Consider the following 56878-nt stretch of genomic DNA (forward strand, 5'->3'; position numbering starts at 1 on the left):
ATGCTGCATGCCAATGGCCTCAGCGCCACCGTGCTGGAGCACGATGCCGATCAGGTCGAGAGCATGCGCCGCTTCGGCTGGCAGGTGTTCTATGGCGATGCCAGCCGGCTCGACCTGCTGCGCACCGCTGGTGCCGCTGAGGCCCGGGTGCTGGTGCTGGCGGTCGACGACATCGGCCAGAGTCTCGCGATCGCAGCGCTGGCGCGCGAGCATTTCCCGCAGCTGCAGCTGGTCGCGCGGGCTCGCAATGTCGAGCACATGCTGCGGCTGCGCGAACTGGGCGTGCGCCTGATCGAGCGCGAGACCTTCGATTCGGCGCTGATGAGTGCCCGCAGCGTGCTCGAGCTGATGGGGCTGGAACCCGCGATGGCGCGCAAGCTGGCCTGGCACTTCCGGCGTCACAACCTGCAGCAGTTGGAAGAGCTGGCGCCGCACCAGGATGACCACGACAAGCTGATCGCCTTGGTCAAGCAGGGGCGCCGCCAGCTCGAAACGCTGATGGCGCAGGAACAGCGCCCGGGCGAGCATGGTGGCGAATCCGGCGAGGGCGAGCACTGGAACCGGCGCTAAGGAAGGTCTGCATAAGTCGGCGTGGGCCGTGGCAAGCACCAGCCAGGGCCTGCCAAGGCGCGAGCCGCAGCTCAGGCTGGTGGCCTGCGCAAGGCTCGCAACACCGGCAGGGCATGGCTGGTGCTTGCCCTGCGGGTTGAGAGAAAAGGGCCCCCACGGGCGTTGCGCTGCTCGGCTGTCGGGCCACCAGCCCGACCTTCGCAGCGCGCCTACGTGGCCGCCCTTTTTCTCTCAACCACGACCCACGCCGACTTATGCAGACCTTCCCTAATCCGGCGCGTTGGGCGCAAGGCGGCGACAATGGCGCCATGTTTGCCCCTTCACAACTCGAGGTGCGCCGCTTTTTCTGCGCCACCTACCGCAAGCTGCGCGACAAGCAGCCGCTGATTCCGATGGAGGCAATTGCCGCCGAATGGATAGAGCAGCATCCGGAGTACCACGCCGAACTGGGCGACGAAGAGGCGGCGCTGGCCACCGTCTACACGGTCGAGGACGGCCGCACCAACCCCTTTTTGCATCTGTCCATGCACCTGAGCATTGCCGAGCAGCTGGCCATTGACCAGCCGCGCGGCATCCGTCAGGCGGTGGAGTTGCTGGCGGCCAAGCGAAACTCGCTGCATGAGGCCCATCACGAGGTGATGGACAGCCTGGGCGAGATGATCTGGGCCTCGCAGCGCAGCGGCCTGCCGCCGGATGGCCATGCCTATCTGGACAGCGTCCGGCAGAAGGCGACCCGCTGAGCGAGCGCCAGCGCCGCTTCCCCAAACGCAAAAGCCACGCTGCTGCGTGGCTTTTTCATTTCCGGGCGGCGAGGCTCAGGCCTGGAACGATCCACCCAAGGTCTTGCGCTCGCTCTTGCCCAGCGCCGAGTACAGGCCGGTGCTTTCGCTAGGCATCAGCACATCGATGGCGCGATCCAGCGCCGCGGTGGCGCGGGCCAGGCTCTCGCGCTGTGCGGCCACGCGGCCTCCAGCCAGCACCAGGCGATGACGCAGATTGGCGGGCACATTGCCGGCGCGGGCGGCTTCGCCAAAGGCCTTGATGGCCTGGGCCAGGGCTTGATGCAGCGCCGCGGCCTGCATCTCGATGGCCGCACTGTCGCGGCGCACCAGGGCCTCGCCGAGCAGGTTCAGGCAGCTCTCGACTTCCAGCAAGGGCTGCTCCAGCTCCTGGCTGAGCGGCTCATTCGATTCGGTGGGGGGCAAGGCATGCATGGCAGAACCCGCCGCTGGGGCGTTTGATGAAGCGAAAACCTGGACTGACGCGAGAAACGTCGTTCAGTGCGGGCTGGCGCGGCTCAGCATTTCCTGCGCGTTGGCGATCAGCTTGTCGGCGATCGCATCGGCATTGACACTGAACTTGCCCTCCGAGATGGCCTGCGTGATCCGCTTGACCTTCTCGGCATCAAAACTGCCCTCGTCCGACACCCCATTCAGCAGGCTGCTGGCGGTGCTGGACAGGGCGATCTGCGCGCTCGCCTCGGGCCCCTTCTTGGCGCCCGCATTGGCTTGGGTACGCCCGGCCTCGGACGTACCGCCGTGACGCTCCGTCGCGACGGCCGTCGAGGCCAATTTCTCTGGGCTGTTACCGATCTTCATGGTGCTCTCCAAAGCTTGGGCTCACGCCCCAAGCTGTCCAGGTTTTTCGGTGTATCGACCCTTTTTCGCCGGACTTGAGACAAGCCAGACAAAAATCTTTCGCTGCCACGGCGTTGCCGCCACGGCTCGCACAGCACATCTGCCTTCACAGCAGCACCTCCACGCGTCGATCACCGACGGCCCGACCGCTGACGGTCCGACCGCTCTCAAATCGCACGCGCACTTCCTGCCCGTCCATGCCATTGGCCAGGGCCTGGCCCTCGCCGCTGACTGCAAATCCAGCGCCCAAGGCTTGCACCTTGACCGTTTCGCCCGCAGCAAACCATTGACGCAGCTTCAGTGCGCTCGCACGTACCGCCTCGCCGGTCATCAAGGGCCGAGCCAGGCTGCGACCTTCCAGCGCCGCCATGTCTGTCGACACAGCGCCGCTCTCGGCCGCTATATCGATTTCGGCCCATTGCAGCAAAGCTTGAGTCAGCGTCGTCCCCGCAGCCAGGGGGGCGTTGGCCACCAAGGCCTGCGCAAACACGCGCACAGTCACCGGCAAGGTCACATTCCAGCGCGCTCGGCCATCCATGCAGCGCAGACCTATCCGGCTGCGTCCCCACATCTTCTGGCCGTTGGGCAGGTAAGGTTCAACCAGCTGGCAACTCGCCAACTGCAGTCGCGAATCCAGTCCACCCAGCTCTACCTCGACACGTGCCTTGGCCGGTAGGGCCGCCTGCGCCGCCGTAACTGCGAGTTGCTGCACCCGTTCCAGCGTGCCGACAGGCCAGGGTTCCGCCGCTCGTACCACTGTCGGGACGCCCAGCGTCATGCCCAGCAGCAGCGCGGCTGGGAGATGACGGAGGTAGGCCTTGTGAAGCATGGCGCCACTTTAGGCCGGTCGCTGCCGGGCTTTAGCGCCGAAATGCGTCGCAAAGCCTGTGCTTTTCGCGCTCATGTTTTCCGACTTGCGGCCCAACAATCCGCTCATCTCCCATGCTCCCCTCATTGCTGGCCGTCCGGACAGCGCTGGCGGGCAGCGGCAGCCAGGAGGCGCCACCATGTTGAACCGCTTGACCGACACACTGAACTTCCAGACCCAGGCCTTGGTGCTGCGGTCGGAGCGCCAACGTCTGCTGGCGAGCAATATCGCCAACGCCGACACCCCGGGCTATCAGGCCAAGGACATGGACTTTGCCCGCGCCCTGCGCGAGGCCACCGGCCAAAGCACGGCCCCCGATGCCCTGGCCGTGACCCAGAGCGGCCATATGGCGCCGCTCGCCGGCGCCCGTGGCGAGACCGGCCGGCTCGGCGCGCTGGCTGCACAGACCAATCTGGACAGCAACACGGTGGACATGGACCGCGAGCGTGCCAGCTTCGCGGACAACTCGGTCAAGTACGAAGCCACGCTGCGCTTCATCAACGCCGGCGTGCGCAATGCGCTGGACGCGATGAAGCCCTACACGGCGGGCTGATGAACTAGGCCTGAAGGAGAACCATCATGTCGATGTTCCAGATCTTCAACGTCGCCGGCAGCGCCGTCAGCGCACAAAGCCAGCGCCTCAATGTGGTGGCCAGCAATCTGGCCAATGCCGATACCGTGGCCGGCCCCGATGGCCAGGCCTACAAGGCACGCCAGGTGGTGTTCCAGACGCACTTGATGGGCAACGGCCAGGACAACGGCAATGCCGGCGTGCGCGTGACGCAGATTTCCGAAGACCAGACCCCCGGTCGCCGTGTGCTCGACCCCAAGCACCCGCAGGCCGATGCCGAAGGTTACGTCACCTACAGCAATGTCAACAGCGTCGAGGAGATGGTCAACATGATCTCGGCCTCGCGCTCGTATCAAAACAATATCGAAGTCATGAGCACGGCCAAGAACCTGCTGCTCAAGACCCTGCAACTGGGGCAGTCCTGATGGACCGCCCGTAAGCCGGAGTCAGCACCATGGACGTGGGCAGCATCGTCAACAAACCCAGCACCACCACGGCAGCCAACGGCACCGGCACGACGGCCCAGAAGAATGCCGCAGATACACAGGATCGCTTCCTGAAGCTGCTGGTCGCTCAGATGAAGAACCAGGATCCGATGAATCCGATGGACAACGGCCAGGTTACTTCGCAGATGGCGCAGATCCAGACGGTCAGTGGCATCGGCACCCTCAACAACAGCGTGCAATCGCTGACCAGCCAGTTCAGCCAGATGCAGGCCTTGCAAAGCGTCTCCTTGGTCGGGCACGACGTCACGGTGCCGGGCAGCCGGGTCAATATCGAGAACGGCATGGGCACCGGCAGCTTTGAACTCGGCTCGGCAGCCGACCATGTCAAGCTGGAAATCCTCGGTCCGGCCGGCCAGGTGGTCGACACCATCGACATGGGCGCCAAGAGCGCCGGCCAACAGAGCTTCAAATGGCCGGCCGACAACATCGACCCTGCCAACAAGCTCAGCTACCGCATCACCGCCACACGGGGGGCTGCGGCCGTCACCGCAACTTTGTACAGCCAGGACCGCGTCACCGCGATCAATACCAACGGCGGCAAGCTGCAGCTGCAGCTGCAAAACCTGGGCACGGTGGATTACACCAGCGTCAAGGCGGTCGACTGACCGGCCTCGCCCCGCCTCACACCGCGCACTCCTAAGGAATCATCATGGGCTTCCAACAAGGTCTCTCCGGCCTCAACGCCGCCAGCAAGAACCTCGAGGTCATCGGCAACAACATCGCCAATGCCAACACCTATGGCGGCAAGGCCTCGCGCGCCGAGTTCTCCGATGTCTACGCCAGTGCACTGAACGGTGCCGGTGCCAACCCGGTCGGTATCGGCACCAAGCTGGCCGCCGTGTCGCAGCAATTCACCCAAGGCCCGATCACCACGACCGAGAACCCGCTGGATCTGGCCATCAATGGCTCGGGCTTCTTCCAGGTCAGCGATGGCAAGAACCCGGTCGAATACTCGCGCAACGGCCAATTCAAGGTCGACCGTTCTGGCTATGTGATCAATAACAACGGCCTGAAGCTGCTCGGTTATCCCGCCGACGGTACCGGCGTGATCCAACCCGGTCTGGCCCAACCGCTGCAACTGCCCACCGCCGGCATCGCACCCCAGGTCACCAAGACCATCGGCATGGAGTTCAATCTGGACTCGCGAGCGGCCATCACCGCCCCTGGCGGCACCGGCACCGGCATCAAGCTCAACGACCCGAGCACCTATAACAATGCCACCTCGATGACCATCTACGACGCCAAGGGTCAGGACATCGCCGTGACCTTCTACTTCCAGAAAAGCACCCCCGATCCGACCACCGGCCAGACGACCTGGAACATCTACGCCACCGCCAATGGCAAGCCGATGGAAACCGATTCGGCCGGCAACGCGATCGCACTGGATGCCGATGGCAATCCGACCACGCCCTACACCACGATCACGTTTCCGAAGACAGGCGGCAAGCCGGTGCTGCCCACCGCGGCCATCAATCTTGACGTGCCCGCGGCGACCAACTCGCGCGGTGCCGCCACGCTGGACATCCTCGGCATTCAGCTCGACATCACCAAGGCCACCGAGGGCGGCTCCAGCTTTGCCGTCACCGATGTCAAACAGGACGGCTACGCGCCGGGCCAGCTGGCCGGCATCCTGATCGAAAACACCGGCATCGTCACCGCACGCTATTCCAACGGCCAATCCAAACCAGCCGGCCAGATCGAGCTGGCCAACTTCCGCAATCCCCAAGGGCTGCAACCGGTGGGCGGCAATATGTGGGCCCGCACCTTTGCCTCGGGCGATGCGGTCGTCGGCACGCCGGGCGACGGCAATATGGGCGTGCTGCAATCCGGCGCCCTGGAAGAGTCCAATGTCGACATGACCGGCGAACTGGTCAATATGGTCACCGCCCAGCGGGTCTACCAGGCCAATGCGCAAAGCATCAAGACGCTGGACCAGGTGCTGCAGACGCTGGTGAATCTGCGTTGATCAGCATGAGCCGCCTGAACACCTGCTTGCACGGCCACTGAGGAGAAGCTGCCATGGATCGCATGATCTATCTCTCGATGGCCGGCGCCAAGGCGGCCATGCAGCGCCAGGATGTGCTGTCGAACAATCTGGCCAACGTTTCGAGCAACGGCTTTCGCGCCGAGATGGCGGCGTTTCGCTCGGTGCCGGTGCGCGGCGACGGCGCCAGCACCCGCGCCTACGCGCTAGAAACCACGATTGGCTACAACGCCGATCCGGGCCCGATCCAGTCGACCGGGCGCAATCTCGATGTCGCGATGAAGGGCAATGCCTGGCTGGCCGTGCAGGGGCTGGATGGCACCGAGGCCTACACGCGGGCCGGCGCCATGGACGTCAATGCCGAGGGCCTGCTGGTGCTGCGCAACGGCCTGCAGGTGCAGGGCGATGGCGGTCCCATCACCGTGCCGGCCAATGCCCAGGTGCTGATCGGCACGGACGGCACCATCACCGCCAAAGCCAGTAACGACGCCCGGCCGACGACGATTGGCAAGCTCAAACTGGTCACACCCGAGGCGCCGCTGACGCGCGGCACCGATGGCCTGTTCCGCGCCGCCGACGGCGACCTGCCGGCCGACCCGGCCGCCCGCCTGCAGGACGGCGCCTTGGAAGGCTCCAACGTCAGCCCGGTTGAAACCATGGTCGGCATGATCGCCGCCGCACGCCAGTTCGAACAACAAATGAAGCTGCTGCAAATTGCCCAGACCCAGGGCCAGCAGTCAGCCAAGCTGCTCGGTACGGGCAGCTGAACCACAAGTCGTTGAGAGGCTCATCATGATTCGCTCGCTCTGGATTGCCAAGACCGGCATGGAAGCCCAGCAGACCCAGCTGGACACCATTTCCAACAACCTCGCCAACGTCGGCACCAACGGCTTCAAACGCAGCCACGCGGTCTTCGAGGATCTGATCTACCAGAACCTGCGCCAAAGCGGTGCCAACAGCACCGAACAGACCCAGCTGCCGACCGGCCTGCAGCTCGGCCTGGGCACCCGTGCCGTGGCCACGGCGCGCAACTTTACCCAGGGCAATCTGCAGCAATCGGGCAACCAGCTCGACCTGGCCGTGCAAGGCGCCGGCTTCTTCCAGATCCAGATGCCCGATGGCACGACCGCCTACACCCGCGACGGCAGCTTCCAACTCAGCTCGACCGGCCAGATCGTCACCAACAACGGCTACACGCTGCTGCCGGGCATCACCGTGCCGGCCAACGCGCAAAGCCTGACCGTCGCTCAGGACGGCACCGTCAGCGTCACCATCCCAGGGCAGACGGCACCGCAATCGATCGGACAGATCCAGCTGGCCAACTTCGTCAACCCCTCGGGCCTGGAGCCGCGCGGCCAGAACCTGTTCGGCGAAACGGCCTCGTCGGGTACCGCCAATGCCGGTGCGCCCAATGCCAATGGCCTGGGCGCGCTGCAGCAGGGTTTTGTCGAAACCTCCAATGTCAACGTCGTCGAGGAACTGGTGCAGATGATCCAGACCCAGCGCGCCTACGAGCTGAACTCCAAGGCGGTACAGACCTCGGACCAGATGCTGCAAAAGCTCGCCCAGCTGTGATGCTCATCCTGAGGACCACGATCATGCAAACGCTCAGACTGCTCGCCTGCGCCATCGGCGCCGGCCTCTTGGCCAGTGGCTGTGCCACCGCGCCGCAGGCCCATGTCGAGATGCAGAACACGCCGGTCGTGCAGCTGCCCGCAGTACCACCCATGGTGGCCACCAACGGCGCGATCTACCAGGCGGCGACCTACCGGCCGCTGTTCGAGGACCACCGCGCCCGCCTGGTCGGCGACACGCTGACGATACAGATCACCGAACGGGTCAGCGCCAGCCAGTCCTCGACCAGCGAACTCGATCGCAGCGGCGCCCTCGGCGGCGGCATCACCGCCCTGCCCGGCATCGCGTCCAATTCCTTCGGCCGCGCCTCGGTGGCGGCCACCGGCAGCAACAAGGCCGCCGGCAAGGGCAGCAACCAGAACACCAACGAGTTCACCGGCACCATCACCGCCGTCGTCACCGCGGTGCTGCCCAACGGCCATATGCTGATCACCGCCGAGAAGCAGATCGGCGTCAACCAGAACGTCGACGTGCTGCGTTTTTCGGGCCAGGTCGACCCGCGCGTGATCCAGCAAGGCAACACCGTCGCCTCGACGGCCGTGGCCAATGTGCGCATCGAACAGCGCGGCCGCGGCGCCCTGGCCGAGGCTCATGGAATAGGCTGGTTGTCGCGCTTCTTTTTGAGTCTTTCTCCGACTTAAGTTTGCGCAGAATCGGTCGCAAGAGCTTCCCGCCTTGCGACCATCATGCCCTCCCCCACCGCCCGCCCCACTCCCGTCCAGCCGCCGGCGCTGCTCGCCGCGTCCGATTGGGATGCCATCGGCGAGGCCCTGGCCGGCAGCGATGACACCCAGGCCCGCCCGCCGCGGCTGATCCGCCTGGCCCTGCTGCTGAGCGCCCTGATCGCCAGCGCTGCCCTCTGGTGGCCGGTGGGCGCCGAGGCCGCCCGCATCAAGGAAGTCGCCAGCGTCCAGGGCGTGCGTTCCAACCCGCTGGTCGGCTACGGCCTGGTCGTTGGCCTCGACGGCACCGGCGATCAAACCACCCAGGCCCCGTTCACCGGCCAAAGCCTGGCTGCGATGCTGCAGCAGTTCGGCGTCATCCTGCCGCAGGGTGTGACGATGCAGCCGCGCAATATCGCTGCCGTGATGGTCACCGCCCAGCTGCCCCCGTTTGCCCAGCCCGGCCAGCAGCTCGACATCGCCGTTGCCTCGGTCGGCAATGCCAAGAGCCTGCGCGGCGGCATGCTGATTGCCACCCCTTTGCGTGGCGCCGATGGCCAGGTCTATGCGATGGCCCAAGGCAATCTGATCGTCGGCGGCGCCGGTGCCGCCGCCGGTGGCTCCAAGGTCCAGATCAATCATCTCAGCGCCGGCCGCATTCCCGCCGGTGCCCTGGTCGAGCGCGCCGTGCCGACAGCGCTGCAGACCGGCGACACGATCCAGCTCGACCTCAACTCCGCTGACTTCAACACCGCCCGCAACGTCGCCCGCGCCATCAACAAGGCCAAGGGCGAAGGTATGGCGCAGGCGCTGGATGGCCGTGTCGTGCGCGTCAAGGTGCCGGCCGATGCCGATCAGCGCATCGCCTTCCTGGCCGATCTGGAAGACATTCCGCTGGAGCTGGGTGTGCCGGCAGCTCGCATCGTCGTCAACGCCCGCACCGGTTCGGTGGTGATGAACCAGGCGGTCAGCCTGGCCGCCTGCGCGGTGGCCCACGGCAGCCTGTCGGTGACCATCAGCTCCACGCCGCAAGTCAGCCAGCCGGGCGCCCTGTCCGGCGGCCAGACGACGGTGACCGAGAAAACCGATATCGCGATCAAGCAAGAGCCCGGCTCGCTGATCCAACTGCCGGCCAGCGCCAAGCTGTCCGATGTGGTCAAGGCGCTGAACGCGCTGGGCGCCACACCGCAGGACCTGCTGGCCATCCTGCAGGCGATGAAGTCCGCGGGCGCCATCAACGCCGAACTGGAAGTGATATGACCCCCCCCTACACGCTGCGCGTGCCCCCCCAGGGGGGCGAGCCCGGCGCACCGGCGGAGCCGGATGCGCGGGCTCTGCTGGGCTTGGGTGGTGGTGTGCGAGGGCTGGCGCGGGCTTCGCTGAACTTGGGTGCAGACGTGCAGCGCCTCGGCTGGGAGTACTGACATGGCCTTCAATCCTCTGCCGCTCAATACCGGCACCAGCGCCAACGGGCTGGCGGCTGACACGCGTTCGATCGATGCGCTGCGCGCGGCCGCGGCGCGCGACCCCAAGGGCTCGATCCGCGAAACCGCCAAGCAGTTCGAATCGCTATTCATGCAGGAAGTGATGAAGAGCATGCGGGCGACGACGATGTCCTCCGGCCTGATGGAGACCTCGGCCACGCAGATGGGTACCGAGATGCTGGACACCCAGTTCGCCGGCAAGATGACCGGCCTGCCCGGCGGGCTGACCGACGCGATCACGCGCCAGTTGCAGCGCCAGATGGGCATCAGCGATGCCAGCAAGAGCACTGCATCTGCCGCCAGCACGCCCCTGCCCGTGCTGGCCAAGAAGGGCATTGCGCCGCATGTGCAGACCTTCATCCAGAAGCACGACGCCGCCGCCAAGGAAGCCCAGGCCGCCACCGGCATCCCGGCCAGCTTCATGCTGGCCCAGGCCGCCCATGAGTCCGGCTGGGGCAAGCGCGAAATCACCAACAAGGACGGCAGCCCGTCCTTCAACGTCTTCGGCATCAAGGCCACGCCGGGCTGGACCGGCAAGACCACCGAGGTGCAGACGACCGAGTACATCGACGGCAAGCCGCAAAAGGTCACGGCCAAGTTCCGTGCCTATGACAGCTACGCCGACGCCTTCAAGGACTACGCCAAGCTGCTGGGCAGCAATGAGCGCTACCGCGATGTGGTCGCCAAGGCCAATGGCGGCACGGCGGAGACCTTTGCCCGCGGCCTGCAGAAGGCCGGCTATGCCACCGATCCCGAGTACGCCGACAAGCTGGCGCGGGTCATCAACACGACGGTGCGCGTACAGCGTGCCCTGGCCTGACGCCATGCCAGCACAAGCCCTGAACAGGAGCGCACGCCATGGCTAACTCAGCCCTGCTCTCGCTCGGCATGCGGGCGATGTTTGCCAACCAGGTCGCGCTGCAGACCGTCGGCCAGAACATCGCCAATGCCAACACGCCGGGCTACTCGCGCCAGTCGGTGCAGCTGACCACGCCCGACGGCCAATACACCGGCGCCGGCTATATGGGCAAGGGCGTCACGGTGCAGAGCATCACCCGCGCCCACAACGACTTCCTGACCCGCGAGGCCTATGCCACCAAGGCGATCGCCTTCATGGATTCGACCGCGCAGGCACAGATGAACCAGCTGGAGAAGGTCTTCCCGCCCGGCAACGATGGCCTGGGCCATGCCACCGGCCAGTTCCTCAATGCCATGGTCGATGTGGCCAGCCGGCCCAGCGACCCTTCGGCCCGTCAGGTGGTGCTGAGCCGCGCCCAGGACCTGGCCGCGCGCTTTGCCCATGCCGGCTCGCAACTGGTCGATCTGCAGGCCGGTGTGGTCAGCGATTTGAAGGCCAATGTCTCGGTCGTCAACCAGCTGGCCAAGCAGATCGCTTCGGCCAATGACCAGATCGCTCGGGCCAATGGCAATCAGCACACGCCCAACGATCTGCTCGACAAACGCGATCAGCTGATCTCGGAGCTGAGCCAGTATGTGCAGGTGTCGACGCTGGAGGCCAAGGACGGCACCATGGGTGTCTTCATCGGCGGCGGCCAGCGCCTGGTGCTGGGCGCCGACGCGCAACAACTGACCCTCAGCGAAGACCCCTACGACAGCTCGCGCGCCGCCGTCAGCATCACCGAGACCAATGGTGCCCGGCCACTCGACGAGAGTGTGCTGACCGGCGGCTCGATCAGCGCCTTGCTGAAATTCCAGAACAAGGATTTGCAGGACGCGCGCAACTTCGTCGGCCAGATTGCCACTGCGCTGTCCACCAAGGTCAATGCACAACAGGCGCTGGGCTGGGATCAGTCCAACCCGCCGACCACCGGCGCGCCGCTGTTTGCCGTCGGTGCGCCGCGTGCGCTGCCCGCGGTGACCAATGCCCGCACCGCCACCGGTGACTACCTGTCCAGCGTCAGCCTGACCATCACCGACCCGACCCAGCTGCAGGCCAGCTCCTACAAGCTCAGCGCCGATCCGTCAGGCACCGCCGGGCAGTACCTGCTGACCCGGCTCAGCGACGGCCATACCCGCACCGTCGTTGATGGCGATGTGGTCGACGGCGTGAAGATCAATATCGGGCCGCCGGCACCGGCTGCCAATGACAGCTTCCTGCTCGAACCGGTCGCGCAGAGCGCCGTCGACATGAAGCGCGCCCTCGATCAGAGCTCGGGCATCGCGGCCGCATCGCCGCTGAGCGCGATTGTCGATGTCAACAACAAGGGCTCGGCCACCGTCGACTCGATGTACGCGGTCAACCAGAAGCTCAACACCACGCTGGCGCCGATGAAGCTGCAATTCGGCGCCAATAACGCGACGATTCCTGGCGCGGTCGACTACACGCTGACGCTGTCCGATGGCACGGTGCTGCCCGGCACCTGGCAGCCTGGACAGCCGATCGGCAACGAGCCCAATGCCGCGACGCCCATCGACCTCGGCTTCGAGCTGAGGCTCAATGGCGTGCCCAAGAATGGCGACGTGATCGATATCGACACGACCAAGTTCCCGGCCACCAACAATGGCAACGCCAAGGCCTTTCTGAACCTGCAGACCGAGACCTTCATCGGCAAGAACCTGCTGCCCAACGGCAGCCTGACCTCGGGCGCCACGGTCAACGATGCCTATGCCGCAGCAATGTCGGAGATTGGCGCACGGGTGCAGGGTGCGCAATACCTGTCGGGCGTGTCGACCAGCGTGGCCAGTGACGCCGAGGCCTCACGCAGCGGCCAGTCCGGCGTCAACATCGATGAGGAGGCCGCGCGGCTGATGCAGTTCCAGCAGGGCTACCAGGCCGCGGCCAAGCTGTTGCAGGCGGCCCAGACCATCTTCAACGAGCTGCTGCAAATGGGTCAGCACTGAAGCTGACCGCACCAATCCGGGAGTAAGCCATGCGCTTGAGCACCGCCAATATGTTCGATGCCAGCATCGCCAACCTGCAGCAACGCCAGGAGCTGATGCAGAACGCCCAGCAAAGGCTGACCTCAGGCAAGCGGGTGCAAACCGCCAGCGACGACCCCACGGGCGCCGCCCGAGCCGAGCGTGCCGGCACGGCGATCGGCCGCGTCGAAGCCAATCAGCGGGCCCTGGATGCCAGCCGCAATGGCATGACGCTCAGCGAAGGCGCGCTGGGCGATGCCAACGAGATCCTGCAGCAGGTGCGAGAAACCATGGTCTCCGCCGGCAACTCCAGCTACAGCGACTCCGAGCGCCGCGGCCTGGCCAGCAAGATTGCCGAGCTGCGCAACCAGCTGCTCAGCATTGCCAACCGTCCTGACGGCGCCGGCGGCTATCTGTTCTCCGGCCAGGGCTCCAGCAGCCCGCCCTTCCTGGACAGTGCGGCCGGCGTGCGCTTCAACGGCGTGCCCGGCGCCATCCAGACCGGCAATGTCGACAACTTCCCGCTCACCGTCGACGGCCGCCAGGCCTGGGAGCAGGCCCGCACTGGCAACGGCAGCTTTGTCACCGGCCCGCTGCCCAACAGCATCACCGGCGCCAGCAACAAGGCCTGGATCGATATCGGTCAGGTCACCGACCCCAGCCTGCTGACCGGCAATGCCTACAAGATCGATATCAGCGGCACCGCACCGGCGGCCACCTACAACGTCACCAACACAACGACCGGTGCGCCCGTCGCGTCCGGCCCCTACCTATCGGGCCAAGCAATCCAGTTCGACGGCATTTCGATGGCCATCAGTGGCCCGGCTGCCGATGGCGACGCGTTCGACGTTCAGCCCTCGACCTCTGACCTGAAGATCTTCGACGTGCTGGACAAGGCCGTCGCCGACCTGCGCACGCCCAACCGCAGCCGCAATGACATCACCCAGAGCAATGCCTTGACCTTGCGCGATATCGACTCGGCCATGAATGGCCTGCAGAATGTGCGCAGCCAGGTCGGCGAACGGCTGAACAATCTGGACGGCACCGAGAGCCGCATGGCCTCGCTGAAGCAGTACAACCAGGCCGAGAAATCCGCCGCCGAAGACCTGGACATGACCCAGGGCATTTCCGATTTCCAGAATCAGCAAACCGGCTACGACGCCGCACTGAAAACGTATTCGATGGTGCAGCGCATGAACCTGTTCCAATACCTCAACCCCTGAATCGCCGCCTGACCCCTTCAATGAGCAGCACGCATCCCATTCTTGGTCAACTCATCCTCGGTTACGCCCCGCTGATCGATCGGCAACGCCTGGTCATGGCCAGCCGGCTGACCGTCCTGCCGCAACGCCCCGAGCTGCGGCTCAGCGGCAGCGAGCTGCTGGCCGCCCTCGCCGACACCTTCGCCGACCCAACAAAGCCGGCCGTGCTGAACGTGCTCAGCGAATCGCTGCTGGCCGAGCTGCTGTCACTGGCCCTGCCCGCCCATCTGTGGCTGGAAGTGCCCAGCTTCATGGTGGCCGAGCATGCCGAATCGATTGCCCAGCTGCACAGGCAAGGCGCCACGCTGCTGCTCAAGGGTCTGCCCTCCAGCCCGCTGGCGCCGCCGCTGGGTGCTTGCTTCAAGCAGCTGGTGCTCGATCTGGACGATGCCCGCCTGCGCCCGCCGGCCGAGCTGAAGGCGGCCTGCGCCGGCCTGCCGCTGTGGTTGTCCGGCGCACGTGGTGCCGCCGATGTCGACGAAGCCTTTGCGCTGGGTGCGACGGCCGTGCTCGGCTGGCCGGTCGACGGCGCCTACGAGCCGCCCGCCGGTGCGGCCGCCAAGAGCGAGATCCAGGCCGATCTGCAGGTCATCGTCGAGTTGATGTCGCGGGTCGACCAGGCCGAAGACATCGATCGCATTGAGCAGACCCTGAAGCGCGACCCCAGCCTGGCCTTCAAGCTGCTGCGCTATATGAATTCGGCCGCCTTCGGCCTGCCGGTCGAGGTGTCTTCATTCCGCCACGCCATCATGCTGCTCGGCTATGCCCGGCTGAAGCGCTGGCTGGCTCTGCTGTTGACGACGGCCAGCAAGGACCACAGCATGCGCCCCATCATGTACGGCGCACTGCGCCGCGGCCTGATGATGGAAGAGCTGGCCCGCGGCATGACGGAGGCCGATATGCGCGATGAGATGTTCATCTGCGGCCTGTTCTCATTGCTCGACCACATGCTCAAGCAGCCCTTCGCCAAGCTGCTGCAGTCGATTCCGGTGCCGGAGCGGGTGCGCCAGGCCCTGGTCGATCACTCCGGCCCCTACCATCCCTATCTCGCGCTGGTGCGAGCGACCGAAAGCGAATCGGCCTTTGACATCCGCGACGCCGCCGAAGCCCTGATGCTGGGTGCCGAAGAGATCAATCACGGTGTGCAGCGCGCCCTGGCCAAGGCCGCCCAACTCGAGTGATGGCGACCGGCCTGCACTCTTAGCCCTACACTGCGGCTCGTGCCATCCCAGCTGCCCTTGCTTGCCCAGGACTTGACTGCCTTGCGCGGTCTGATGTCGGATCTCAGCGATCCGGTCTTGGTGCTGGGCGCCCGGCTGGAAATCCTGGAAGCCAATCCGGCCGCTGCGGCGCTGGGCATGCCCGCCGGTGGTGGCCTGCAGGCCTTGCGCACCGCCGCCGGCAGCAAGGTGCTGGACTGGCTCAAGCTCGCCACCCTGGCACTGGCCGAGGGCAAGCGCGCGCCGGTGGCGCCGATGCTGGCGCTGGGCTCTGGTGAACGGGCACAGCTACGGCTGTTCTGCCTCGACCCCGACCCCGATGACGCCGCCCGCTGGGTGCTGCATGCGCGCATCGAGGCAAGACCTGCCCCCGAGTCCGGCGCGCGAGGCGGTGCTCGTGGCAGCCTCGCCCGCCGCGGGCAGACGCAGGTGCTGCCGGCAGCCACTGCGCGCCCGCATGGCGGCGTCCCGACATCAGCCGGCCACTCGCCCGAAGTACAGAACGCCGCGCTGGCAAGCTCGCCAACTTTGCCTGCCTATGACGAAGCCGTCGAAAGCGATGGCCTGAGCGAACTGGTCGGCAGCGCCCCGTCCTGGGCCCGCGAGCTGATCAAGATCTTCTGGTCCTCGGCCTTTCCGGCCTTTGTTCAGGACGCGCAGCACAAGCTGATGGCGGCCAACCAGGCCTTTCTCAATATCAGCGGCCGCACGGCCGCGCAGCTGAGTGGCCAGGACTTTCTGGATCTGCTCGCACCCGAGGACAGGCCGGCGCAGCGCGAGGCCCAACGCGGCGCGCCATCGGCGCGCGCGCGCAGCCTGGCGCCCAAGCCCGCGGCCGAATTCCGCCTGGTCGATGCGGCCGGCCAGCAACGCTGGATGCGGGCCACGCTGCACCGTATCAGCGAGCCGCGCCAACCACTGCTGCAGCTGGCCGTGCTGCAGGACTGCACCGCCGAGATGGCCGCCCGCGAGCAGGCCGAGCGGGTGCAGCTGGAGATGGAGCAATGGCTGGCGATCAGCCCGCTGCCCATGGTGCTGTTCGACGAACAAGGCCTGCTGCTGCGCAGCAACCGCGCCTTCGAGCAGATCTGCCTGAATCCGCCGCTGAGCCTGCATGACGCGCTGCCCGAGTTGCAGCAGCTGCTCGGCTGGCTCGATGGCCGCCCGGTGGCCGAGCTGCTCAAGGGCGGCATCACCGTGCAGACCCAGGCCAGCCTGATCGATGCCCATGGCCGTGCGCGCTGGTGGGTCGGCCGTGCCCGGCCGCTGGACCGCAGCGGAACCGGGTTGCGTCGCTTCATTGCGATGCTGGAAGACCGCAGCCTGGAACAGGAACGCGATCTGGCCCATCAGCAGCTCGATGCCTTGATGGACACCGCCGGCGTCGGGCTGGCCACCTTTCAGCAGGACGCCGGCTGGTTGCGCCCGCGTGCGAGCAAGAGCGGCGCCAGCAAACACAGCGGCCTGGCCGGCCTGCAGGGCGTCAGCCGCGACATCGTCGAGCCCGGCTCGCTCGCCGAGTTTGAGCGCTTGCAAAAGGCGCTCAAGAAGGGCGAACGGGTTGAGGTCCGCTATGCGGTGCGCCACCCCGAGCTGGGCCGACGCTGGCTGCTGACCCGGGTCGAGCCCGGCCAGCTGGCCTCGGGCCAAAGAACCACCTCGGTGGTGACGCTGGACATCACCGCGCAGCAACAGGCGCAGGCGCGCAGCGAACAGCTGCTGCACGAGTTGACCACCATCATGGACAGTTCCAGCCTGGGCCTGGCCTACCTGCGCGGCTCGCGCCTGGTGCGCTGCAATCCGGGCTTTGCGCACATGCTGGGCCTGTCCGAGCTGCCGGCGGCGGGCACGCCGGTGGCGCAGCTGTTTGCGGCGCTGCCGGAGCTGTCGCGTCAGGTCGCGGCCAGCCTGCCGGGCTTGTCCAGCCAGAACAGCTTCGACGCCGAGTTCGTGCAGGTGGGTCCCTCGCCCAGCCCGCGCTGGCTGTCGCTGAGCCTGCGCGGCGTCAGCGCCGTTCAGGTCGACGGCGATGCTGAGGTGATCGCGGTGATCAGCGACATCAGCCGCCTGAAGGCCCAGCAGGCCGAGCTGGAAACGCTGGTGCAGGACAGAGAGCTGATGTTCAGCTTGTCGGATGTTGGCATCGCCATCCTGCGCGGTGGCCGCATCGAACGCGCCAATGATGCGCTGGCCCAGCTGACCGGCTACCGCATCGAAGAGCTGGTCGGGCTCAGCCACGAGCAGCTGTTTGAATCGCACGGCGAGTACGAGCGCCAGCGCACCACGCTGCACCAGGCGCTCAGCAACGGCGGGCTGTGGCGTGGCGAGCGCCGCGTGCGCCGCCGCGACGGCTCGGCGCTGTGGATGCAGGTCAGCAAGCGGGTGATGCGCGCCGGCGCCCCTGAGGAAGGCATGATCGCCACCTATGTCAACGTCGACGACCGCTGGCGTGCCCAGCAGTCGCTGATGCTGCAGACCGAGCGCGAACGCGCGGTGCTGGACTCGGTGCTGGTCGGCATCGTCACCTGCGGCCGTGGCGGCATCGAATGGATGAACCGCTCGGCGCGGCGGATGTTCGGCGGCGATCTGGTCGAGTTTGCCGGCCAGCCGATGAGCATCGTGGCAACACCTGACCCCAATCACCCCTTCCGCCACACCCATTACCTGGACGAGCTGACCGAAGGCCAGGCCGAAACCTTCGAATGCCGGCTGATGGCCCGTGACGGGCGCGAATTCTGGGTGGTGGGCAATGCCGTCGTCACCGGCATCGCCGAGCACGGCCGCCAGCTGACTTACGCGCTCCTGGACATCGAACGGCGCCGCCAGGCCGAGGCCCAGACGCTGCAGGCCCAGGCCTCGTTGCAGCGCATCATCGAAGCCGCGCCGCTGGCCATCAGCCTGCACGATGCCAAGACGCTGCGGGTCGAGAAAATCAATCAGGCCGCCGCCGCCCTGGCCGGGCGCAGCGAAGACGCCCTGATGGGCGCCACGCCAGAGGACATGTTCGGCGTCGACCAGGGCGCCGTGATTCGCCGCGATATGGAAGCGGCGCTGCAGCTCAGTGCCGTCACCCAGCGCGAATACCGGCTCGATCTGCATGGCGAGACGCGGGTCTGGGATGCCCGCTTCCTGCACCTCAGCGATGTCGCCCTGCCCGACGGCGACGGCGAGCCCGAGCAACTGCTGCTGGTGGCCAGCGACGTCACCGAGCACCGCGCCGCCGAGGAAGCCCGGCTGCAGGCGGCGATCGCGCAGCGCGAGCTGCTGGTCAAGGAAGTGCACCACCGCATCAAGAACAATCTGCAGGGCGTGGCCGGCCTGCTGCAGCAGATCGCCGCACGCCGGCCCGAGGTCCGGCCGGTGATCAACGAGGCGGTTGGCCAGGTGCAGGCGATTGCCCAGGTCTACGGCCTGCAGGTTGGCAGCCAGGGGCCGCTGCGGGTGAAGAAGCTGGTCGAGGCCATCACCGGCTCGGTGCAGCGGATGTTCGGCCGGGTGATTCACTGCGGCGTGCAGGGCCCGCTGGCCGACGAGGCCGCGCGCTGGGTGCTGCCCGAAGCCGAATCGATCCCGATTGCGCTGACGCTGAACGAGCTGCTGACCAATGCGCTGAAGCACAGCCCCGAGCGCGACATCAGCTGCATGCTGATCTGCGAGGCCGAGCGGGTGGTGCTGCGCATCATCAATCCGGGTCAGCTGCCGCCAGGCTTCACGCTGTCGACGGTGCCCGGTGGCGTCTCCGGCCTGGGGCTGGTGCGCGCCCTGCTGCCGCGGCGCAGCGCCCGGCTGCAGCTGGAACAGCTGGGCGACGAGGTCGTCTGCACCATCGAGCTGACACCGCCCAGCGTGACCCTGGTCGAATCAGTTTGACAGCGATACGCGCTGCTGCCGCCGTTTCGGCGACAATGCGCCCGCACGGCGGGGCCGCTCTGGGCTTGCGCATGCGGTCGGCACTGACCAAAAGAGACATCAGGGCGGGGGAGTTGAGACGGTGAGTACGAAGGGCAAGATTCTCGTAGTCGACGACGACAGACTGGTGCTGGCGACCCTCACCCACGGCCTTTCACAGGCCGGCTACGAGGTGCTGGATGCCGACAATGGCGATGACGCCATCCTGCTGGCCCGCGAACACCGGCCCGATCTGGCGCTGCTGGACATCCGCATGGAAGGCCTGAGCGGTTTCGACGTGGCCGCCTATCTGCGCGAGTACCTGCAGATGCCATTCATGTTCCTGTCGGCCTTTGCCGACGAGGACACCGTCGAGAAGGTCAAGGCGCTGGGCGCCGTGGCCTATCTGGTCAAGCCGCTGGACATCCATCAAATCGTGCCCGCCGTCGAGGCGGCCTTTGCCAAGCGTGTCGAGCGCACGGAAGCTCATGAGCGCCCGCAAGCGGCCGCGCCCGTGCAGCCGGCAAGCACGGCGGTCAACGCTGGCGACGAGGCACTGCAACAAGTCGTGGCGATTGCGCTGGGTGTGTTGATGCACCGCTATTCGCTGTCGCGCCAGGAAGCGCTGGCCCGGCTGAAGCGCCTGGCCGAGAGCGAATCGCGCGCGCTGCACGAACAGGCCAGCAGGCTGCTCGAAGCGGTGGAATTGCTGGCGATGCCCGCGCACTGAGCGCCACCAAGATTCAGCTGAGGCTGAAGAAGAACCGAGCCCCTTGGCCGACCTCGGACTCGGCCCAGATCTCGCCGCCATGTCGGTGAACAATGCGGCGGACCGAAGCCAGACCGACGCCGGTGCCCTGGAACTCGCTGGCGCTGTGCAGGCGCTGGAACACGCCGAACAGCCGATCGGCGAATCGCATGTCGAAGCCGGCGCCGTTGTCTGATACGACGAATACCGCCGCACCGGCACGCTGCACCGATTCAAAGCTGATCCGCGCATGCGCGCACTTGGCGCTGTACTTCCAGGCATTGCCGAGCAGGTTTTCCAGCACCATGCGCAGCAGCACCGGGTCACCATGGACGACCAGATGCGGCTGGATGCTGACGTCCACCACGCGCTCGGGTGCGGCGCGGCGCAAATCCTCGATCACATAGCTGGCCAGCTGCGAGAGATTGACCGGTTGGCGCGCCAGCGGCTGCGCTGACAGCTGGGTCAGCGAGAGCAGCGCATCGATCATGCTGTTCATCCGCGCCGAGGCGCCGAGTACACGGTCGAGGTGGTCGTTGCCGATGCGATCGAGCAGGCGGCCGTAGTCTTCCTTGAGGATGCGAGTGAAGCCTTCGACCACGCGCAGCGGCGCGCGCAAATCGTGCGAGACGGTGTAGCTGAACGATTCCTGATCGGCCCGTGCGACCTCGGCGGCCTCGGCGGCCAGGGCCGCCGGCACCGTCTCCAGCGTCGCCTGCGGCCACAGGCTGAGCAGCTTCAGGCTCTGCCCGTCCACAGACCCCGGCGTGGCCAGGCTGCTCATGCACAGCCACCAGGCACCGCAGGGCAGGCCCTGCTGGGCCTCGGGCGCCGCAGCGGCCTCGCGAATCTCGTGCGGCAGGCCATCCAGGCAGGCCCGCCAGGGTTGGCCGCGCAACTGCTCAATCGGTCGGCCTTGCAGCTGGGCCGCCGCTTCATTCAGGTCCAGCAGGCGGCTGCCGTGCTCGGCCGAGTCGGCCAGCAACCAGGCCGGCCCGGGCAAGGCCGGCAGCCACTGCTGGGCCGGCGCATGCGGGTGGTTGCTGGCCACCTCACGCACCGGCCGGGCCGTGCCGAGATAGCCGCAAAAGCGGCCTTGAGCATCCAGGCAGGGTTGGGCGCGCAGCAGCCAGCGGCCCGAGAACTGCGCGGCAGCGCCCTGCTCCAAGGCCCCTTCGACCTGCACGTCGAGCAGCGCCACCTGTTCATTCAAACGCTGGCGCAGCGAGGCCTCGCCACCATCGACCAGCACAAAGCGCTCCCACAAGGCCTGGGTGGCCGCCGCGCCGACCCAGCTCGACGCCAAGGCCGCCTGCGGTGCCTGCCAACGCACCAGATGGTGGTGGGCATCGGTCTGCCATTGCCAGTCGGACTGCAGCTGGGCCAGCACATGGCTGTGCTGGCGCGCCTCGCGCAGTGACTCACGCAGCGATTCGCCGAGGCGCTGACGCGTCAAACGCACGCCCATCTGCCAGCCCAGCGCCAGTGCCAGCAAGGCAAAGCCGGCGCCCGCCAGCAGGGCCAAGGCCAGCGACAGGCCACCGAGCGCGCCATCACGCTGCCACAGCAGCATCACCGCCAGGGCGCAGCCCAAGGCCAGCGCCAACAGCACCAGCATGCCCCACCAAGAGCTGCGCGGCAGGCGTGGGCTGGCGTCGGTGAGGCTGTTCATGACAGGCATTGTATGTAGGGCAACGCCGATCAAGACCCGGCCGCGCTGCGCGGGAACTTATTCAGCAGCGCCGTCGCTGAAGCGTGCGAAATTCACTGGCCAGGCCAGCCTTGCTGCATGCGCGCTCAAGTTCGCTGGCGGTTGGCCGACCAAGCAGGAACGACCGAGGCCGACCATGGCCTCGGTGCCAGCAAAAAAGACAATGATGAACAAGAACAAGCCAGAGGCCCTGCGGCCAAGACCTGCGCGCTGGCAAGCAGGCCACCACGAGGGTATCCGATGAACAAGGCCGAAGGCCTGGCGCCTGAGATCGAGGCCGGCGCCTTGCCGCCGGGCAGCAGTACCGACCTGCAGGCGCTGATTGACCAGCTGCCGCATGGCGTGCTGCTGATGGACAGCCATAGCGGCCGGCTGCTGCTGCTCAACCGCGAGGCCGAGCGCCTGTTGGTGCAGCGCCGCGCCCAGCTGATCGGCCGCAACGCGGCGGACGCGCTGGAGCCGGGCCTGGCTGCCCTGTGCACATCGGCCCGTTGGCGAGCGCTGGAGCATGGCCGGCGCAGCGCACGTGAAGACCTGCGTCTGCCCTCGCCCTTCGGCCCGCGCTGGCTGCATGTGCAGCGCAGTCTGCTGCCCTGGTCGGGGCTGCGTCGCCCGCTGGGCCTGCTGAGCCTGCAGGATGCCAATGGCCGGCGCCAGCTGGAGCGGGCGCTGCAGGAAAGCGATACGCGCTTTCGGGAGGTGACCGAATCGGTGCGCGAATGCCTGTTCGTCACCACCCCGCAGTGGGACCGCCTGCACTTCAGCTCGCCGCTGCTCTTGGACACGCTGGGCCTGAGCCCGATGGACCTGCGCCATGGTCCGCAGCTGTTCGAAGAGCGCATCGTGGCCGAGGACCGCCCGCTTTACGCCCGCCGGCTGCAAATGCAGGCCCAGGGCCAGGGCAGCGATATGGTCCTGCGCATCCAGCACCCGAGCAAGGGGCAGCGTTGGGTCAGGCTGCGCACCCGGCTGCAGCCGCACAAGCTGGGCAGCTCGCTGGTCTACGGCATCCTCGCCGATGTCACCGAGGAACAGGAAGGCCAGCGCGAGCTGCAGCGCGCCCGCGACGAGGCCGAGGCCGCCAGCCGGGCCAAGAGCGAGTTCATGGCCACGATGAGCCATGAGATCCGCACGCCGATGAATGGCGTGCTGGGCATGACCCAGCTGCTGCTGGACAGCAGCCTGAACGAGCAGCAGCTGCACTGGGCCCAGTCGGCCTATGGCTGTGCCGAGGCCATGCTGCACCTGATCGACGATGTGCTGGACTTCGCCGATGCCGGCGCCGCGCAGAGCCCGCGGCCGGCCCAGTGCTTCGAGCCGGTGCGCCTGGCCGAGGAATGCCTGCAAGCCCTGTACAGCCGGGCGGCGGCCAAGGGCCTGCGCCTGCATCTGCAGCTCTCGCCCAGCCTGCCGGCCCAGCTCTGCGCCGATGCCACCGGCCTGCGCCGCGCGCTGGCCAAGCTGCTGGACAACGCGATCAAGTTCACCGAACGCGGCGAGGTCAGCCTGGCGCTCAGCTGTGACGAGGCCGATCACCTGGTCTGCACCGTGCGCGATACCGGCATCGGCATTGCCGCGGCCGAGTTGCCGCGCCTGTTCAGCGCCTTCACCCAGGCCAATGGCTCGCTGTCGCGCCGCTACGGCGGGGCCGGCCTGGGTCTGGCCATCGCCCAGCAGCTGGTGCGGCTGATGGGCGGCACGCTCCAAGCGCGGTCCGTCCCCCAGCAGGGCTCCGAATTCACCCTCAGGGTGCCGCTGGCACGCCTCGATGCGCCAACCCCATCGCAACGCCAGCCGGGCGAAAAGCCGCCAAATCTTGTCCGCCGGGTGCTTGTGGTGGAGGACAATCAGGTCAACCAAGAGGTCATACAGCAGATGCTGATGCAACAGGGTTGTCAGGTCAGGGTCGCCGCAGACGGCCCGGCCGGCTTGCAGGCCCTGTGCGAGGAAGGATTTGACCTGGTGATGATGGACATTCACATGCCCGGCATGGATGGGATGGAAGTGCTACGCCGCTTCCGGCAGCGCCAGCAGCAAGGCTATCGCTTTGTCTGCCCGCCCCAGACCCCTGTCGTGGCCGTGACGGCCAACGCACTGGAGGGCGACGAGCACAAGCTGCGTCAGCACGGTTTTGATGACTACTTGGCCAAACCGATACGCCAACGCCAGCTGCTCGAGATGCTCCAGCGTCATACGCCTTCGCCTGCCACGCCGCCTGCCGACGTGAGCGTGGCTGTTGCCGACCCTCTGCTCGATGGAGACGCCATGCCGTCGCAATCCAGCCCCACCCCTGCCAGCTGCCTGGATGAGCAGGCGCTGAACCGCCTGCGCGAGCTCGATCCCGGCGGTCAGAACCAATTGCTGCAGCGCGTCATCGGCGCCTTCATCAAATCGCTGGACAAGCTGCTGCCCGATCTGGCCCAGGCCCGTGCCGCCGGCATGGATCTGGGCGGCATCCGCCATGTGGCGCACACCTTGAAATCCTCCTCGGCCAGCCTGGGCGCGATGCAGCTGTCGCAGCTCTGTGCGGAGATCGAGACGCTGGCCCGCAAAGGCCAGACCGAAGGCTTGGACAAGTTGCTCGATGCCATGCATGATGAGGTCGAGCATGTGCAACAGGCCTTGAATGCGCTTTTGACTGGACCGCAATGAGCACCGTGGGGACCCACCTGGACAACGATCTGCCCGAGCAGCCGCGCGTGCTGCTGGTGGACGATGACGAGGTCAACCTGCTGCTGACCGCGATTGCGCTGCGCGAACGCGGTTTTGACATCACCGAGGCCAGCGGCGGCGAAGAAGCGCTGCGCGTGATCGGCGAATGGTCGCCCGACATCATCGTGCTTGATGCGATGATGCCCGAGCTCGACGGTTTCGAAACTTGCACCCGGCTGCGCGAACTGCCTGGCTTTGAATCGACCCCGGTGCTGATGCTGACCGGCCTGGACGACGAGGCCTCGATCAACCGCGCCTACCAGGTCGGCGCCACCGACTTCTTCGTCAAATCCACCCAATGGAGCCTGCTGGCGGGGCGGCTGCGCTACCTGCTGCGCAGCTCGCGCACCCGCATCGAGCTGGAGCGCAGCAAGGCCCGCCTGGCCCGCGCGCAAGACCTGGCCCGCATGGGCAGCTTCGAATGGCACCGCGGCCTGGGCGGCTTTGTGCTGGCCGCCGAGGCGCTGCGCGTCTTCGGCCATGGCCCGACCGAGCCGCTGGACTTCATCGGCGTGATGCGCATGGTGCCGCACGAAGAGCGCCAGCTGTTCATGCGGCTGCTGCGTGATGTGATGGCGCACAACTCGGTGCTGGTCACCGATCTGCCGGTCACCCTGCTCGATGGCCGCCAGCGCGTGCTGCACATCGAGGCCGAGCCCGAGTTCAATGAGCACGGCAATGCCAGCGGCTACACCGGCGTGATCCAGGACGTGACCGACCGCCGCATGGCCGAGGACAAGATCCGCCAGCTGGCCAATTTCGACGCGCTGACCGGCCTGCCCAACCGCCGCCAGCTGATCTGGCGCGCCGAGCGCGCGATCGAGCAAGCCCGCCGCATGGGCCATGAGGTCGGCCTGCTGCTGATCGATCTGGACCGTTTCAAGGTCATCAACGACACCCTCGGCCATGCCGCCGGCGACGAGCTGCTGATGGAAGTCGGGCGCCGGCTGCGTGCCTGCGTGCGCCACTCCGATCAGGTGATGGAAGGCATGCTTGAATCGGTCGGCTCGCGCTCGCACCGGATGCTGGAAGCCGTGGGCCGGCTCGGTGGCGACGAGTTCGTAGCCCTGCTGCCCGAGGTCACCGACGAGCGCGATGCCGAGCGCGTTGCCGAGCGGGTGCTGGAAGCGCTGCGCGAACCGATCTTCATCGCCGGCCAGGAATGTTTCGTCACCGCCAGCGTCGGCATCGCGATCTACCCGCGCGACGGCCTGTCGACCGCCGATCTGCTACGCAATTCCGACGTCGCGATGTACGCCGTCAAGAGCCAGGGCCGCAATGCATCGGCGCTGTACACGCCGCAGCTGGCCGGTCGCGGCCGCGAGAAGCTGGAGCTGGAAAGCGCGCTGCACAAGGCCATTGAGCGCGACGAGATCGTGCTGCACTACCAGCCCAAGATCGATGTGCGGGCGGCGCGCATGGTCGGCGCCGAAGCGCTGATGCGCTGGCAGCGCGGCGACAAGCTGGTACCGCCAGGCGACTTCATCCCGCTGGCCGAGGAAACCGGGCTGATCGTGCCACTGTCCGAATGGGCGCTGCGCGAGGCGGCCCGCCAGGCCAAGGTCTGGCAGCTGAACTTCGGCTTCTCCGATTCCATCGCCGTCAATCTGCCCAACCGCCTGTTCGAGCGTTCCGATCTGGTCGAGCACATCCACCAATGCGTCAGCGCCTATGGCGTGCCGCACCGGGCGATCCAGCTGGAAATCACCGAGACCGGGCTGATGAAGGACTTGCAGAACGTCATCCCGGCGCTGCACCGGCTCAACGAAGTGGGCGTCGAGATCTCGATCGACGACTTCGGCACCGGCTATTCCTCGCTGGCCTATCTGACCACGCTGCCGATCTCGGAAGTGAAGATCGATCGCAGCTTTGTTCGCGATCTGGGCATCACGCCACAGAGCTCGGCCGTCGTCACCGCCATCATCGCGCTGGCCCGCTCGCTGGGCCTGCGCGTGATTGCCGAAGGCGTTGAGACGCTGCGCCAGATGGAGGTGCTGCACCGCCTCGGTTGCAGCGTGATGCAAGGTTTTCTGTTCAGCAAGCCGCTGGCGCCGGATGATCTGGAACGCTGGCTGGCACAGACCGTGCTGCCGCGCAAGGCGCCCTGGATCGCCCAGGCCAGCGCCGAGAGCGCCGCCACCGAATTGCTGCGTCCGCAGGGCGGTCAACGCTAGCGTTTGGCGCGCCGCAGTACCGCCACCCGAATCCCCCGAGAGACCGCCACCATGGACGAGCGACGCCCGCCCTCCGCGCCCCGTAGCGGCGCCGCCCTGCCCCCGGCCCAGCTGGCCAAGGCCGCCTTTCTGCGCCTGGCCACAGCCAAGCTGGAGCCAACGCCGGAAAACTATGCCCGCGCCTACGCCGCCGAGGCCGGCCAGGAGGCCGCCAGCAGCGAGGGCTGGCCCGAGCGCGCCCAGCCGGTGCTGGCCAAGCTGCTCAGCCTGGGCGTCAGCGAAATGCAGGCGCGTCATGACATCAGCAGCGCGCTGCGCGAAGGCCGCTGGGACGACACACTGCGCATTCTTGAGCGCATCCAGGACAGCAGCGGCCCGGCGGTGATGGCCGACACCATGGCCGGCATCACCGAGCGCCTGATCCGTGGCCTGGAGCGCGGCGGCCGGCAATGGACGGTGGCACGCAAGAAAGACGGGCTGCAGCGGGTGCTGGAGTCCAACCGCAGTGATCCGCAGCGACTGCTGTCACGGCTGCGTCAGCTGGTCAACAGCTGGGATTCCGATGTCGCCGATGCCAGCGTCGAGACCGACGAGGAAGCCGGCGGCACACCGAGCCAGTTCTTCAGCGAAGAGGAAATGCTGGCGCCGGCCACATCGGTCGAGCGCGACGGCCCGGGCAGCTGGCCCGAGGTCAGTGCCAGCCTGCATCAAACGGTGCAGCACGCACTGCCCGCGCTGGACGAGCGCGCCAATGCGCTGAAGCTGGAGCTCGAAGCGGCACTGCTGAGCCTGCGCGAGCAAGGCGCTAACGCCAATCGTGCGCAGAATATGGAACAGCTCTGCGTGCGCGCCAGACGGATGCTGGAACACCGCCACCACCTGTTCGGCCAGTTGGGCTCGCTGTGCAAGGACTTGAGCGCCAGCCTCGTTGAACTGGCCGAGGACGACTCCTGGGCGCGTGGCCAGTGCGAGGTGATGGTTGAGACGCTGGAGCAAGGCGTCAGCTCACGCGGCGTGCGCATGGTCAATGAGATGCTCAGCGGCACCCGTGAGCGCCAGCGCGGCCTGCGCGAGGAACGCTCCAGGGCCCGCGACTCGCTGAAGCTGCTGATCCATCGCATGCTCGAAGAACTCGCCGAGCTGGGCCAGCACACCGACCGCTTCCAGAACAATGTCGGCCGCTATGCCGAGGTGATCGAGCGGGCCGACACGCTGGAGAGCCTGGCCGGCGTGGTGCGCGAGATGGTCGAGGAAAGCCGCACCGTGCAATCGCTGGTGCATCAGACCCAATCGCGCATCAACGACGAGCACGAACGCGCCAGCACGCTGTCCAAACGGGTCGATGAGCTGGAAGACGAGCTGCGCAAGTTGTCCAGCGAGGTGCAGACCGATCAGCTGACCAAGATCGCCAACCGCCGCGGCCTGGAAGCGGCCTTCAATACCGAGCAGGCCAAGCTGGAGCGAGAAGGCTCGGTGCTGGCGCTGGCGCTGCTGGATGTCGACAACTTCAAGAAGCTCAACGACACCCTGGGCCATGCGGCCGGCGATGTCGCGCTGAGTTCGCTGGCCGCGCGGGTGACGCAGATGCTGCGCCCCGGCGATCTGGTGGCCCGCTACGGCGGCGAGGAGTTCGTGCTGATGCTGCCGCGCACGCCGCTGGACGAAGCCCAGCAGGTGCTGACCCGGCTGCAGCGCTCGCTGTCAGCCGCGCTGTTCATGCACGAGGGCAAGGATGTCTTCGTCACCTTCTCGGCCGGCATCACGCTGTACCGCCTGGGTGAGAAGCTCGAAGAGGCCCTGGACCGGGCCGATGAGGGCTTGTATGAAGCCAAGCGCACCGGCAAGAACAGGGCCTGCATCGTCGAGTGAGCCGGGGCCTGAGTTTCAGCCCCTCTGCGGCACTGGGACTCAGCTGCGATCGCCCTGGAAGACAAAGAAGGCCTTGCCCGAGCTCTCACGCAGGGCCAACGTGAAGCCGATCGGCTTGCCCTGGCTGTCCAGCGTCGCGTAGCCAACACCGCTGGCGGCGCCCTGGAAGCCGCAAGCCGGCCCGCTCAGGATGCCCACCACCGAGAACAGGTTCTTGCCCGTGCTCGACGCGCTGATGCGGCTGTTGCTGAAGCCGCAGGCGCTGCTGTCGCTGAGCAGGGCGCGATCGCGATTGGCGCCGGACAGGCTCAACACCGCCATCGCATGGCCGCTTTGCTTGCTGACGTAGCGGCCATAGACGCTCTCCAGCGTGGGCGCCTGCTCGTAGCCCTTGTCATAGCTGAGCGTGAGCTTGCGCGGCTCGCTCGAGTCCAGGCCCTTGCCGACCTGGAATTGCAGACTTTGCTGGCTGCTGCCCTGGCCCTGGCTGACGGTGGCCATCGCCACGCTTTGGTAGAAGCCGCCGGCCACATGGCGGTAGTAGCCCATGCCGGTGCTGCTGGCATTGCCCGGCTTGAGGGCATCGCTGTTCAGATTGCTCATGAACAGCGCCTCGATGGCCGCGCCATTGCCGTTGTTCAGCACCGCGTAGGCGTAGCCGTCGGCGTCGGCCAGCAGCGTCGTCTTCAGGCTGTCCAGGCCCGAGGCCGCCGTGCCCTGCCACAGGCCTTCGGGATTCACGGCGGTCGGGGGCGGCGGAGTGACGGAGTCGCCCGAGCCACCGCCACCGCAGGCGGTCAAGAGGCAGAGGGTCAGCGGGGCGAGCAGCGCGGTGATGCGGTTCATAAAGGTCTCCAAGATTTGTAGCTGGCGTGACGGGCGCTGTGGCCAGCGGAGCAAGTCCGCGTTCATCAACTGAAGCCTGAATCTTAGAAACCGGGCGGGTTTTGGTCTGTTGGCGCTGTGTGCTGGCTCTTTGACAGTCTGTGACAGAGGCGGCGGCGGCGCCGTCAGAAGCCAAAGGCCAGCCTGAGGCCACCCCAGTGCCGGCCGCGCACGATGATGGGCGCCGAAGCCTCCTTGAGCAGCACAAACTTGCCGCCGCCCATGTCGCGGCGGTAGGTCTGCAGCAGGAAGGGACGCTGATTGCGTGCCGAGGCCAGGCCGGTGCGATCGTTGAAGATGCGCCGGTAGCGGCTGTTGGCGGTGTTCCAGACCAGATCGCCGGCCCGCTGCGGCTGACAATATTTGCGGTTGTGGGTGGCAACATAGCCGTTGCGATCGACGGCGATGCAGTAGACCACCTTCTCGCTCAGGCTCAGCATGCGCTCCTGTACCGCCGGGAACAAGCGATCAGCCAATTCAACAAAGGCCGAGAGGTGTTGCGCCGGCGCGGTGCCAGGGATGGGCCGGTACTGCTCATCGAAGAGCTGGCTTTCCTTGATCTGCCCCTGGGCCAGCGCCTGCTCCAGCAGGCCGGCAATCTCGCTGGCCGCCGCCTGGGCGGCTTCGATATAGCGCGAGTCTTCAACCTTGACACCCGACGAGGCGATCTGCTCGATCAACTCCTCGGACAGGCGCAGAAAGCGATCGCTGCAGGCAAAGGCGGTGTCCAGATTGCGCATGGTCTGGCCGACCTCCTGCTGCAGCCCGGCGGCGCGGCCGGCCAGCTGCTCGGTGGTCTGCAGGCTCTGGCGCGCGGCCTGCGCGATCCGCTCCACGTCACCGGCCACCGCCGCGAAGGCGCTGTGAATGGCGCTCTGGCCCTTGGCGCTGCCGGCAGCGCCGCCGGCATTGAGTTCGTTGCTGAACACCGCAATGCGCGCATCCAGTGCCGCCACCGTGCTCATGATGGCCTTAGATGAACTCTCCACCTTGCCGGCCAGATCCTTGACCGCATCGGCGACCACGCCAAAGCCGCGCCCGGCTTCGCCAGCCCGCTTGGCTTCAACCGAGGCGTTGAAGGCCACCAGCCGCGTCTGCAGCGCGATGGCGGTGATGTCTGAGGCGGCGTCGGACACCTGCTTCAGCGTCTGCACCATGGCGGTGACCTCCGCCCCCATGCCTTGCAAGGCCGCACGGGCCCGCTCGACGGCTGTGAGGGACTGGCTGGTGCCCTGGGCAATGCCCTGCTGGGCGCCTTGCACCTGTTGCAGCTCGCTGACCAGCGCGCCCATGGCCTGGCCCTGCTGTTGCACGGTTTTCTGGGTGTCTTCGAGTACGCCGCGCACCTCGGCGGCGTCGCGTCCCAGGTGTGAGACCGACTGCGACAGCTTCAGCACGAGGCTGCCCGCATCGGCAGCCTCCGATCGATGAGCGCCTGTCGCGGCGCTGCCCTGCCCCCATCCGGCCATAGTGGCTCTCCCTGATGATGGTGCGGCTTATCGATTGCGCCGCCGCCTGGCGCCACACCTTGCTGGCCTTTCTACCAGTCGCGCAGCTTGACGCGCAAGCGTGCAATGGCCTGGCTGTGCAGCTGGCAGACGCGCGATTCGGTCACCTTCAGCACGGCGGCGATTTCCTTGAGGTTCATGTCGTGCTCGTAGTACATGCTCATCACGTACTGCTCGCGCTCGGGCAGGTTCTTGATCGCGGCGACCAGGGCCTGGCGCATCCGGTGATCCTGCAGCAGGGCCATCGGGTTGCGGCTGTCGTCGGCGACATGGCGGTCCAGGTAGTCCTCGTCGCCATCGTCGCCGGACATGTCTTCCAGATGCACCAGCTGGGTGCCGCGCACCTTGCCCAGCAGCTCCTGGTACTCGGCCAGCGTGATGCCCATCTCGACGGCAATCTCGGACTCATGCGGCGCCCGGCCCAGCTTTTGCTCCAGCTTGTGCACCGCGCTCTCGATGGTGCGCTGCTGGCGGCGTGTGCCGCGGCTCATCCAGTCGCCGCCGCGCAGCTCATCCAGCATGGCGCCGCGGATGCGCTGGGTGGCGAAGGTCTCGAACTGCACGCCCTGGCCGATGTCGAATCGGCTCAGTGCATCGGTCAGCCCGATCAGACCGACCTGAATCAGATCGTCGATCTCCACATTCGCCGGCAGTTTGGCGATCATCTGGTGTGCCAGTCGTCGCACCAGCGGGCTGTATTGCCTGATCAGCGCGGAATTGTCGAGGCGGCCTTTGGCGGTATACATCATCAGCTCCTGCGGCGTATCAATTGGTGGCCAGGGCCACACGGGCACGTCCGGTCGGCACCAGCGGACGCAATGGGCTTGCGTTGACGCTGGCCTCCAGCGCCACGCCCGGAGGCGCGGCCATCAGCAGTTCGCGCGCCAGATGGCGCATCTCGGCAGTCAGCGGCGCGGTGGCGGGCTGCTTGGGGTCCATGCAAGCCCAGTCGCGCAGCACGGCGCCGAGGAAGCCATCGGCGCAGCTGCTGATCTGCTGAGCAATCCGCTCGGCCAGGCGCAGCTGCGGCGGGCAGGCCAGCAACATGCTGTAGACCATCAGGCCGGCGCGCTGGCTCAGCCACTTCATGCCGGCATAGGCGTGGGTGACGCTTTGCGTGTCGGTATCGGCCAGCAGCACCGGCCGTACCTCGCGCGAGGCCAGCACGCGCGACAGCTCGGCCGCGCTGGCGTGCAGCAGCACGACATCGGCGAAAGGCGCCGCATCGGTGATCGCTTCGAGGAACTGGGCGGCCGAGCCGTTGGCGTTGATATAGCGCAGCGGCAGGCCACGCGCGGCCAGGTAGGACACCTTGGGCGACAGGCCCTCGACACAGCTGGCCAGATCCACCGCGGCCAGCTCCGACGGCGCCGGCGACAGCTCGCCGGCGTCGACGACCAGCGTGTGCAGACCGAGCTCGCTGAAGGCCGCGCACAGGCCTTCCAGCAGCACGCCAGCGCCCATCACATGCGGGTTGCTGAGCACGGGGATGAAGCGGACACGCGAGCCGGCAAACAGGCGGCGCAGGCCGTCAGCCTGGTCTTGCGGCATCGCGGGAGAGTAAGGGTCGCGCATAGGGTTCTCTTGGCTTTCGCTCGGGCTCAGTTCAAGCCCATGGCTGCAGGAGTGCCGGTGGCGAGCGCGGGGCCGCCGGCAAAGATCAGGTTGACGTCGGCGCTGTCCATGCGCCAGGCCGGCGCGGCGCCGCTGCGCAGCGCACGCTGCACCAGGGCCTGGGCCGACAGGCGGTGCCAGTCTTCCGGCACCCGCTGGCCATTGGCCACGCCGATGACACGCAGCTTGTGGCGGATCATGGTGTCCAGCGCCGGGGCCATCTTGACGGCCTCATCGATCTTGGACAGCACCACGCCATGGCAGCTGGCGGCGCGCCAGGCGGTGACCACGTCTTCTATCGTCTCGCCCTGCTGGGCCGAGTTGATGACCAGCAGGCGGCGGATGCTGGGGTGGGCCAGCATATCGAGCAATTCGGTAGTGCGGCTGTCGCGCTGGGCCATGCCAGCGGTGTCGATCAGCACCATCTTTTTGCCCGACAGCAACTCCAGCAGGTCTTCCAGCGAGGTGCGGTCATGGGCGGTGTGCACCGGCACGCCAAGGATGCGGCCATAGGCGCGCAGCTGTTCGTGGGCACCAACCCGGTAGGCGTCCAGCGTGATCAGGCCCAGCTGGCTGGCACCGTGGCGGGTGGCGAAGGCCGCAGCGATCTTGGCCGTGGTGGTGGTCTTGCCGACGCCGGTGGAGCCGATCAGTGCGAACACGCCGCCCTGCTCTTCCAGTGCCGGGCTCATTTCGTCGGTCAGCAGATTGCGCGCCAGCACATTGGCGGCCCAGCTGAGTTCGTCATGGGGCCCCTGCTTGCTGTCGTCGAAATGAGCCGGGCAGCCCTCGACCAGCTTGCGCACCAGGGCCGGCGAGAAGCCGACTTCGAGCAGCTTCTGCGTCAGCCGCGCCTGCACCGGCTGGCGCTGCAGCTTCTCCATGAAGGCCAGGGCGCCAAAGCGCTCCTCGATCAGGCCCTTCATCGAGCGCAGCTCCTTCATCATGTCCTGCTGGTCGCGGCCGGGTTGCAGCTCGGCCAGTGTCGGCAGCCGGGCCTCGGCGGAAACACGGATCTCATCGCGCAGCACCGGCGGCACACGGCGTGCCGGCTCGGCCGGCGCCTCGGCACGCGACATGTCGACACGGCGGGCGCCCATCGCCTGCATCGCTGCCTGGGCGCGCAGCTGGCGGGCTTCCTGCAGCGAGGGCACGCCCTCGGGCAGCGGCGCGGCGGCGGCGCGCGCCGCCAGCTCGCTTTCCAGCGGATCGGGTTGACCGTTGAGTTCGGCCTGGCGGCGCTTGAGCATCCGTTCACGGACATAGTCCTGGAAGGACAGCGTGCTCATCGCCAGCGTCTGCACATCGGCCTCGACCGGCGTGCCAGTGGCACCGAACTCGGCCAGCCGCGGATCGCGGCGCTCAAAGTCACGCGCGGCACGGGCGTTCAGCGGGGCCGCAGCCGGTGCGGCAGGGCGTGCGGCGACGCGGCTCGGCGCATTGACGCGCGGAGCGGTGGCCGCCACGCGCTCGATCTGCTTCATGCCCTCGGGTGCCATGGCCAGCACCTCGATGCCGTCCGGGCAAGGCTTGTTGGAAAGCACCACGGCGTCTTCGCCAAAGGCCTGGCGGACCAGCGCCATGGCCTCACGCGTGCTGCGGGCGGTAAAGCGCTTGACGTTCATGCTGTGCCTCCGATGATGGAGCCGATTCGGATCGAATGGGTTTCAGGAATCTCGCTGTGGCCCAGCACCTTCAGGCGCGGCGCGGCACGGCGCAGCAAGCGGGCCAGCGGGGCGCGGATCAGATCGGGCACCAGCAGGCAGGCAGGCACGCCGCGGTCTTCCTGGGCCTGGCTGGTCTCGGCGGCGCTGCGTGCCAGCGTGTCGGCCACGCCCGGGTCCAGCGCGGCGCCGTGGGGGGAATTCAGGGCCTGGGTGACCAGACGCTCCAGTTCGGGCTCGAGCGCAATCACGTCGAGCTCCTTCACCGGGCCATAGATCTGCTGGACGATGGCCGGCGCGATGTGGGTGCGGATGCGGCGGGCCATCTCGGCCGGATCGGTCACGCCCGGGCTGTTCTCGGCGATGCACTCGACGATGGAGCGCATATCGCGGATGTGCACGCCCTCCTCCAGCAGCAGCTGGAGCACGCGTTGCAGTGTGGCGATGCCGACCATTTTGGGAATCACGTCTTCGATCAGTTGGGGCGACAGGCGGGTCAGGTGGTCGACCAGCTGCTGCGTCTCCACCCGACCCAGCAAACGGGCCGCGTGGACTTGCATCAAGTGTGAAAGATGGGTGGCGATGACGGTCGAACAATCAACCACCGTAAACCCATTCATTTGGGCCATTTCGCGCTGGCGCTCCTCGATCCAGACGGCCGGCAGGCCGAAGGCCGGATCGGTGGTTTGCGCGCCGATCAGCTTCTGCGTCGCATGGCCTGGATTGATGGCCAGCCACATGCCCGGATAGGCCTCGGCCTCGCCGATCACCGCACCGCGCAGCGTCAGCCGGTACTGGCTGGGGCGCAGTTCCAGGTTGTCGCGGATATGAACGGCCGGCGGCAGAAAGCCGACCTCCTGGGCGAACTTGCGCCGCACGCCCTTGATGCGCGAGAGCAGATCGCCCTCCTTGTTCTTGTCCACCAGCGTGATCAGCCGGTAGCCGACCTCCAGGCCCAGCGTGTCGATGGGCACCAGATCGTCCCAGCTGGCCTCGGCATTGACCTCGGGTGCGGCCACCGGCGGTGGTGCGGCCTTGGCGCGGGCGGCGGCCTGGTCGCGGGTGCGGGCGAACCAGGCCATATAGCCCAGGCCGGCGGCGATCAGCAGGAAGACCAGGTGCGGCATGCCCGGGATCAGGCCCAGCATGCCGACGACACCGGCGGTGATGGCCAGCGACTTGGCCGAGCCAAAGACCTGCCGGCCGATCATCGAACCGATGTCCTTGTCCTTGCCGACGCGCGACACCACCATGGCCGCAGCCACCGAGATCAGCAGCGCCGGCACCTGCGCGACCAGCGCATCACCAACCGCCAGCAGGATGTAGGAATTGGCCGCCTGCGCGGCCGACAGGCTGTGCTGGGCGACGCCGATGATGAAGCCGCCGATGATGTTGATGAAGAGGATCAGGATGCCGGCCACCGCATCGCCGCGGACGAACTTGCTGGCACCGTCCATGGAGCCGAAGAAGTCTGCTTCGTCGCTCAGCTCGGCGCGGCGGCGCTTGGCCTCCTTCTCGTCGATCAGGCCGGCATTCAGGTCGGCATCGACGGCCATCTGCTTGCCCGGCATCGCATCCAGCGTGAAGCGCGCTCCCACCTCGGCGATCCGCTCGGCGCCCTTGGTGACGACGATGAAGTTGATCACCACCAGGATGGCGAAGACGATCAGGCCGACGGCGAAATTGCCGCCGATCAGGAAGTGGCCGAAGGACTCGATCACCCGGCCCGCCGCGCCGGTGCCGGTGTGGCCTTCCAGCAGCACGACGCGGGTCGAGGCCACGTTCAGCGACAGGCGCATCAGCGTGGTCAGCAGCAACACCGTCGGGAAGGCGGCGAAATCCAGTGGCCGCAGCATATGGGCGGCCACCATCATCACCATGATGGCCATGGCGATATTGAAGGTGAACAGCAGGTCCAGCACAAAGGGCGGCAGCGGCAGCACCATCATCGACAGAATCATGATGATGGCCAGCGGTGCGCCCAAAGCGCCCACCACGGCCGCGCGCGGGCCCAGCAGCGCCTGCAGCTGTGCAATCAAGGCGTTCATGCCTCATCCTCCAGGTCGGCGTCGCCTGGCACGCCGGCATTCGGTTTGTGATGCGGGTCCAGCTCGGGCGGCACCTGCGGATCGGGGGCGTGGTCGGGCGCCACACCGCGGCCGGCCATCGCGGCCTTGAGCTGATAGACGTAGGCCAGCACCTGGGCCACGGCGGCGAACAACGCGGCGGGGATCTCGCGGTCCAGCTCGGCGTGGGCATAGAGCGCCCGCGCCAGCATCGGTGACTGCAGCACTGGCACCTTGGATTCGCGCGCGACATCGCGGATCTTCATCGCCAACAGATCGGCGCCCTTGGCGATCACGCGTGGCGCCGCCATCGTCGCGTCGTCGTACTTCAGCGCCACCGCATAGTGGGTCGGGTTCATCACCACCAGATCGGCCTGCGGCACGGCGGCCAGCATGCGCCGCTTGGCCAGCTCGCGCATCTTGGCCTTCATCTTGGCCTTCATCTCCAGGTTGCCTTCGGCTTCCTTGAGTTCCTGCTTGGCCTCTTCACGCGACATGCGCAGCCGCTTCATGTAGAGCTGGCGCTGCAAGGGCACATCGATGACGGCAAAGAGTGCCAAGGCCAGGCCCAGAAAGGCCAGGCCCCCGAGCAGCTGCTGGCCGGCATAGGCCAGGGCGCTGGGCAACGGTACGGCCATGATGCCGATGAAGCTGGCGATGCGATCTTTCATCACCATGGCCGCGATCAGGCCCAGCACCAGGGCCAACGCCACGGCCTTCAGCGCCTGGCCCAGGCCCTGCCACTGGAACAGGCGGCCAAAGCCTTCGATCGGGTTCAGGTGCGAGAAGCGCGGCGCCAGCGGCTTCATCGTCCAGTTCCAGCCGCCGCTGGCGATATTGGCGCCAATGGCCAGCAAGGCCAGCAGGCCCGAGACCGGCAGCACAAAGGCCATGGCCTTGAGCGTGAGCAGCTCCAGCCGTTCACCCATGAAGCCGGGGCGGGCCAGCAGGCTGGCGTCGAAACGCAGCGACTCGGCCAGCATCTGCTGCAGCCAGTCGCTGGCCTGCGGCGCACCAAGGGACAGCATCACGCCAGCGCCGACCATCATCACGAAATGGGCGAGATCGCGCGAGCGCGGCACCTGGCCCTCGGCCCGAGATCGTTTGATCTTCTTGGCTGAGGCCGGTAAGTTTCTGTCTTGTGCGTCTTGGTCGGCCATGGCGGGATGCACGCCTATTGAGGCGTGCTGCCATTCTTGGCCGCCAGAGCCGGGAACTTAAGCGAGATAAGGCGGGCGAATCAGGCCGTCATTCGAGCCTGCGCACCGTGCAAAAACGACAAACCCGCCAAACGGCGGGTTTCCAGGATCCAAAGCGTGTCGCTTCAGAAGCCCAGGCTGGCGAGCAGGTCGTCGACCTCGCCCTGATTGGCCACCACATCGGTGCGGCCTTCCGGGTTCACAACCGGGCCCTGCAGGATGTTCGGGTCCACCTTCTCGCGCTGATCGGGCGGCACCACCGAGACCAGCAGCTTGACCAGCGAGTCCTCGAGATCATTGGCCAGTGTCACCACCTTGGCAACGACCTGGCCGGTCAGGTCATGGAAGTCCTGCGACAGCATGATGTCGGTCAGGTGCTGATCGATATGAGCCGTCGAGGTCTCGACCGACTTGACGAAGTTCATCAACGCGCCACTGGCCACCGCCTTGACCGGATCGGCCACGATGGCCGCGGCCATCTCGTTGGTGGCGGCGGTGATGCGCGCATGTTCGGCCTTGGCCTGATCGACCGAGTTCAGCACCTTGTTGGCGGCCTCGGCCGTCTTGGTGGCGATATAGCTCAGCCGGCTGCGGGCATCGGGCAGGCCGTCGGTCGCCGTCTGCAGCTTGGGCATGACGCCCAGCTGCTGCATCGTGTCGTGCAGCACACGGGTGATCGAGCCGATCTGCTGGAACACCTCGGGCGACACCACCAGGGGATCATTGCCTGTCGATAGCGAAGCAAGTTCTTCCATCTTCATGGGGAGCTCCCTGGGGTTCAGGCCGCGGCGGCCAGTTTTTGCATGATCTTCTGAACCTTTTCTTCCAGAGTCGCCTTGGTGAAGGGTTTGACGATGTAGCCGGCCGCGCCGCTTTGGGCGGCCAGCACGATGTCTTCCTTGCGTGCTTCTGCGGTCACCATCAGGACCGGCAGATGCTTCAGATTCGGATCTTCCTTGATCGCCTTGAGCAGCTCGAAGCCGGTCATGTTCGGCATATTGATGTCGCTGACCACGAAGTCGAACTTCGCTTGCTTCAGCATGTTCAGCGCCTCAACCCCGTCTTCCGCCTCCTCGGCATTGTTGTAGCCGATCTCCTTCAGCAGACCACGCACGATGCGGCGCATGGTCGAGAAGTCATCGACGATCAGGAATTTCATATCAGTGCTCATGGCTTTCCTCGCAGGTGCTTGAGGGCTTATCGGCGCGCAGCCGCCGGACTTGAGGCGTTCTGCGCGCTGGGTGTGTCGGTATTTTCCGCAGTTTCTTCTTCGTCGTCGGGCAGATTTTTCAATACTGCATCTTCGGCGTCGCGATTCATCACAATGATGCTGATCCGGCGGTTGACAGGACTGTCCGGCATCTTGCTGTCCAGCAGCTTGCTGGCGGCCAGCCCCTGAACCCTGAGCATACGTGCTTCCGGCAGGCCGCCGGCCACCAGTTCGCGCCGCGAAGCATTGGCACGGTCGGCCGACAGCTCCCAGTTGCTGTAACCCCGCTCGCCGCCCGGAAAGGGCTGCGCATCGGTATGGCCTTCCAGCGTCAGACGGTTGGGTACCTCGGTCAGCACCTCGCCGAGTTCGCGCAGCAGGTCACGCATATAAGGTTTCACGACGGCGCTGCCGCTGTCAAACATCGGACGGTTGTTTTCGTCGACGATCTGGATGCGCAGGCCTTCCTTGGTCATATCCAGGCGGATCTGCCCGCCGAGAGCAGCGAGCTTGGGATTGTTGGCCAGTGTCTTTTCGACCTTCTGTTTCAATTCCTCGAGCCGGGTGCGCTCGGCGCGGCGTTGTTCTTCCTTGAGCGCGCGCAGATTGATGGTGTGCCGCTTGGCATTCACCTCGCCGGACTTGACCTGGCCGGTCTGGCGGGTCAGGTCTTGCCCACCGCCGCGCACCACGCTGGACGAATCGCCGGAGCCGGAGCCGCCCAGCATCGCCACCTTGAGTGGCGACGCGAAATAGTCGGCAATGCCCTTCTTGTCGCCCTCGGTGGTCGAGCCCAGCAGCCACATCAGCAGGAAGAAGGCCATCATTGCCGTGACGAAGTCGGCGTAGGCAATCTTCCAGGCGCCACCATGGGCGGCATGGCCGCCCTTCTTGACGCGCTTGATGATGATGGGCTGCAGTTTCTTGGCGTCACCGGCCATGATCGATCAAATCCTTCCCTGTGCTCGTCCGCTGGGCCATGCTGAAACAGGCCGCGGGCTTCTCTACTTCTTCTTCACATGGCTTTCCAGCTCGGCGAAGCTGGGGCGGTCGGTCGAATACAGCACCTTGCGGCCAAACTCGATCGCAACCTGCGGCGCATAGCCCTGCATCGAGGCCAGCAGGGTGGTCTTGATGCACTGGAATTCCTTGCTGCCATCATCGACCTTCTGCTCCAGCAGGCCGGCTAGCGGCTCGGCAAAGGCGTAGGCGAGCAGAATGCCCAGGAAGGTACCGACCAGGGCCGAACCGATCATGCCGCCCAGCACCGCCGGTGGCTGGCCGACCGAGCCCATGGTGTTGACCACGCCGAGCACGGCCGCCACGATGCCGAAGGCCGGCAGCCCGCCGGCCAGGCGCTGCAGCGCGGCCACGGCCGAATGCGCTTCGTGGTGGTGGGTCTCGATCTCGCTGTCCATCAGCGATTCGATCTCATGGGCGTTCAGATTGCCCGAGACCATCATGCGCAGATAGTCGGTGATGAATTCGGTGACGTGGTGATCGTTGCCGACGGTCGGGTACTTCTGGAACAGCGGCGAGCTGTGCGGGTCCTCGACGTCTTTTTCAATCGACATCAGGCCTTCCTTGCGCGCCTTCTGCAGGATGTCGTACATCAGCGCCAGCAGCTCCATATAGCGGGCCTTGGAGTACTTGCTGCCCTTGAAGCAATCACCCAGGCCCTTGGCCGTGGCCTTGAGCACCTTCATCTGGTTGTTGGCCACCATGGCGCCGATGGCGGCGCCAAAGATGGTGGTCATTTCAAACGGCAAGGCATGCAGCACCACGCCGATATTCCCGCCGTGGGCGATGAACACGCCGAAGATGCAGGCCAGGGCGATCAGCCAACCGATGATGACAAACATGTGCTTCGACTGCTGGATTGGAGCGGATGGGCGAGCCGGACGGTCCGCACCGGGGTGAGGGTTTCCTCAGGGATATCGGCCCAGGGGGGATGGGACTTGAGTGTGTCTCGCGACACTGATCCCGATCCGCTCAACACCGTGGCTTTTTCCCTGCAGACGCAGGCATTGCCAGGCCGGTTTGCAGATCACAAAAAGAAAAGGCAGAAGACCGTTCGATCCTCTGCCTGAAGGCGCGCCCTGCCGCGCCATGAAGAGACAAGCACTAAAGAAACAAGTCAATCTATCCTCTGCATCCCATCAGCACGCCCTCGCAGCGCGCCGATGCGATAGACCCAGACGCTGTGAAGCGGTCCGAGCCTGAAACAAGCATGGGGCACGGCCGCCGGAATTTCAAAGTCCAGACTGACGAGCCAGGCCTCGGCGTGCATTTCTGCACAGCTTTTGCGCAGCACCGCCGCCATCGACTCGGGCCGCTGGAAGACATAGAGCAGCTGGTAGGGCTGCCAATCCAGCGCCCACATATCGCCGCGGTGCACCGCGGCCCAGGGACAGCGCCAGGCCGTCAGGCGCGCCAGCAGGCCGCTCCATTCGATGCCTTCGATCCTGGCTTCGGGGAAGACGCGGCGCAGCTCGCGCAGGCCATCACCCAGGCCGCAGCCGGCGTCGAGCACGCGAGCCCCGGCCGGCAAGTTCAGCAGACCGACCAGTTCGCGCAACGCGCCACGCGGTGTGGGAAACAGTGGCGCATCGCCCCAGCTGCGCCGCGGATAGAGCAGCAGCAGCAGCAAGGCCGGCAGCAGCCAGGCCCAGGCCGGCCAGGCCTGGGCTTGCTGCGTCAACAGCAGCGCCAACGGAAAACCGCAGGCGATCAGCAGGCGGCGCCAGCGACTGGGTTCCTTCAGCCCCAGCAGCAGCGCCGGCAACAGCGCCAGCAGCAGTGCCGGTGCTGGCGGCATCCCGGCTTGCAAGCCAAGCCGGTACACCGCCCAGCTGCTCAGCCAGCCGAACAAGGCGGGGGTCGGCCAGCGCCAGCAGGCGTGCAGCCAACGGGGCGACAGGCTCAGGCTGGCCATGGGCAAAGCAAGGGGGAGAGAGCTGAAGACAAGAGGGGCGCCGCACCGGTGCCGAGACCGGCAAGCGCCCTCGCCCGGGAGGATCAGTGCATCTGGATCGCGCCTTGAGCGCGGCCCTTGCCAGCACGTGCCGGCGGGTTGCACAGGCCGCAGACATAGTGGCGGGCAATCTCATGCGGGTGGGTGACGAAATGGCCACCGCACTTGCAGCACTTGGTCATCGTCAGCATGCCGTTGTCGACAAACTTGACCAGGCGCCAGGCTCGGGTCACCGACAGCAGCGGCTCCAGGCCCTGAGCCTGGGTCTGCTCCAGGTACAGCTGATAGGCCTTGATGACCGTATCGATCTCGTCGATCTCGGCGACCTTGTTCAGGTACTCGTGCATGTTCAGGAACAGCGAGGCATGGATGTTCGGCTGCCAGGTCATGAACCAGTCGGTCGAGAACGGCAGCTGGCCCTTGGACGGCGACTTGCCCGAGACTTCCTTGTACAGGCGCAGCAGGCGCTCGTAGGACAGATCCGTCTCCGACTCCAGCACCTGCAGGCGGGCACCCAGATTGATCAGGGTCACGGCACGTTCGATTTGGCGGGCTTCAGTCAGGATGCTCTTGGTACGCATGGTGTGTCTCGCTTTGTATTCGGTCAGGTGTCTTACGGGGCCAGCGCCGAGCCGCTCTCAAGCGGCCCCGCCATGCAATTCAAAGCCGGGCCCTGCCCGCTTTGAATTGCACCCCCTCGGGGGGTGGTCATGCGTAGCCGCATGACCGGGGGTGATCGGTCAAGCCGCTTCCTGATGACGCCCCGCCATCAGGATCGACGCATGCAGACGCGACACGCTGTCGTTGGCGGCCGGCTTGCCGTGGCTGGTCAGCAGGCCCCAGACCAGGTCGTCGTCCATGCGGAAGCGGCACAGCAAGGTGTTGCTGGCAGCAATCTTCATCAGCTGGGCCGGGCTCAGAGTGTTCAGCAGCGTGGCGGTGTCTTCCGAGATGCCCAGGCGGAACAGCGCTTGTTCGCGGTCGGAGCGGATCAGGCTTTGCGCCAGCATCAGGTACGACAGATTGGCTTCACGGATTTCGGTGAGGATTTGGTCTGCGTTCATGTTCGGCTCCGGTTTCTCTTCGCTTGGGTTTGGTATCAACGTGAAACGGATTGTGAAGAGCCAAACACAATCACAACATCAGCCCATTTCCGTGACTGGAGTCCCTGTTTTTCTCGGCCGCTTGTCAGACAAATTCCTACACGGGCGTCTGCGCTCGGCATGAAAAAAGCCACGCTTTTCGGGCGTGGCTTCCGGGCTGCTCCCCATGAAGACGGGAGCGGCGTGCTGTCCGCGCTGTCAGGCAGCGGCGTCCTGCTGGAGTTGGACCTGCAGGCGTTGCAACTCGGTCTTGACCAGCGGCAGCAGATCCGGCGCCTCCTGCATCAGGCTGGCATGGGCCGGGCCGGCGGTCAGCTGCTGCAGCACGTCATGGGCGGCGCGGTGTTCGCCGAGTCCAGCCAGCGCAAAGCCCAGCGTGTAGAGGCTGGCGCCATGGTGTGGCTGCAGCTGCATTGCCCGGTGGGCATAGCCGGCGGCGTCGCCCAGCTCGCCGGCACTGAGCAGCAGGGCGGCCATATCGCTGAGCACCTCGTGGCTCATCGGCTCATGGGTCAGGGCCTCGCGCAGGAGGCTGAGGCCGCGGCCCAGACGGCCATCGGCCGCCTCGGCAAAGGCGGCATTGCGGGCCTGCGCCAGCAGCAGCAGCGCATCGTCGGAAATCGATTGGGCCGTTGCCGCCGCTGCGCTGGGCGCTTGCTTGCGTGAACGGATCGGATAGCGGGTGCTTGCAGTAGGCATGGTGTTCTCCAGGTTCTTCAGATTCGGGAATGGGCGATCACTTGAGGCGCTTCAGTGCGCCGCCAGGCCTGGCGCCGGCGAGGCCCGCGATCGATGAAGAAAGCCGCCTGTCGGGCAACCGGGGCCGTCTTGCGCACTGCTGTTCATCAATCGCTCCTCAACAAGTGAAGAAGGTGGAGGCTCTGCTCGAGCCGAATCCGCCTGAACCTGAAGCAGCGCGCGCACGCACCGTCGGCAGCGGTTGATCGAACTTTAGAGATCAGGCCCCGTGCTACTCGGCAGAAAAGCACGGTCTTGCTGCTTCATCTCGGCCCCTGTCCCTCGCCCTGCCTGACGAAAACCACTCAGGGCCCGCGATCCAGCGCTCCATACAGGATCCCCGCCCTTTCAGCTCAAGACATCAATCACCGACAAGGACACAGCCGCCCCAGCCAGCCCTACTGCCTTCAGGCGCCGCCAATGCCGCTTTCTCCCGCTCTGCCGACCGGCCGAGCAGTGATCGAAAGAACAGGTCAGACAGCGAGCCGCTTATCAACTGATCGAGCCTCTTGACAAACAGCGCTTAAGTTCCGACTTGCGCTGTCCGATAGCCATTCCAACGGGTCTGGAAACAGACACGTGGTCCGGTTAGAAGGCCGCAAGTTGGGCGCCCCGCCACGAGGAGGGTCGCAAGGCTTCAACGGTTGACTAGCGCCGGGCGGTGCAGGTCAAGGTTCCTAGGAATCTGGGTCTGCAAGCACGGGTGCCAAACCCGGGCACCCGAGTCACGTCGGCGCTATGCCGGGAGTCTTTAAGCTGAAAGGAGCGCATCATGCCCGCCATCATCAATACCAATCTGCTGTCGCTGAATGCACAGCGCAATACCAATGCCGCCCAGTCTGCCGTGGCGGTTTCCATGCAGCGCCTGTCCTCTGGCCTGCGTGTCAACTCTGCCAAGGACGATGCCGCCGGCCTCGCGATTGCCGAACGGATGAATGCTCAGGTCAAGGGCATGAACGTCGCGGTGCGCAATGCCAACGACGGCATCTCGCTGGCGCAAACCGCTGAAGGCGCGCTGGGCAAGGTCGGCGACATGCTGCAGCGCATGCGTGAGCTGGCCGTGCAGTCCGCCAACGGCACCAACAACAGCACCGACCGCGGCGCACTGAATAACGAATTCAGTCAGCTGCAAAGTGAAATCACCCGGCTCACGAACAACACCACGTTCAACGGCCAAGCGGTGCTGACCAACACGACGGCCTTCAACTTCCAGGTCGGCGCCAACGCGACGACGAACGACACCATCACCATCAACGGCCAGAACATGCTGGGCACGACCACCACGGCCGCAACCAACGATGGCGCGCTGGCCGAAGTGGTGAACTCGACCAACACCGACATCTCCAACGTCGGCGCGGCCGGCACCGGTGCCACCTTCGACGTCTATGCCGCCGGCACCAAGGGTGCACTGGACTCGGTGGCCAAGATCGATCTGGCACTGGCCCAGGTGAACACGGCACGGTCGACCTTCGGTGCGGCACAGAACCGCTTCGACGCGGTGACCGCCAGCCTGACGGTGTCGGTGGAAAACCAGTCGGCCGCTCGCAGCCGCATCATGGATGCCGACTTCGCGATGGAAACCGCCAACCTGAGCCGGGCGCAGATCCTGCAACAGGCCGGCAACGCGATGATCGCCCAGGCGAACCAAGCGCCGCAGCAAGTGCTGACGCTTCTTCGATGACCCTGGGCCAGCCCAGCTGGCCATGAGCAGCACGCTCGCCCCCGTTATCAACGCAAGCGGACTGAGTCCGCCAGCACAGGCACCGTGAAAAGGCCGTTCAATCCCCGCCAATTCAGGCGATTGAACGGCCCTTATTTGCTAGACACGGCTCAAGACGAATCCCTTCCTCACCGATAACTGTCTCAACGAGTCCCAGCTCGTAAGCGAAACGCGACAAGCGGCCGACGGCACTCACGCCCCAAGCGTCAGTCCAGGTCGATCGGAGGTGAGTCACATCACCCTCTGGCTGACGCGGCAGCATCGCTCTCGCTGCATGGGCTCGGAACTTTGTCATCGGTATTGAAAGGATCGCGTCATGCCTCAAATCATCAACACCAACTTGCAGTCGCTGAACGCTCAGCGCAATCTGGCAAGTTCCCAGTCTTCGCTGACCGTGGCCATGCAACGCCTGTCTTCCGGCATGCGCGTCAACTCGGCCAAGGACGATGCCGCCGGCCTGGCCATCGCCGAACGGATGAACACCCAAGTACGCGGCATGAGTGTGGCCGTGCGCAACGCCAATGACGGCATCTCGCTGTCGCAAACGGCGGAAGGTGCCCTGGGCAAGGTCGGCGACATGCTGCAACGGATGCGCGAACTGGCGGTGCAATCCGCCAACGGCACCAACAACGCCACCGATCGCTCGGCATTGAACAATGAGTTCACCTCGCTGCAGAGTGAAATCAGTCGCCTTGCCGCGAACACAACCTTCAACGGCCAGGCCGTGCTGACCGGCACCACCGGCTTCACCTTCCAGGTTGGCGCCAATGCGACCACCAACGACACCATCACCATCACCGGCGTCGACATCCTTGGCACGACGACCAATGCCGGCCTCAACGATGGCGCCCTGGCGGAAGTGGCCAATGGCACCAACACCGACATCCTGAATGTCGGCGCGGCCGGCACCGGCGCCACCTTCGACGTCTATGCTGCCGGCACCAAGGGCGCACTGGATTCGGTCGCCAAGATCGATCTGGCCATCTCGCAGGTCAACACCGCCCGCTCCACCTTCGGCGCCGCACAGAACCGCTTTGATGCGGTGATCTCCAGCCTGAATGTGTCGGTGGAAAGCCAGTCGGCCGCGCGCAGCCGCATCATGGACGCGGACTTCGCCGCGGAAACCGCCAACCTGAGTCGCGCGCAGATCCTGCAGCAGGCCGGCAACGCGATGGTCTCCCAGGCCAATCAGCTGCCGCAGCAGGTGCTGACGCTGCTGCGCGGCGGTTGACGCCGCCAGGCGCAGGCCCGCCGCCCTACAGCGGCGCGCGTCTTGCGCTGGCCGAGATGGCGGCTGCCACGCCCTCGATCGCTGCTCGCACAGCGCATTGATGGGCGTGGTTTTCCGCCTTAATCGGCCTTTTGAGTTTTTTGAGCACTCGCAGAATTCGTTCACCGCGTCGCAATTTGTCGGCGTGAGATCCGGAGCCATCCGGGCGCTGTTGGGGTCAGTTCTTGCCCCTGCGGTGAACGGATGATCGGCAGACCCTGTGAGCAGGGCCACCAGCCCGCCAGACAAAAGGCGGCGGGCAGGGGTTCAGCAAGGTCGGTCGGCCGGTTGTCACCGGAATTTGCAGGAGTGCTCAAATGCCCCAGACCATCAATACCAATATCGCGTCCCTGAATGCCCAGCGCAACCTGAACACCTCGCAGGGCATGCTTGGCGTCTCGATGCAGCGCCTGTCGTCCGGCATGCGCGTCAATTCGGCGAAGGATGATGCGGCCGGGCTGGCAATTGCCGAGCGCATGAATACCCAGGTTCGTGGCATGAACGTCGCGATCCGCAACGCCAATGACGGCATCTCGCTGGCGCAGACGGCGGAAGGCTCGCTGGGCAAGGTCGGCGACATGCTGCAGCGCATGCGTGAGCTGGCGGTGCAGGCGGCCAACGGCACCAACAATTCCAACGACCGCAGCGCACTGAACAATGAGTTCAGCCAGTTGCAGACCGAAATCAGCCGGCTGGTTCAGAACACCACGTTCAACGGCTCGCAGGTCTTGACCGGCGCGTCCACTGCCTTCACTTTCCAGGTCGGCCCGAACGCGACCTCGAACGACCAGATATCGATCAACTCGACCGATATGCTGACGACCACGACAGCGGCCGGCACCAACGATGGTGCGTTGGCCGCAGTGATCAATTCGACCACGACCGACATCCTGAACACAGGCGTGGCCGGCACCGGCGCCACCTTTGACGTCTACGTGCCTGGCACCCAGGGCGCACTGGACAGCGTGGCCAAGATCGATCTGGCGCTGGCGCAGATCAACCTGGCCCGCTCCACCTTCGGCGCGACGCAGAATCGCTTCGATGCGGTGATCTCCAACCTGCAGGTGGCAGTCGAGAACCAGACCGCCGCACGCAGCCGCATCATGGATGCCGACTACGCGCAGGAAACCTCGAACATGTCGCGTGCGCAGATCCTGCAGCAGGCCGGCAATGCGATGGTGGCGCAGGCCAACCAGCTGCCGCAGCAGGTGCTGCAACTGCTCAAGGGCTGACGAGGGCTCCGCGCCCTCCCCCCTTTTCGCCGCATCGGCTCAAGTTCGTCCAGTGATGGTCGATATTCCCAGAGCCTGAGACTCGTTCGAGTGCGCAGGCGCACCAGCGAGACTCCGTCATGGCAAGCATTACCAACACCGGCCCGGCCCTCAATTCGGCAGGCATAGGCAGCGGCCTGGACGTCAACTCGATCGTCACCAAGCTGATGAGCATCGAGGCTCAGCCGGTGACCGATCTGCAGCAGGCGACGACCAAGCTGCAAACCAAGATCTCTTCCTACGGCCAGATCCAGAGTGCGATCTCGGCGATGCAGGACGCGGCGCGCAAGCTCAACACGCCCGAGACCTGGGCCGCCGCCACCGCCACCTCCTCGGACAGCAGCACCATCAGCGTCGCCGCGACCAGCGCAGCGCCGGGCAGTTACAGCGTCTCGGTCAGCCAGCTGGCGTCCGCCCAGAGCTTGTCCAGCGCCAGCTACACCAACAGCAGCACGGTCGTTGGCCAGGGTAGCATCACCATCGAGCCGGGCACCTGGAGTTCAGACCAATCGACCTTCACCAGCAAGTCGGGCGCCACGCCGGTCACCATCAACATCGCTTCGGGGCAGGACTCGCTGTCCGCGATACGTGACCAGATCAATGCGGCCAAGGCCGGTGTCACGGCCTCCATCGTGACCGATAGCAAGGGCGCCCGCCTGGTGCTGCGCTCGCAAAGCACCGGCGAGACAAGCGGCTTCAAGGTCAGCGTCAGCGATGCCGACGGCGGCGATGGCGATACCGCCGGTCTCTCGGCACTGGCTTACGACCCGACGGCCAGCGTCGCCTCGATGACCTTGAATCAATCTGCCGCCAATGCCAAGGCCAATATCAATGGCCTGGACATTGACTCGGAGTCGAACACCTTGAGCACCAGTGTTGACGGCTTGAGCATCAACCTGCTCAAGACCAGCAGCTCGCCCATCACCATCAGTGTTGGCAGCGACAGCGCAGGCTTGAAAAAGAACATCACCGACTTCGTCACCGCCTACAACAGCGTCGCCAAGCTGTTCCGCGATCAGACCAAGTACGACAGCGCCAACAAGACCGCCGGCGCATTGCAAGGCGATTCTCGTGTTGTCGGCCTGCAGTCGCAGCTGCGCAGCCTGACAGGCAGTTCGACCAGCCTTGGCGGCGCCTTTTCACGTGTGGCCGACATCGGCCTTGACCCGGCGGGCGACGGCACGCTGACACTCAACAGCAGCAAGCTGGACAAGGCGCTGACCAACCTCACCGACCTGAAGCAGTTCTTCACCGGTGTGGACAGCAGCAATGCCACCAACAACGGCTTCGCCCAGCGCTGGAACAAGTTTGCCAGCGACACCTTGGGCACCGATGGCCTGATCACCACCGGCCAGAAGGCGCTACAGAGCAATGTGACCCGCAACAACGATCGCATCTCGCAGCTGCAGGACCATCTGGCACTGGTCGAGAAGCGCTTGCGTGCCCAGTACACCTCGCTGGACACGACCATGGGCAAGATGAACCAGCTCTCAGCCTATGTGACCCAGCAATTCAGCACCAGCAGCAAGTAAGGCCGAGCAGCTGGCTTGCGGCCGTGCATGGCCCGCCCACAGGCACCCGCCGCCAAGGCCGGTGCCTGTGTCGTTTCTGGGGCTGCCGTCCTGGCTTGACCAAAGCGCGAAAAGCCCTGTTCCACGCCCCTTCCCTGCCAGATATTGCACAAGGTACCAGGCTCAAGTTCCGCGGTGCACGGCCGAAAAAAACTCCAACACGGCCCACTTGGAAACTGAAACATGTACGGCAGCTCCTCACCTTTCGCATCACGCAATCAGCGGGCCAGCGCGATGTACAACCGGGTCGGTCTGGAAACAGACGTCCTCAACGCCAGCCCGCACCGCCTCGTCAGCCTGCTGTTTGACGGCGTCAATGAAGCGATGTCGCAGGCCATCGGCGGCATCATGAGCGGCAACAATGAGGTCAAGAACCGTTGCCTCGGCCGCGCGGTGCGCATCCTTGACGAAGGCCTGAAGGCGGCCCTGAATCTCGAGGCCGGCCCCCTGGCCACCGATCTGCGCGACCTCTATGCCTACCTCTGCATGCGCCTGACCCGGGCCAATCTGCACAGCGATATCGCGGCCATCGAAGAGTGCCAGCGTCTGCTGCAGCCAATTCGCGAGGCCTGGGCTGGCATCAGCGACAAGACCTGACCCGATTTGACCGTGCGCCGCGCTGGCGCCGCCCCACAAGACACGAACCGGATACCGCAATGAATACCCACCTTCTCAGCTACTACGAAGCCATCGAACAAGCCAGCGCCGACATGCTCTCAGCCGCCCGCTCGGGCAACTGGGACGAAGTGGTCAAGCTCGAAGGCGCCTGTGTGCTCCTGATCTCGCAGCTCAAGCACGCGGCCACCGAATCGAAGCTGGCGCCCGAGGAGGCCCAGCTGAAGACGCGCATCATGCAGCGCATCCTGCTGAATGATGCCGAGATCCGCCACCTGGCCGAACCCTGGCTGGACGATCTGGATCATGTGCTGGCCGGCAAGAGCAAAATGGTGCACTGAACAAGTCCCTGGTGCCCACTCGAGCGCCCAGCCCCCAGCGACAGCCCCATCCCGGGGCTGTACGCACAAAATGACCCAAGCAGAATGACTGCCGCGACCCGACCTGACAGCGCCACCGATACCGCCACCGCCCACGCCGAACTGGATGAATTCCGGGTCCATTCGGCCCCCGAAGTGGCGGGCTACCTGCGCGAGCTGAGCGAATCACAGCTGCGCGTGCTGCTCAGCACGCCAGATGGTCAGACCCTGCACACGATGATTTGCGCGCTCGACGCGCCGCGCGGCGTGCTGGGCTTTGACATCCCGGGTGAGAACAGCCAGGTGCGCGCCCTGCTGGGCAGCGACGAGGTGGTCGGCGTGGCCTTTCTGGATGCCATCAAGCTGCAGTTCGATCTTGAGGGCCTGGTGATCGTCAAGGACAAGAGCGGGCCCGTGCTGCGCGCCCAGCTGCCGCGGCGCATGTATCGCTTTCAACGCCGCCAGGCCTTCAGAGTGCAGCCCACCGGGCTGAACTTTCCCCGCGTCGCGCTGCGCCATCCCAGCCTGCCGGACATGCTGCTGAACCTGCGCGTGCTGGACATCTCCATGGGCGGCCTGGCCCTGCTGCTGCCTGAGGATGTGCCCGAGATCGAGGGCGGCATCGAACTGGCCGGCGCGCTGATCGAGTTGGACCGTGACACGCGTTTCGAGCTCAGCCTGCGTCTGCAACATGTCGCCCCGATGGGCGAAGGCCATAGCGGCTCGCGGCTGGGCTGCGCCTTTGTGTCACTGCCTCCCAGCGCCTCGCGCGAGCTGCAGATCTACATCGACCAGACGCAAAAACGCCGCCGGATGATGAAGCTATGAATCCAGCCAGGCCGCGCGGCTTTACCTTGCTCGAGGTCGCCTTTGTGCTGGCGGTGCTCGGCATCGTGTTGGCCATCGCGGTGCCCGGCTATGCCCACCTCAGCGCACGCGCCAAGCTGCGTTCGGCCGCCGAGGCGCTGGCCAGCGATCTGCGCAATGCGCGCCTGCTCAGCGTGCAGGAGCGCGTACCGGTCTTCGTCAGTTTTCACAGCGGCGCCCAGTGGTGCTGGGGCGTGAGCCGCACCCAGGCGTGCGAATGCGAGACCGGCAAGCCGCGCTGCGACGTCAGCAGCGCCAGCTACAAGAGCCATCCCGATGTGCTGCTGCAAGCCGGCAGCGACAGCGAGTTTGAACCGGGCCTCGGCCGCGCGATGCGCTGGAGCCAGGTCGGCATGTCCAACAGCAAGAACCAACAGCTGCATGTGGACCTGAATGCCATGGGCCGGCCGCAGATCTGCGGCCCCGCCGCGCCGCGCAGCTCGGACTGCTGAACACAGGCAGCGCCTGCCGATAGAGCAGGCTCAGACCTGCATATTCATGATTTCCGAATAGGCGGCCACAAAGCGGTTGCGCACCTGCAGCGCTGCCTGAAAGCCGATCTGCGCCTTCTGCATCGCCACCATGGTCTCTTCCAGGCTGACGGTGGGATTGTCCAGCTGCACCTCGCGCTGCATCGCCTGGGCCTGCATCTGCTGCTGGCTCACGCCCTTGAGCGCCTGTGCCATTGCATCGCCAAAGCTGCTGCCTGCGGCGGCCCGGGTCTTGGCCAGCGGCTGCCCATTGGTCGCCAGGCCGGCGCGGGCGGCGGCCTGGGCGAAATCGAAGGGTTTGAGCTTGACATCCATGGCGGGCTCCTTGCCGTGACAGCCCGGCGCACGTGGACGGCGCAAAGGCTTCTGGCAGGTGAGTGAATGCTAGGGCGTCAGCCGTGCTGCCAAGAGCCGAACTGCGCTCGCTTTGTCGGCCTCTTCTCGGCTTTCTTGAGGGCCTGTTTCCGAATAATCAAAACCCGAGAAAGCCCCCAATTCATTCGCGACCGCCCCCCGCCCCAAGTCCATGGACAACGCCCTCAGCCCGACCAGCAACGCGATCACGGAAACGCCGGCCGTGGCCTTGCCCAGCCTCGGTGCCCGGGTGATGGCCCTGCCGCTGCGCAACAAGCTCGGCCTGGGCGCCGGCCTGGCTGCCCTGGCAGCGGTGCTGGTGGCGATGAGCATGTGGTCCTCGCAGGGCGACTATCGGCCGGTCTTCACCGGCCTGTCCGACAAGGATGGCGGCGCCGTCATCGCCCAGCTGGCGACACTGAACGTGCCCTACCGCAGCGAACCCGGCGGCATCATCCTGGTGCCGGCCGCTCAGGTCTATGACGTGCGCATGAAGCTGGCCTCGGCCGGCCTGCCCAAGGGCAGCACGGTCGGCTTCGAGCTGATGGACAAGCAGTCGATCGGCCAGACCCAGTTCAATGAACGCCTGAATTTCCAGCGTGCGCTCGAAGGCGAGCTGACCCGCACCATCACCGCGATGAGCGATGTCGCCGACGCCCGCGTGCATCTGGCGATGCCGCAGCAGAACGGCTTCTTCCGCGAACAGCAAAAGCCCAGTGCCTCGGTGATGCTGACGCTGCGCGGCGGCCACACGCTGGATCGCGCTCAGGTCGCCGGCATCATCCATCTGGTCTCGGCCAGCGTGCCGGAGCTGTCACCCAAGGCGGTCAGCGTGCTGGACAGCAGCGGCGCCTTGCTGAGCAGCAACAGCGCCGAGAACGGCAGCGGCCTGGACAGCCAGCAGCTGCAGTACAAGCAGCAGATCGAGGCGACGCTGAACAAGCGCATCTACGAACTGCTGGAGCCGGTGGTCGGCCGCGACAATCTGCGCGCCACCGTCAGCGCCGATGTCGACTTCTCGCAGGTTGAATCGACGTCCGAGGAGTTCAAGCCCAACCAGGGTGCCAATGCCCAGGCCTCGGTGCGCAGCCAGCAGACCAATGAGTCGCAGAACGCCGTGCCCGGCCAGCCCAGCGGCGTGCCCGGTGCGGCAACCAACCAGCCGCCGGTGCCGGCCACCGCCCCGATCAACGGCAGCGCGGCGCCGCTGCAGGCCACCCAGGGCGGCAGCGGCCAGCAGAACTCGCGCCGTGAGGCCGTCACCAACTACGAACTCGACAAGACGGTGCGCGTGACCCGCAATGCCACCGGCACCGTGCGCCGACTCAACGCGGCCGTGGTCGTCAACCACCGCAGCAGCACCGACCCCAAGGGCAAGGTCAACAGCATCCCGGTGCCGCAGGAAGAGCTCGACAAGCTGACCGCCCTGGTCAAGGAGACCATGGGCTTCAACCAGGAGCGCGGCGACTCGCTGAAGATCGTCAGCGCGCCCTTCGTCAGCGAAAAGGTCGACAACGTCGACACCCCGCTGTGGAAGCAGCCCTGGCTGATCGACATCATCCGCGCCGCCGCCGTGCCGGCCGCGCTGGTGATGGTGGCCCTGATTGCCGTCTTCGGCATGGTGCGCCCGGCCATCCGCGCGGCCTACCCGCCGCCGCCCGAGCCTAGCGAGAGCGAGGCGGAAGGCACCGAGCTGAATGAAGTCGTCGACGACCAGAACGTGCTGCTCGGCCCGAACGGACTGCCCGCACTCGAAGCCCCGGTCGCCAACGAAAAGCTGGAGCGCGCCCGCCAACTGGCCCGTGACAACCCGGCCGCCGTCGCCAACATCGTCCGCGCCTGGGTCAACGGCGAAGACCCGATGACCGCGACCTGAACCGCCAAGGAGAACAAGCCATGGACGACGAAGGTGTAGAACACGCCGCCATCCTGCTGATGTCCCTCGGCGAGGAAGAAGCCTCCGAGGTCTTCAAGCATCTGGCGCCCAAGGAAGTGCAGAAGCTCGGCGAGACCATCGCCAAGCTGAAGGTGGTCAAGCGCGAACAGGTCGAGCAGGTCATCAACAAGTTCGACGCCGTTGCCGAGACGCAGAGCATGCTGGTCAACGACACCGATGAGTACGTGCGCACCGTGCTGCGCAAGGCGCTCGGCGAGGACAAGGCCAATCTGCTGCTCGATCGCATCCTGCAAGGCAGCGATGTGTCCTCGATCGAAAGCCTCAAGTGGATGGACGCCAGCTCGGTGGCCGAGCTGCTGCGCAATGAGCACCCGCAGATCATCGCCGCCATCCTGGCCCACCTCGACTTCGACCAAACCAGCTCGGTGCTCAAGCTGTTCACCGAGCGCCAGCGCAACGAGGTGCTGATCCGCATCGCCACGCTGGATGGCATCCAGCCGATGGCCTTGAAGGACCTGAACGAGGTGATGAGCCAGATCCTGGCTGGTGGCGACCGCATGAAGAAGAGCTCGCTGGGTGGCGTGAAGACCGCCGCCGAGATCATCAACATGATGGGCTCCAGCGTCGAGGCCTCGGTGCTGGACTACATCCGCGAGGCCGACGGCGACCTGGCGCAGAAGATCATGGACAACATGTTCACCTTCGACGATCTGGAAAAGATCGACGACAAGGGCATCCAGTCGGTGCTCAAGGAGGTGCAGTCCGAGTCGCTGGTCGTCGCGCTCAAGGGCGCCGGGCCGGAGCTGCGCGAAAAGATCTTCCGCAATATGTCCACCCGCGCGGCCGAAACGCTGCGCGAGGACCTCGATTCGCGCGGCCCGGTGCGGCTGTCCGAGGTCGAAGGCGAGCAGAAGGAAATCCTCAAGATCGTTCGTCGCCTGGTCGACGAAGGTCTGATCGTGCTCGCCGGTGGTGGCGACGACCAGTTCCTGTGAGTAGGCGGTGCGCAATGCAACAGCCCTCCCCCCCCACGACGCCGGCGATTGGCGCGGCCAGGGTGCGAGCATGACGCCGCGCCCGCCCCGCCAGGTGCCTCCGCCGGTGCGACCGGACGGCAGCACCACGCGCACCAGCAGCTACAGCCGTTTCATCCCGCGCGAGGAGCTGCAGGATTTCGCTGCCTGGAATCCGGATGCCTTTCAGGGCGTGGCCAGCCCGCGGCCGCCGGTCAGCGCGCCGGCCGCGCCCGCCGCTGCTCCAGCCGCCCCCGAGGCCCCTCCGGAACCCGATATCGGCGAGCTGCTGCATGAGGCGCGCCAGACCGGCTACCAAGATGGCTACCGCGACGGCATGGCTGCGCTGGACGCCTTCAAGCAGAGCTTTGCGCAGCAGATGACGGCGCAGATCGGCGCCCTGATGCAGGCCTTTGATGATCAGTTCGCCGAGCTCGAAGGCCAGCTGGCCGAGACGCTGGCCCGCTGCGCCGTCGAACTGGCACGCCAGGTCGTGCGCAGCGAGATCAGCCAGCGCCCCGAGCACATCGCCCGCGTGGCCCACGATGCCGTCGAAGCCTTGCTGGTCTCGGCCCGCCATGTGCGCGTGCGCGTTCACCCGGACGATCTCCCCCTGGTGCAGGAAGGCGCCGGCGAAGAGCTGCGCGCCCGTGAAGCCCAGCTGCTGCCCGACCCCAGCATTGCCCGCGGTGGCTGCAAGGTCGACTCGGACATCTCCAGCGTCGATGCCACGCTGGCCACCCGCTGGCAGCAAACCATGGCCGCGATGGGCCAGGCCTCGCTGTGGGAAGACCGCCGTGGCGGCGACGAGCTGCCGGCTGACCGGGAGGAGCAGCCATGATGGCCGGCTTCGAACAACGGCAGGACCCACAGCAAGCCCGCGCCGAGCGCCTGGCCCGCTGGGATCAGTACCTCGGCGATCTGCAAGCCTTTGCCAGCGCACCGGTGCCGCTCGAGTCGCAGGGCAAGCTGGTTCGCGTGGCCGGCCTGGTGCTGGAAGCCACCGGCGTCAAGGTGCCGGTGGGCTCGGTCTGCCAGATCCATATGCCCAGCTCGGCCAGCAATCCGCGCCGCGGTCAGGCCCCGGTGAACGCCGAGGTCGTCGGCTTCTCCGGCGATCGCGCCTACCTGATGCCGACCGACGAGGTTCACGGCCTGTCCAGCGGTGCCATGGTGCTGCCGCGCCCCGCCGCGCTGCACGGCCCCAAGCTTGGCGAGGAACGCCACCCCTGGCGCCGCGACGAAGACCGCGGCCTGCACCTGCCCATGGGTGATGGCCTGCTCGGTCGCGTCGTCGATTCGCACGGCCATCCGCTGGATCGCCGCGGCCCGCTGCAAGGCGTGCATGCGGCGCCGATGGTGCGCCGCCCGATCAACGCGATGGACCGCGATCCGGTGCGCACCCCGCTGGACACCGGCGTGCGTTCGATCAACACCATGCTGACCGTCGGCCGCGGCCAGCGCCTGGGCCTGTTCGCCGGTACCGGCGTCGGCAAATCGGTGCTGCTGGGCATGATGGCCCGCTACACCGAGGCCGATGTGATCGTCGTCGGCCTGATTGGCGAACGCGGCCGCGAAGTCAAGGAATTCATCGAAGACATCATTGGCGAGGATGGCCTGGCCCGTTCGGTCGTTGTCGCCGCCCCGGCCGATGCGCCGCCGCTCTTGCGCATGCAGGGCGCGACCTACGCCACCGCCATCGCCGAACATTTCCGCGACCAGGGCCTGCATGTGCTCTTGCTGATGGATTCGCTGACCCGCTATGCGATGGCCCAGCGCGAGATCGCCCTGGCCATCGGCGAGCCACCGGCCACCAAGGGCTATCCCCCGAGCTGCTTCGCCAAGCTGCCCCAGCTGGTCGAACGCAGTGGCAACGGTCTGCACGGCGAAGGCTCGATCACCGCCTTCTACACCGTGCTGTCCGAGGGCGACGACCAGCAAGACCCGATCGCCGACGCCGCGCGCGGCATCCTGGACGGCCATATCGTGCTGTCGCGCGAGCTGGCCGAGGCCGGCCACTACCCGGCCGTCGACATCGAGCGTTCGATCTCGCGCGTGATGACCAACGTGGCCAGCAAGCCGCATATCGAGTCGGCGCGGCGCTTCCG

General features: G+C 66.1%; 52 protein-coding genes (2 of these 52 only partly in view). 32 read left to right on the top strand and 20 right to left on the bottom strand.

Annotation, left to right across the window (positions count from 1 at the left end; genetic code table 11):
- Nucleotides 1-570 carry the 3' end of a glutathione-regulated potassium-efflux system protein KefC gene (gene kefC / locus RQP53_RS08485; RefSeq protein ID WP_315649787.1) on the top strand. The gene continues 1269 nt to the left of window position 1, outside the view, so the window shows 570 of its 1839 coding nt (coding positions 1270-1839); its start codon lies off the left edge, out of view; the stop codon is at nucleotides 568-570.
- Nucleotides 571-878: 308 nt separating this feature from the next.
- Nucleotides 879-1310 carry a DUF1841 family protein gene (locus RQP53_RS08490; RefSeq protein WP_315649788.1) on the top strand — a complete coding sequence of 144 codons (432 nt, stop codon included), beginning with the start codon at nucleotides 879-881 and terminating at the stop codon, nucleotides 1308-1310.
- A gap of 75 nt (nucleotides 1311-1385) precedes the next feature.
- Here the strand turns inward: RQP53_RS08490 and RQP53_RS08495 are convergent, their stop codons facing one another.
- From RQP53_RS08495 to flgA, 3 genes are all read right to left on the bottom strand, one after another.
- Nucleotides 1386-1784 carry a hypothetical protein gene (locus RQP53_RS08495; protein WP_315649789.1) on the bottom strand — a complete coding sequence of 133 codons (399 nt, stop codon included), beginning with the start codon at nucleotides 1782-1784 and terminating at the stop codon, nucleotides 1386-1388.
- 63 nt (nucleotides 1785-1847) lie between these two features.
- Nucleotides 1848-2168: a flagellar biosynthesis anti-sigma factor FlgM gene (gene flgM, locus RQP53_RS08500; protein ID WP_315649790.1), complete on the bottom strand. Its 321-nt coding sequence runs from the start codon at nucleotides 2166-2168 to the stop codon at nucleotides 1848-1850.
- A gap of 145 nt (nucleotides 2169-2313) precedes the next feature.
- Nucleotides 2314-3036: a flagellar basal body P-ring formation chaperone FlgA gene (gene flgA, locus RQP53_RS08505; RefSeq protein WP_315649791.1), complete on the bottom strand. Its 723-nt coding sequence runs from the start codon at nucleotides 3034-3036 to the stop codon at nucleotides 2314-2316.
- 178 nt (nucleotides 3037-3214) lie between these two features.
- Between flgA and flgB the strand changes: the two genes are divergently transcribed.
- From flgB to RQP53_RS08580, 15 genes are all read left to right on the top strand, one after another.
- Nucleotides 3215-3628, top strand: coding sequence for a flagellar basal body rod protein FlgB (gene flgB, locus RQP53_RS08510; protein ID WP_315649792.1), 414 nt, complete (start codon nucleotides 3215-3217; stop codon nucleotides 3626-3628).
- 26 nt (nucleotides 3629-3654) lie between these two features.
- Nucleotides 3655-4071 carry a flagellar basal body rod protein FlgC gene (gene flgC / locus RQP53_RS08515; protein WP_315649793.1) on the top strand — a complete coding sequence of 139 codons (417 nt, stop codon included), beginning with the start codon at nucleotides 3655-3657 and terminating at the stop codon, nucleotides 4069-4071.
- 29 nt (nucleotides 4072-4100) lie between these two features.
- Nucleotides 4101-4757, top strand: a complete 657-nt coding sequence (locus tag RQP53_RS08520) for a flagellar hook assembly protein FlgD (protein WP_315649794.1) — start codon at nucleotides 4101-4103, stop codon at nucleotides 4755-4757.
- A gap of 44 nt (nucleotides 4758-4801) precedes the next feature.
- Entirely contained in the window at nucleotides 4802-6118 is a 1317-nt protein-coding gene (gene flgE / locus RQP53_RS08525) for a flagellar hook protein FlgE (RefSeq protein WP_315649795.1), read from the top strand.
- 53 nt (nucleotides 6119-6171) lie between these two features.
- Nucleotides 6172-6903 carry a flagellar basal-body rod protein FlgF gene (gene flgF / locus RQP53_RS08530; protein WP_315649796.1) on the top strand — a complete coding sequence of 244 codons (732 nt, stop codon included), beginning with the start codon at nucleotides 6172-6174 and terminating at the stop codon, nucleotides 6901-6903.
- A 25-nt stretch (nucleotides 6904-6928) separates the two neighbouring features.
- The gene (flgG, locus tag RQP53_RS08535) at nucleotides 6929-7711 is read left to right on the top strand and encodes a flagellar basal-body rod protein FlgG (protein ID WP_315649797.1); all 783 of its coding nucleotides are present in this window, start codon (nucleotides 6929-6931) and stop codon (nucleotides 7709-7711) included.
- A 23-nt stretch (nucleotides 7712-7734) separates the two neighbouring features.
- Nucleotides 7735-8412, top strand: coding sequence for a flagellar basal body L-ring protein FlgH (locus RQP53_RS08540; protein ID WP_315649798.1), 678 nt, complete (start codon nucleotides 7735-7737; stop codon nucleotides 8410-8412).
- A gap of 45 nt (nucleotides 8413-8457) precedes the next feature.
- Nucleotides 8458-9693: a flagellar basal body P-ring protein FlgI gene (locus RQP53_RS08545; RefSeq protein ID WP_315649799.1), complete on the top strand. Its 1236-nt coding sequence runs from the start codon at nucleotides 8458-8460 to the stop codon at nucleotides 9691-9693.
- On the top strand, nucleotides 9690-9857 hold the full coding sequence (locus tag RQP53_RS08550; RefSeq protein ID WP_315649800.1) for a hypothetical protein: 168 nt from the start codon (nucleotides 9690-9692) through the stop codon (nucleotides 9855-9857). The genes RQP53_RS08545 and RQP53_RS08550 overlap by 4 nt, the downstream gene beginning before the upstream one ends.
- A gap of 1 nt (nucleotide 9858) precedes the next feature.
- Nucleotides 9859-10737 (top strand): flagellar assembly peptidoglycan hydrolase FlgJ, encoded by an 879-nt coding sequence (flgJ, locus tag RQP53_RS08555; RefSeq protein WP_315649802.1) that lies wholly within the window; start codon nucleotides 9859-9861, stop codon nucleotides 10735-10737.
- 38 nt (nucleotides 10738-10775) lie between these two features.
- Nucleotides 10776-12779, top strand: a complete 2004-nt coding sequence (gene flgK / locus RQP53_RS08560) for a flagellar hook-associated protein FlgK (RefSeq protein ID WP_315649803.1) — start codon at nucleotides 10776-10778, stop codon at nucleotides 12777-12779.
- A 29-nt stretch (nucleotides 12780-12808) separates the two neighbouring features.
- On the top strand, nucleotides 12809-14020 hold the full coding sequence (flgL, locus tag RQP53_RS08565; protein WP_315649804.1) for a flagellar hook-associated protein FlgL: 1212 nt from the start codon (nucleotides 12809-12811) through the stop codon (nucleotides 14018-14020).
- A 20-nt stretch (nucleotides 14021-14040) separates the two neighbouring features.
- The gene (locus RQP53_RS08570) at nucleotides 14041-15240 is read left to right on the top strand and encodes an EAL and HDOD domain-containing protein (protein WP_315649805.1); all 1200 of its coding nucleotides are present in this window, start codon (nucleotides 14041-14043) and stop codon (nucleotides 15238-15240) included.
- Between the two features lie 39 nt (nucleotides 15241-15279).
- Complete coding sequence (locus RQP53_RS08575) at nucleotides 15280-19149, top strand: PAS domain-containing sensor histidine kinase (RefSeq protein ID WP_315649806.1); 3870 nt, start codon at nucleotides 15280-15282, stop codon at nucleotides 19147-19149.
- Between the two features lie 121 nt (nucleotides 19150-19270).
- On the top strand, nucleotides 19271-19897 hold the full coding sequence (locus tag RQP53_RS08580; protein WP_315649807.1) for a response regulator: 627 nt from the start codon (nucleotides 19271-19273) through the stop codon (nucleotides 19895-19897).
- A 13-nt stretch (nucleotides 19898-19910) separates the two neighbouring features.
- On the opposite strand, the gene RQP53_RS08585 is transcribed toward RQP53_RS08580, so the two are convergent.
- The gene (locus RQP53_RS08585) at nucleotides 19911-21587 is read right to left on the bottom strand and encodes a sensor histidine kinase (protein ID WP_315649808.1); all 1677 of its coding nucleotides are present in this window, start codon (nucleotides 21585-21587) and stop codon (nucleotides 19911-19913) included.
- 279 nt (nucleotides 21588-21866) lie between these two features.
- Between RQP53_RS08585 and RQP53_RS08590 the strand changes: the two genes are divergently transcribed.
- From RQP53_RS08590 to RQP53_RS08600, 3 genes are read left to right on the top strand one after another with little or no spacing between them, the layout of a single operon-like run.
- Nucleotides 21867-24278 (top strand): hybrid sensor histidine kinase/response regulator, encoded by a 2412-nt coding sequence (locus RQP53_RS08590; protein WP_315649809.1) that lies wholly within the window; start codon nucleotides 21867-21869, stop codon nucleotides 24276-24278.
- The gene (locus RQP53_RS08595; protein ID WP_315649810.1) at nucleotides 24275-26512 is read left to right on the top strand and encodes a putative bifunctional diguanylate cyclase/phosphodiesterase; all 2238 of its coding nucleotides are present in this window, start codon (nucleotides 24275-24277) and stop codon (nucleotides 26510-26512) included. Before RQP53_RS08590 ends, RQP53_RS08595 begins: the two co-directional genes overlap by 4 nt.
- Nucleotides 26513-26563: 51 nt before the next feature.
- On the top strand, nucleotides 26564-28381 hold the full coding sequence (locus tag RQP53_RS08600) for a GGDEF domain-containing protein (RefSeq protein WP_315649811.1): 1818 nt from the start codon (nucleotides 26564-26566) through the stop codon (nucleotides 28379-28381).
- 39 nt (nucleotides 28382-28420) lie between these two features.
- Here the strand turns inward: RQP53_RS08600 and RQP53_RS08605 are convergent, their stop codons facing one another.
- The 15 genes from RQP53_RS08605 to RQP53_RS08675 all read right to left on the bottom strand — a co-directional run bounded on the left by RQP53_RS08605 (nucleotide 28421) and on the right by RQP53_RS08675 (nucleotide 43303).
- On the bottom strand, nucleotides 28421-29227 hold the full coding sequence (locus RQP53_RS08605) for a hypothetical protein (RefSeq protein ID WP_315649813.1): 807 nt from the start codon (nucleotides 29225-29227) through the stop codon (nucleotides 28421-28423).
- 164 nt (nucleotides 29228-29391) lie between these two features.
- Complete coding sequence (locus RQP53_RS08610) at nucleotides 29392-30735, bottom strand: methyl-accepting chemotaxis protein (RefSeq protein WP_315649814.1); 1344 nt, start codon at nucleotides 30733-30735, stop codon at nucleotides 29392-29394.
- Nucleotides 30736-30806: 71 nt separating this feature from the next.
- On the bottom strand, nucleotides 30807-31520 hold the full coding sequence (locus tag RQP53_RS08615; RefSeq protein WP_315649815.1) for an RNA polymerase sigma factor FliA: 714 nt from the start codon (nucleotides 31518-31520) through the stop codon (nucleotides 30807-30809).
- Between the two features lie 19 nt (nucleotides 31521-31539).
- The gene (locus RQP53_RS08620) at nucleotides 31540-32349 is read right to left on the bottom strand and encodes a MinD/ParA family ATP-binding protein (protein WP_315649816.1); all 810 of its coding nucleotides are present in this window, start codon (nucleotides 32347-32349) and stop codon (nucleotides 31540-31542) included.
- Between the two features lie 26 nt (nucleotides 32350-32375).
- Complete coding sequence (flhF, locus tag RQP53_RS08625) at nucleotides 32376-34013, bottom strand: flagellar biosynthesis GTPase FlhF (RefSeq protein ID WP_315649817.1); 1638 nt, start codon at nucleotides 34011-34013, stop codon at nucleotides 32376-32378.
- Entirely contained in the window at nucleotides 34010-36100 is a 2091-nt protein-coding gene (gene flhA / locus RQP53_RS08630) for a flagellar biosynthesis protein FlhA (RefSeq protein WP_315649819.1), read from the bottom strand. The genes flhF and flhA overlap by 4 nt, the downstream gene beginning before the upstream one ends.
- A complete protein-coding gene (locus RQP53_RS08635) occupies nucleotides 36097-37278 on the bottom strand; it encodes an EscU/YscU/HrcU family type III secretion system export apparatus switch protein (protein ID WP_315649820.1) in 1182 nt (393 codons plus the stop codon). Before RQP53_RS08635 ends, flhA begins: the two co-directional genes overlap by 4 nt.
- Nucleotides 37279-37442: 164 nt before the next feature.
- Nucleotides 37443-38078, bottom strand: coding sequence for a protein phosphatase CheZ (locus RQP53_RS08640; RefSeq protein WP_315649821.1), 636 nt, complete (start codon nucleotides 38076-38078; stop codon nucleotides 37443-37445).
- Nucleotides 38079-38095: 17 nt separating this feature from the next.
- A complete protein-coding gene (gene cheY, locus RQP53_RS08645; protein WP_315649823.1) occupies nucleotides 38096-38488 on the bottom strand; it encodes a chemotaxis response regulator CheY in 393 nt (130 codons plus the stop codon).
- A 26-nt stretch (nucleotides 38489-38514) separates the two neighbouring features.
- Nucleotides 38515-39468 carry a flagellar motor protein MotB gene (gene motB, locus RQP53_RS08650; protein WP_315649824.1) on the bottom strand — a complete coding sequence of 318 codons (954 nt, stop codon included), beginning with the start codon at nucleotides 39466-39468 and terminating at the stop codon, nucleotides 38515-38517.
- Between the two features lie 63 nt (nucleotides 39469-39531).
- Nucleotides 39532-40389, bottom strand: a complete 858-nt coding sequence (motA, locus tag RQP53_RS08655) for a flagellar motor stator protein MotA (RefSeq protein WP_315649825.1) — start codon at nucleotides 40387-40389, stop codon at nucleotides 39532-39534.
- Between the two features lie 275 nt (nucleotides 40390-40664).
- On the bottom strand, nucleotides 40665-41462 hold the full coding sequence (locus RQP53_RS08660; RefSeq protein ID WP_315649826.1) for a class I SAM-dependent methyltransferase: 798 nt from the start codon (nucleotides 41460-41462) through the stop codon (nucleotides 40665-40667).
- Nucleotides 41463-41545: 83 nt separating this feature from the next.
- On the bottom strand, nucleotides 41546-42082 hold the full coding sequence (gene flhC, locus RQP53_RS08665; RefSeq protein WP_315649827.1) for a flagellar transcriptional regulator FlhC: 537 nt from the start codon (nucleotides 42080-42082) through the stop codon (nucleotides 41546-41548).
- Nucleotides 42083-42241: 159 nt separating this feature from the next.
- Nucleotides 42242-42565, bottom strand: coding sequence for a flagellar transcriptional regulator FlhD (flhD, locus tag RQP53_RS08670; RefSeq protein ID WP_315649829.1), 324 nt, complete (start codon nucleotides 42563-42565; stop codon nucleotides 42242-42244).
- Nucleotides 42566-42802: 237 nt separating this feature from the next.
- Nucleotides 42803-43303, bottom strand: a complete 501-nt coding sequence (locus RQP53_RS08675; RefSeq protein WP_315649830.1) for a tetratricopeptide repeat protein — start codon at nucleotides 43301-43303, stop codon at nucleotides 42803-42805.
- Between the two features lie 811 nt (nucleotides 43304-44114).
- On the opposite strand from RQP53_RS08675, the gene RQP53_RS08680 reads away from it, so the two are divergent.
- From RQP53_RS08680 to RQP53_RS08715, 8 genes are all read left to right on the top strand, one after another.
- Nucleotides 44115-45023, top strand: a complete 909-nt coding sequence (locus RQP53_RS08680; RefSeq protein ID WP_315649831.1) for a flagellin N-terminal helical domain-containing protein — start codon at nucleotides 44115-44117, stop codon at nucleotides 45021-45023.
- Between the two features lie 355 nt (nucleotides 45024-45378).
- Nucleotides 45379-46293, top strand: coding sequence for a flagellin N-terminal helical domain-containing protein (locus tag RQP53_RS08685; RefSeq protein WP_315649832.1), 915 nt, complete (start codon nucleotides 45379-45381; stop codon nucleotides 46291-46293).
- Between the two features lie 356 nt (nucleotides 46294-46649).
- The gene (locus RQP53_RS08690; protein ID WP_315649833.1) at nucleotides 46650-47564 is read left to right on the top strand and encodes a flagellin N-terminal helical domain-containing protein; all 915 of its coding nucleotides are present in this window, start codon (nucleotides 46650-46652) and stop codon (nucleotides 47562-47564) included.
- Between the two features lie 119 nt (nucleotides 47565-47683).
- Nucleotides 47684-49135 carry a flagellar filament capping protein FliD gene (fliD, locus tag RQP53_RS08695; RefSeq protein ID WP_315649834.1) on the top strand — a complete coding sequence of 484 codons (1452 nt, stop codon included), beginning with the start codon at nucleotides 47684-47686 and terminating at the stop codon, nucleotides 49133-49135.
- 222 nt (nucleotides 49136-49357) lie between these two features.
- Nucleotides 49358-49771 (top strand): flagellar export chaperone FliS, encoded by a 414-nt coding sequence (gene fliS / locus RQP53_RS08700; RefSeq protein ID WP_315649835.1) that lies wholly within the window; start codon nucleotides 49358-49360, stop codon nucleotides 49769-49771.
- A gap of 59 nt (nucleotides 49772-49830) precedes the next feature.
- Nucleotides 49831-50130, top strand: a complete 300-nt coding sequence (locus RQP53_RS08705) for a flagellar protein FliT (RefSeq protein ID WP_315649836.1) — start codon at nucleotides 49831-49833, stop codon at nucleotides 50128-50130.
- A gap of 84 nt (nucleotides 50131-50214) precedes the next feature.
- Nucleotides 50215-50976, top strand: a complete 762-nt coding sequence (locus RQP53_RS08710; RefSeq protein WP_315649837.1) for a flagellar brake protein — start codon at nucleotides 50215-50217, stop codon at nucleotides 50974-50976.
- Complete coding sequence (locus RQP53_RS08715) at nucleotides 50973-51467, top strand: pilus assembly FimT family protein (RefSeq protein ID WP_315649838.1); 495 nt, start codon at nucleotides 50973-50975, stop codon at nucleotides 51465-51467. Before RQP53_RS08710 ends, RQP53_RS08715 begins: the two co-directional genes overlap by 4 nt.
- A gap of 30 nt (nucleotides 51468-51497) precedes the next feature.
- On the opposite strand, the gene fliE is transcribed toward RQP53_RS08715, so the two are convergent.
- Nucleotides 51498-51821, bottom strand: coding sequence for a flagellar hook-basal body complex protein FliE (fliE, locus tag RQP53_RS08720; RefSeq protein WP_315649839.1), 324 nt, complete (start codon nucleotides 51819-51821; stop codon nucleotides 51498-51500).
- Between the two features lie 211 nt (nucleotides 51822-52032).
- On the opposite strand from fliE, the gene fliF reads away from it, so the two are divergent.
- The 4 genes from fliF to fliI form a co-directional block, all read left to right on the top strand.
- A complete protein-coding gene (gene fliF / locus RQP53_RS08725; RefSeq protein ID WP_315649841.1) occupies nucleotides 52033-53736 on the top strand; it encodes a flagellar basal-body MS-ring/collar protein FliF in 1704 nt (567 codons plus the stop codon).
- A 20-nt stretch (nucleotides 53737-53756) separates the two neighbouring features.
- Nucleotides 53757-54752 (top strand): flagellar motor switch protein FliG, encoded by a 996-nt coding sequence (fliG, locus tag RQP53_RS08730; RefSeq protein WP_315649842.1) that lies wholly within the window; start codon nucleotides 53757-53759, stop codon nucleotides 54750-54752.
- 70 nt (nucleotides 54753-54822) lie between these two features.
- Nucleotides 54823-55611: a FliH/SctL family protein gene (locus tag RQP53_RS08735; RefSeq protein ID WP_315649843.1), complete on the top strand. Its 789-nt coding sequence runs from the start codon at nucleotides 54823-54825 to the stop codon at nucleotides 55609-55611.
- Nucleotides 55611-56878, top strand: partial view of a flagellar protein export ATPase FliI gene (gene fliI / locus RQP53_RS08740; protein WP_434064072.1) — the 5' portion only. Its footprint extends 196 nt past the window's final position; only the first 1268 of its 1464 coding nucleotides appear in the window; its start codon is at nucleotides 55611-55613; its stop codon lies beyond the right edge, outside the window. The genes RQP53_RS08735 and fliI overlap by 1 nt, the downstream gene beginning before the upstream one ends.

Origin of the sequence: Roseateles aquae, assembly GCF_032337115.1 — a bacterium.
In the GTDB taxonomy this organism is placed as follows: Bacteria; Pseudomonadota; Gammaproteobacteria; order Burkholderiales; family Burkholderiaceae_C; genus Roseateles_C; species Roseateles_C aquae.

Coding starts and splice junctions, on each gene's coding strand:
- flgA (WP_315649791.1), bottom strand. CDS start 3,036: ATGCTTCACAAGGCCTACCTCCGTCATCTCCCAGCCGCGCTGCTGCTG.
- RQP53_RS08570 (WP_315649805.1), top strand. CDS start 14,041: ATGAGCAGCACGCATCCCATTCTTGGTCAACTCATCCTCGGTTACGCC.
- flgG (WP_315649797.1), top strand. CDS start 6,929: ATGATTCGCTCGCTCTGGATTGCCAAGACCGGCATGGAAGCCCAGCAG.
- RQP53_RS08620 (WP_315649816.1), bottom strand. CDS start 32,349: ATGCGCGACCCTTACTCTCCCGCGATGCCGCAAGACCAGGCTGACGGC.
- RQP53_RS08735 (WP_315649843.1), top strand. CDS start 54,823: ATGACGCCGCGCCCGCCCCGCCAGGTGCCTCCGCCGGTGCGACCGGAC.
- RQP53_RS08540 (WP_315649798.1), top strand. CDS start 7,735: ATGCAAACGCTCAGACTGCTCGCCTGCGCCATCGGCGCCGGCCTCTTG.
- RQP53_RS08600 (WP_315649811.1), top strand. CDS start 26,564: ATGGACGAGCGACGCCCGCCCTCCGCGCCCCGTAGCGGCGCCGCCCTG.
- RQP53_RS08545 (WP_315649799.1), top strand. CDS start 8,458: ATGCCCTCCCCCACCGCCCGCCCCACTCCCGTCCAGCCGCCGGCGCTG.
- motA (WP_315649825.1), bottom strand. CDS start 40,389: ATGTTTGTCATCATCGGTTGGCTGATCGCCCTGGCCTGCATCTTCGGC.
- flhF (WP_315649817.1), bottom strand. CDS start 34,013: ATGAACGTCAAGCGCTTTACCGCCCGCAGCACGCGTGAGGCCATGGCG.
- flgF (WP_315649796.1), top strand. CDS start 6,172: ATGGATCGCATGATCTATCTCTCGATGGCCGGCGCCAAGGCGGCCATG.
- RQP53_RS08595 (WP_315649810.1), top strand. CDS start 24,275: ATGAGCACCGTGGGGACCCACCTGGACAACGATCTGCCCGAGCAGCCG.
- flgC (WP_315649793.1), top strand. CDS start 3,655: ATGTCGATGTTCCAGATCTTCAACGTCGCCGGCAGCGCCGTCAGCGCA.
- flgJ (WP_315649802.1), top strand. CDS start 9,859: ATGGCCTTCAATCCTCTGCCGCTCAATACCGGCACCAGCGCCAACGGG.
- RQP53_RS08490 (WP_315649788.1), top strand. CDS start 879: ATGTTTGCCCCTTCACAACTCGAGGTGCGCCGCTTTTTCTGCGCCACC.
- flgB (WP_315649792.1), top strand. CDS start 3,215: ATGTTGAACCGCTTGACCGACACACTGAACTTCCAGACCCAGGCCTTG.
- flgE (WP_315649795.1), top strand. CDS start 4,802: ATGGGCTTCCAACAAGGTCTCTCCGGCCTCAACGCCGCCAGCAAGAAC.
- flgK (WP_315649803.1), top strand. CDS start 10,776: ATGGCTAACTCAGCCCTGCTCTCGCTCGGCATGCGGGCGATGTTTGCC.
- RQP53_RS08605 (WP_315649813.1), bottom strand. CDS start 29,227: ATGAACCGCATCACCGCGCTGCTCGCCCCGCTGACCCTCTGCCTCTTG.
- RQP53_RS08585 (WP_315649808.1), bottom strand. CDS start 21,587: ATGAACAGCCTCACCGACGCCAGCCCACGCCTGCCGCGCAGCTCTTGG.
- RQP53_RS08675 (WP_315649830.1), bottom strand. CDS start 43,303: ATGCCTACTGCAAGCACCCGCTATCCGATCCGTTCACGCAAGCAAGCG.
- flhD (WP_315649829.1), bottom strand. CDS start 42,565: ATGAACGCAGACCAAATCCTCACCGAAATCCGTGAAGCCAATCTGTCG.
- RQP53_RS08715 (WP_315649838.1), top strand. CDS start 50,973: ATGAATCCAGCCAGGCCGCGCGGCTTTACCTTGCTCGAGGTCGCCTTT.
- flgL (WP_315649804.1), top strand. CDS start 12,809: ATGCGCTTGAGCACCGCCAATATGTTCGATGCCAGCATCGCCAACCTG.
- flhC (WP_315649827.1), bottom strand. CDS start 42,082: ATGCGTACCAAGAGCATCCTGACTGAAGCCCGCCAAATCGAACGTGCC.
- RQP53_RS08590 (WP_315649809.1), top strand. CDS start 21,867: ATGAACAAGGCCGAAGGCCTGGCGCCTGAGATCGAGGCCGGCGCCTTG.
- fliG (WP_315649842.1), top strand. CDS start 53,757: ATGGACGACGAAGGTGTAGAACACGCCGCCATCCTGCTGATGTCCCTC.
- fliS (WP_315649835.1), top strand. CDS start 49,358: ATGTACGGCAGCTCCTCACCTTTCGCATCACGCAATCAGCGGGCCAGC.
- fliD (WP_315649834.1), top strand. CDS start 47,684: ATGGCAAGCATTACCAACACCGGCCCGGCCCTCAATTCGGCAGGCATA.
- RQP53_RS08710 (WP_315649837.1), top strand. CDS start 50,215: ATGACTGCCGCGACCCGACCTGACAGCGCCACCGATACCGCCACCGCC.
- flgM (WP_315649790.1), bottom strand. CDS start 2,168: ATGAAGATCGGTAACAGCCCAGAGAAATTGGCCTCGACGGCCGTCGCG.
- motB (WP_315649824.1), bottom strand. CDS start 39,468: ATGGCCGGTGACGCCAAGAAACTGCAGCCCATCATCATCAAGCGCGTC.
- fliE (WP_315649839.1), bottom strand. CDS start 51,821: ATGGATGTCAAGCTCAAACCCTTCGATTTCGCCCAGGCCGCCGCCCGC.
- RQP53_RS08660 (WP_315649826.1), bottom strand. CDS start 41,462: ATGGCCAGCCTGAGCCTGTCGCCCCGTTGGCTGCACGCCTGCTGGCGC.
- RQP53_RS08685 (WP_315649832.1), top strand. CDS start 45,379: ATGCCTCAAATCATCAACACCAACTTGCAGTCGCTGAACGCTCAGCGC.
- RQP53_RS08615 (WP_315649815.1), bottom strand. CDS start 31,520: ATGTATACCGCCAAAGGCCGCCTCGACAATTCCGCGCTGATCAGGCAA.
- flhA (WP_315649819.1), bottom strand. CDS start 36,100: ATGAACGCCTTGATTGCACAGCTGCAGGCGCTGCTGGGCCCGCGCGCG.
- RQP53_RS08635 (WP_315649820.1), bottom strand. CDS start 37,278: ATGGCCGACCAAGACGCACAAGACAGAAACTTACCGGCCTCAGCCAAG.
- fliF (WP_315649841.1), top strand. CDS start 52,033: ATGGACAACGCCCTCAGCCCGACCAGCAACGCGATCACGGAAACGCCG.
- RQP53_RS08610 (WP_315649814.1), bottom strand. CDS start 30,735: ATGGCCGGATGGGGGCAGGGCAGCGCCGCGACAGGCGCTCATCGATCG.
- cheY (WP_315649823.1), bottom strand. CDS start 38,488: ATGAGCACTGATATGAAATTCCTGATCGTCGATGACTTCTCGACCATG.
- RQP53_RS08680 (WP_315649831.1), top strand. CDS start 44,115: ATGCCCGCCATCATCAATACCAATCTGCTGTCGCTGAATGCACAGCGC.
- RQP53_RS08640 (WP_315649821.1), bottom strand. CDS start 38,078: ATGAAGATGGAAGAACTTGCTTCGCTATCGACAGGCAATGATCCCCTG.
- RQP53_RS08495 (WP_315649789.1), bottom strand. CDS start 1,784: ATGCATGCCTTGCCCCCCACCGAATCGAATGAGCCGCTCAGCCAGGAG.
- RQP53_RS08520 (WP_315649794.1), top strand. CDS start 4,101: ATGGACGTGGGCAGCATCGTCAACAAACCCAGCACCACCACGGCAGCC.
- RQP53_RS08705 (WP_315649836.1), top strand. CDS start 49,831: ATGAATACCCACCTTCTCAGCTACTACGAAGCCATCGAACAAGCCAGC.
- RQP53_RS08550 (WP_315649800.1), top strand. CDS start 9,690: ATGACCCCCCCCTACACGCTGCGCGTGCCCCCCCAGGGGGGCGAGCCC.
- RQP53_RS08690 (WP_315649833.1), top strand. CDS start 46,650: ATGCCCCAGACCATCAATACCAATATCGCGTCCCTGAATGCCCAGCGC.